The organism is Pontibacter brevis, from assembly GCF_054779655.1.
Genome location: NZ_BAAGXV010000029.1, coordinates 1 through 56,035 on the forward strand (window position 1 = coordinate 1; position 56,035 = coordinate 56,035).

At 41.2% G+C, this 56,035-nt stretch carries 65 protein-coding genes (1 of these 65 cut by a window edge); 48 read left to right on the forward strand and 17 right to left on the reverse strand.

Going from position 1 to position 56,035, the window contains the following annotated elements:
• The first annotated feature begins 200 nt into the window (after positions 1–200).
• The 9 genes from ACYVB1_RS08825 to ACYVB1_RS08865 all read left to right on the forward strand — a co-directional run bounded on the left by ACYVB1_RS08825 (position 201) and on the right by ACYVB1_RS08865 (position 9,455).
• Positions 201–1,457, forward strand: coding sequence for an FAD-binding protein (locus tag ACYVB1_RS08825; RefSeq protein ID WP_460922936.1), 1,257 nt, complete (start codon positions 201–203; stop codon positions 1,455–1,457).
• Between the two features lie 102 nt (positions 1,458–1,559).
• The gene (locus ACYVB1_RS08830) at positions 1,560–2,591 is read left to right on the forward strand and encodes a synaptic vesicle VAT-1 family membrane protein (RefSeq protein ID WP_460922938.1); all 1,032 of its coding nucleotides are present in this window, start codon (positions 1,560–1,562) and stop codon (positions 2,589–2,591) included.
• A gap of 293 nt (positions 2,592–2,884) precedes the next feature.
• Positions 2,885–3,871 carry a 2-dehydro-3-deoxygalactonokinase gene (locus ACYVB1_RS08835; RefSeq protein WP_460922940.1) on the forward strand — a complete coding sequence of 329 codons (987 nt, stop codon included), beginning with the start codon at positions 2,885–2,887 and terminating at the stop codon, positions 3,869–3,871.
• Positions 3,868–4,521 carry a bifunctional 4-hydroxy-2-oxoglutarate aldolase/2-dehydro-3-deoxy-phosphogluconate aldolase gene (locus tag ACYVB1_RS08840; protein ID WP_460922942.1) on the forward strand — a complete coding sequence of 218 codons (654 nt, stop codon included), beginning with the start codon at positions 3,868–3,870 and terminating at the stop codon, positions 4,519–4,521. Before ACYVB1_RS08835 ends, ACYVB1_RS08840 begins: the two co-directional genes overlap by 4 nt.
• A gap of 383 nt (positions 4,522–4,904) precedes the next feature.
• Entirely contained in the window at positions 4,905–6,053 is a 1,149-nt protein-coding gene (dgoD, locus tag ACYVB1_RS08845) for a galactonate dehydratase (protein ID WP_460922944.1), read from the forward strand.
• A gap of 4 nt (positions 6,054–6,057) precedes the next feature.
• Entirely contained in the window at positions 6,058–7,419 is a 1,362-nt protein-coding gene (locus ACYVB1_RS08850) for a GntP family permease (RefSeq protein WP_460922946.1), read from the forward strand.
• A gap of 587 nt (positions 7,420–8,006) precedes the next feature.
• Positions 8,007–8,360 carry a hypothetical protein gene (locus ACYVB1_RS08855; RefSeq protein WP_460922948.1) on the forward strand — a complete coding sequence of 118 codons (354 nt, stop codon included), beginning with the start codon at positions 8,007–8,009 and terminating at the stop codon, positions 8,358–8,360.
• A gap of 240 nt (positions 8,361–8,600) precedes the next feature.
• Positions 8,601–8,849 (forward strand): hypothetical protein, encoded by a 249-nt coding sequence (locus ACYVB1_RS08860; RefSeq protein WP_460922950.1) that lies wholly within the window; start codon positions 8,601–8,603, stop codon positions 8,847–8,849.
• Between the two features lie 192 nt (positions 8,850–9,041).
• On the forward strand, positions 9,042–9,455 hold the full coding sequence (locus ACYVB1_RS08865) for a hypothetical protein (RefSeq protein ID WP_460922952.1): 414 nt from the start codon (positions 9,042–9,044) through the stop codon (positions 9,453–9,455).
• Here ACYVB1_RS08865 and ACYVB1_RS08870 read toward each other — a convergent pair.
• The gene (locus ACYVB1_RS08870; protein ID WP_460922954.1) at positions 9,439–9,753 is read right to left on the reverse strand and encodes a hypothetical protein; all 315 of its coding nucleotides are present in this window, start codon (positions 9,751–9,753) and stop codon (positions 9,439–9,441) included. The two genes, ACYVB1_RS08865 and ACYVB1_RS08870, sit on opposite strands and share 17 nt — an antisense overlap.
• Positions 9,754–10,023: 270 nt before the next feature.
• Between ACYVB1_RS08870 and ACYVB1_RS08875 the strand changes: the two genes are divergently transcribed.
• Positions 10,024–11,109 (forward strand): sensor histidine kinase, encoded by a 1,086-nt coding sequence (locus ACYVB1_RS08875; RefSeq protein ID WP_460922956.1) that lies wholly within the window; start codon positions 10,024–10,026, stop codon positions 11,107–11,109.
• Positions 11,110–11,301: 192 nt separating this feature from the next.
• Here ACYVB1_RS08875 and ACYVB1_RS08880 read toward each other — a convergent pair whose 3' ends face one another.
• Entirely contained in the window at positions 11,302–12,243 is a 942-nt protein-coding gene (locus ACYVB1_RS08880; RefSeq protein ID WP_460922958.1) for a bestrophin family protein, read from the reverse strand.
• 577 nt (positions 12,244–12,820) lie between these two features.
• Here ACYVB1_RS08880 and ACYVB1_RS08885 point away from each other — a divergent pair.
• Both ACYVB1_RS08885 and treF read left to right on the forward strand, forming a co-directional pair.
• Positions 12,821–13,975: a fatty acid desaturase family protein gene (locus ACYVB1_RS08885; RefSeq protein WP_460922960.1), complete on the forward strand. Its 1,155-nt coding sequence runs from the start codon at positions 12,821–12,823 to the stop codon at positions 13,973–13,975.
• A 509-nt stretch (positions 13,976–14,484) separates the two neighbouring features.
• The gene (gene treF / locus ACYVB1_RS08890) at positions 14,485–16,023 is read left to right on the forward strand and encodes an alpha,alpha-trehalase TreF (RefSeq protein ID WP_460922962.1); all 1,539 of its coding nucleotides are present in this window, start codon (positions 14,485–14,487) and stop codon (positions 16,021–16,023) included.
• Between the two features lie 636 nt (positions 16,024–16,659).
• Here the strand turns inward: treF and ACYVB1_RS08895 are convergent.
• Positions 16,660–17,106 (reverse strand): CAP domain-containing protein, encoded by a 447-nt coding sequence (locus ACYVB1_RS08895; RefSeq protein WP_460922964.1) that lies wholly within the window; start codon positions 17,104–17,106, stop codon positions 16,660–16,662.
• Positions 17,107–17,842: 736 nt separating this feature from the next.
• Between ACYVB1_RS08895 and ACYVB1_RS08900 the strand changes: the two genes are divergently transcribed.
• From ACYVB1_RS08900 to ACYVB1_RS09040, 29 genes are all read left to right on the forward strand, one after another.
• On the forward strand, positions 17,843–18,115 hold the full coding sequence (locus ACYVB1_RS08900) for a CPCC family cysteine-rich protein (RefSeq protein WP_460922966.1): 273 nt from the start codon (positions 17,843–17,845) through the stop codon (positions 18,113–18,115).
• A gap of 8 nt (positions 18,116–18,123) precedes the next feature.
• The gene (locus ACYVB1_RS08905; RefSeq protein ID WP_460922968.1) at positions 18,124–18,408 is read left to right on the forward strand and encodes a hypothetical protein; all 285 of its coding nucleotides are present in this window, start codon (positions 18,124–18,126) and stop codon (positions 18,406–18,408) included.
• Positions 18,409–18,456: 48 nt separating this feature from the next.
• Positions 18,457–18,987, forward strand: coding sequence for a hypothetical protein (locus ACYVB1_RS08910; RefSeq protein ID WP_460922970.1), 531 nt, complete (start codon positions 18,457–18,459; stop codon positions 18,985–18,987).
• A gap of 69 nt (positions 18,988–19,056) precedes the next feature.
• Complete coding sequence (locus tag ACYVB1_RS08915; protein WP_460922972.1) at positions 19,057–19,326, forward strand: hypothetical protein; 270 nt, start codon at positions 19,057–19,059, stop codon at positions 19,324–19,326.
• A 180-nt stretch (positions 19,327–19,506) separates the two neighbouring features.
• The gene (locus ACYVB1_RS08920) at positions 19,507–20,172 is read left to right on the forward strand and encodes a hypothetical protein (protein WP_460922974.1); all 666 of its coding nucleotides are present in this window, start codon (positions 19,507–19,509) and stop codon (positions 20,170–20,172) included.
• Positions 20,173–20,221: 49 nt separating this feature from the next.
• Positions 20,222–20,755 carry a hypothetical protein gene (locus tag ACYVB1_RS08925; protein WP_460922976.1) on the forward strand — a complete coding sequence of 178 codons (534 nt, stop codon included), beginning with the start codon at positions 20,222–20,224 and terminating at the stop codon, positions 20,753–20,755.
• Between the two features lie 99 nt (positions 20,756–20,854).
• Positions 20,855–21,430 carry a hypothetical protein gene (locus ACYVB1_RS08930; protein ID WP_460922978.1) on the forward strand — a complete coding sequence of 192 codons (576 nt, stop codon included), beginning with the start codon at positions 20,855–20,857 and terminating at the stop codon, positions 21,428–21,430.
• Between the two features lie 575 nt (positions 21,431–22,005).
• A complete protein-coding gene (locus ACYVB1_RS08935) occupies positions 22,006–22,242 on the forward strand; it encodes a hypothetical protein (RefSeq protein WP_460922980.1) in 237 nt (78 codons plus the stop codon).
• 94 nt (positions 22,243–22,336) lie between these two features.
• The gene (locus tag ACYVB1_RS08940; RefSeq protein ID WP_460922982.1) at positions 22,337–22,954 is read left to right on the forward strand and encodes a hypothetical protein; all 618 of its coding nucleotides are present in this window, start codon (positions 22,337–22,339) and stop codon (positions 22,952–22,954) included.
• Between the two features lie 107 nt (positions 22,955–23,061).
• On the forward strand, positions 23,062–23,715 hold the full coding sequence (locus ACYVB1_RS08945; protein WP_460922984.1) for a hypothetical protein: 654 nt from the start codon (positions 23,062–23,064) through the stop codon (positions 23,713–23,715).
• Between the two features lie 141 nt (positions 23,716–23,856).
• Positions 23,857–24,276: an energy transducer TonB gene (locus ACYVB1_RS08950; RefSeq protein ID WP_460922986.1), complete on the forward strand. Its 420-nt coding sequence runs from the start codon at positions 23,857–23,859 to the stop codon at positions 24,274–24,276.
• Positions 24,277–24,366: 90 nt separating this feature from the next.
• A complete protein-coding gene (locus tag ACYVB1_RS08955; RefSeq protein WP_460922988.1) occupies positions 24,367–24,765 on the forward strand; it encodes a DUF7668 domain-containing protein in 399 nt (132 codons plus the stop codon).
• 144 nt (positions 24,766–24,909) lie between these two features.
• The gene (locus ACYVB1_RS08960) at positions 24,910–25,305 is read left to right on the forward strand and encodes a hypothetical protein (RefSeq protein ID WP_460922990.1); all 396 of its coding nucleotides are present in this window, start codon (positions 24,910–24,912) and stop codon (positions 25,303–25,305) included.
• A 137-nt stretch (positions 25,306–25,442) separates the two neighbouring features.
• Entirely contained in the window at positions 25,443–25,997 is a 555-nt protein-coding gene (locus ACYVB1_RS08965) for a hypothetical protein (protein ID WP_460922992.1), read from the forward strand.
• Positions 25,998–26,137: 140 nt separating this feature from the next.
• Positions 26,138–26,533 (forward strand): hypothetical protein, encoded by a 396-nt coding sequence (locus ACYVB1_RS08970; protein ID WP_460922994.1) that lies wholly within the window; start codon positions 26,138–26,140, stop codon positions 26,531–26,533.
• Between the two features lie 174 nt (positions 26,534–26,707).
• Positions 26,708–27,106 carry a VOC family protein gene (locus ACYVB1_RS08975; protein ID WP_460922996.1) on the forward strand — a complete coding sequence of 133 codons (399 nt, stop codon included), beginning with the start codon at positions 26,708–26,710 and terminating at the stop codon, positions 27,104–27,106.
• A gap of 172 nt (positions 27,107–27,278) precedes the next feature.
• The gene (locus tag ACYVB1_RS08980; RefSeq protein WP_460922998.1) at positions 27,279–27,527 is read left to right on the forward strand and encodes a hypothetical protein; all 249 of its coding nucleotides are present in this window, start codon (positions 27,279–27,281) and stop codon (positions 27,525–27,527) included.
• A 138-nt stretch (positions 27,528–27,665) separates the two neighbouring features.
• Positions 27,666–27,908 (forward strand): hypothetical protein, encoded by a 243-nt coding sequence (locus ACYVB1_RS08985; protein WP_460923000.1) that lies wholly within the window; start codon positions 27,666–27,668, stop codon positions 27,906–27,908.
• A 345-nt stretch (positions 27,909–28,253) separates the two neighbouring features.
• Positions 28,254–28,856 carry a hypothetical protein gene (locus ACYVB1_RS08990; RefSeq protein WP_460923002.1) on the forward strand — a complete coding sequence of 201 codons (603 nt, stop codon included), beginning with the start codon at positions 28,254–28,256 and terminating at the stop codon, positions 28,854–28,856.
• An 82-nt stretch (positions 28,857–28,938) separates the two neighbouring features.
• Entirely contained in the window at positions 28,939–29,190 is a 252-nt protein-coding gene (locus ACYVB1_RS08995; RefSeq protein ID WP_460923004.1) for a hypothetical protein, read from the forward strand.
• A gap of 140 nt (positions 29,191–29,330) precedes the next feature.
• Positions 29,331–29,711, forward strand: a complete 381-nt coding sequence (locus ACYVB1_RS09000; protein WP_460923006.1) for an NTF2 fold immunity protein — start codon at positions 29,331–29,333, stop codon at positions 29,709–29,711.
• Positions 29,712–29,811: 100 nt separating this feature from the next.
• Complete coding sequence (locus ACYVB1_RS09005) at positions 29,812–30,405, forward strand: TlpA family protein disulfide reductase (protein ID WP_460923008.1); 594 nt, start codon at positions 29,812–29,814, stop codon at positions 30,403–30,405.
• A 474-nt stretch (positions 30,406–30,879) separates the two neighbouring features.
• Positions 30,880–31,398 carry a hypothetical protein gene (locus ACYVB1_RS09010; protein ID WP_460923010.1) on the forward strand — a complete coding sequence of 173 codons (519 nt, stop codon included), beginning with the start codon at positions 30,880–30,882 and terminating at the stop codon, positions 31,396–31,398.
• A 113-nt stretch (positions 31,399–31,511) separates the two neighbouring features.
• Positions 31,512–31,928 (forward strand): hypothetical protein, encoded by a 417-nt coding sequence (locus ACYVB1_RS09015; RefSeq protein ID WP_460923012.1) that lies wholly within the window; start codon positions 31,512–31,514, stop codon positions 31,926–31,928.
• A gap of 530 nt (positions 31,929–32,458) precedes the next feature.
• Positions 32,459–32,923, forward strand: a complete 465-nt coding sequence (locus tag ACYVB1_RS09020; RefSeq protein WP_460923014.1) for a hypothetical protein — start codon at positions 32,459–32,461, stop codon at positions 32,921–32,923.
• Positions 32,924–33,039: 116 nt separating this feature from the next.
• On the forward strand, positions 33,040–33,627 hold the full coding sequence (locus ACYVB1_RS09025; RefSeq protein WP_460923016.1) for a hypothetical protein: 588 nt from the start codon (positions 33,040–33,042) through the stop codon (positions 33,625–33,627).
• A 92-nt stretch (positions 33,628–33,719) separates the two neighbouring features.
• Positions 33,720–34,529: a hypothetical protein gene (locus ACYVB1_RS09030; protein WP_460923018.1), complete on the forward strand. Its 810-nt coding sequence runs from the start codon at positions 33,720–33,722 to the stop codon at positions 34,527–34,529.
• 52 nt (positions 34,530–34,581) lie between these two features.
• Positions 34,582–35,265 carry an energy transducer TonB gene (locus tag ACYVB1_RS09035; RefSeq protein WP_460923020.1) on the forward strand — a complete coding sequence of 228 codons (684 nt, stop codon included), beginning with the start codon at positions 34,582–34,584 and terminating at the stop codon, positions 35,263–35,265.
• 499 nt (positions 35,266–35,764) lie between these two features.
• Positions 35,765–36,160 carry a hypothetical protein gene (locus ACYVB1_RS09040; RefSeq protein ID WP_460923022.1) on the forward strand — a complete coding sequence of 132 codons (396 nt, stop codon included), beginning with the start codon at positions 35,765–35,767 and terminating at the stop codon, positions 36,158–36,160.
• A 41-nt stretch (positions 36,161–36,201) separates the two neighbouring features.
• On the opposite strand, the gene ACYVB1_RS09045 is transcribed toward ACYVB1_RS09040, so the two are convergent.
• Positions 36,202–37,476 carry a Y-family DNA polymerase gene (locus ACYVB1_RS09045; RefSeq protein ID WP_460923024.1) on the reverse strand — a complete coding sequence of 425 codons (1,275 nt, stop codon included), beginning with the start codon at positions 37,474–37,476 and terminating at the stop codon, positions 36,202–36,204.
• Complete coding sequence (locus ACYVB1_RS09050; RefSeq protein ID WP_460923026.1) at positions 37,473–37,850, reverse strand: LexA family protein; 378 nt, start codon at positions 37,848–37,850, stop codon at positions 37,473–37,475. Before ACYVB1_RS09050 ends, ACYVB1_RS09045 begins: the two co-directional genes overlap by 4 nt.
• Before the next feature lie 293 nt (positions 37,851–38,143).
• Here ACYVB1_RS09050 and ACYVB1_RS09055 point away from each other — a divergent pair, with 293 nt between their 5' ends.
• Positions 38,144–38,503, forward strand: coding sequence for a hypothetical protein (locus ACYVB1_RS09055; protein ID WP_460923028.1), 360 nt, complete (start codon positions 38,144–38,146; stop codon positions 38,501–38,503).
• Between the two features lie 11 nt (positions 38,504–38,514).
• Here ACYVB1_RS09055 and ACYVB1_RS09060 read toward each other — a convergent pair whose 3' ends face one another.
• Together ACYVB1_RS09060 and ACYVB1_RS09065 are read right to left on the reverse strand one after the other, a co-directional pair.
• Complete coding sequence (locus ACYVB1_RS09060; RefSeq protein ID WP_460923030.1) at positions 38,515–38,853, reverse strand: hypothetical protein; 339 nt, start codon at positions 38,851–38,853, stop codon at positions 38,515–38,517.
• A gap of 10 nt (positions 38,854–38,863) precedes the next feature.
• On the reverse strand, positions 38,864–39,523 hold the full coding sequence (locus ACYVB1_RS09065; RefSeq protein WP_460923032.1) for an SOS response-associated peptidase: 660 nt from the start codon (positions 39,521–39,523) through the stop codon (positions 38,864–38,866).
• A 182-nt stretch (positions 39,524–39,705) separates the two neighbouring features.
• Here ACYVB1_RS09065 and ACYVB1_RS09070 point away from each other — a divergent pair, with 182 nt between their 5' ends.
• On the forward strand, positions 39,706–40,647 hold the full coding sequence (locus tag ACYVB1_RS09070; RefSeq protein WP_460923034.1) for a DNA-processing protein DprA: 942 nt from the start codon (positions 39,706–39,708) through the stop codon (positions 40,645–40,647).
• Between the two features lie 179 nt (positions 40,648–40,826).
• Here ACYVB1_RS09070 and ACYVB1_RS09075 read toward each other — a convergent pair whose 3' ends face one another.
• Genes ACYVB1_RS09075 through ACYVB1_RS09085 form a run of 3 tightly spaced genes read right to left on the reverse strand, consistent with a single transcriptional unit; the run spans position 40,827 to position 42,918 of the window.
• The gene (locus ACYVB1_RS09075) at positions 40,827–41,192 is read right to left on the reverse strand and encodes an HIT family protein (protein WP_460923036.1); all 366 of its coding nucleotides are present in this window, start codon (positions 41,190–41,192) and stop codon (positions 40,827–40,829) included.
• 3 nt (positions 41,193–41,195) lie between these two features.
• Positions 41,196–42,215 (reverse strand): HNH endonuclease domain-containing protein, encoded by a 1,020-nt coding sequence (locus ACYVB1_RS09080; RefSeq protein WP_460923038.1) that lies wholly within the window; start codon positions 42,213–42,215, stop codon positions 41,196–41,198.
• Between the two features lie 52 nt (positions 42,216–42,267).
• Positions 42,268–42,918 (reverse strand): hypothetical protein, encoded by a 651-nt coding sequence (locus ACYVB1_RS09085; protein WP_460923040.1) that lies wholly within the window; start codon positions 42,916–42,918, stop codon positions 42,268–42,270.
• A 1,092-nt stretch (positions 42,919–44,010) separates the two neighbouring features.
• Here ACYVB1_RS09085 and ACYVB1_RS09090 point away from each other — a divergent pair.
• Positions 44,011–45,405 (forward strand): hypothetical protein, encoded by a 1,395-nt coding sequence (locus ACYVB1_RS09090; RefSeq protein ID WP_460923042.1) that lies wholly within the window; start codon positions 44,011–44,013, stop codon positions 45,403–45,405.
• Positions 45,406–45,492: 87 nt separating this feature from the next.
• Here the strand turns inward: ACYVB1_RS09090 and ACYVB1_RS09095 are convergent, their stop codons facing one another.
• The gene (locus tag ACYVB1_RS09095; RefSeq protein WP_460923044.1) at positions 45,493–45,771 is read right to left on the reverse strand and encodes a hypothetical protein; all 279 of its coding nucleotides are present in this window, start codon (positions 45,769–45,771) and stop codon (positions 45,493–45,495) included.
• A gap of 211 nt (positions 45,772–45,982) precedes the next feature.
• Complete coding sequence (locus ACYVB1_RS09100) at positions 45,983–46,240, reverse strand: hypothetical protein (protein WP_460923046.1); 258 nt, start codon at positions 46,238–46,240, stop codon at positions 45,983–45,985.
• A gap of 1,495 nt (positions 46,241–47,735) precedes the next feature.
• Here ACYVB1_RS09100 and ACYVB1_RS09105 point away from each other — a divergent pair.
• Together ACYVB1_RS09105 and ACYVB1_RS09110 are read left to right on the forward strand one after the other, a co-directional pair.
• On the forward strand, positions 47,736–48,266 hold the full coding sequence (locus ACYVB1_RS09105; RefSeq protein ID WP_460923048.1) for a hypothetical protein: 531 nt from the start codon (positions 47,736–47,738) through the stop codon (positions 48,264–48,266).
• Positions 48,267–48,410: 144 nt separating this feature from the next.
• Positions 48,411–50,393: a DUF4365 domain-containing protein gene (locus tag ACYVB1_RS09110; protein WP_460923050.1), complete on the forward strand. Its 1,983-nt coding sequence runs from the start codon at positions 48,411–48,413 to the stop codon at positions 50,391–50,393.
• A 260-nt stretch (positions 50,394–50,653) separates the two neighbouring features.
• Here ACYVB1_RS09110 and ACYVB1_RS09115 read toward each other — a convergent pair whose 3' ends face one another.
• From ACYVB1_RS09115 to ACYVB1_RS09135, 5 genes are all read right to left on the reverse strand, one after another.
• On the reverse strand, positions 50,654–51,196 hold the full coding sequence (locus tag ACYVB1_RS09115) for a hypothetical protein (RefSeq protein ID WP_460923052.1): 543 nt from the start codon (positions 51,194–51,196) through the stop codon (positions 50,654–50,656).
• A 248-nt stretch (positions 51,197–51,444) separates the two neighbouring features.
• On the reverse strand, positions 51,445–52,521 hold the full coding sequence (locus ACYVB1_RS09120; protein WP_460923054.1) for an HNH endonuclease: 1,077 nt from the start codon (positions 52,519–52,521) through the stop codon (positions 51,445–51,447).
• A gap of 40 nt (positions 52,522–52,561) precedes the next feature.
• Entirely contained in the window at positions 52,562–53,413 is an 852-nt protein-coding gene (locus ACYVB1_RS09125; RefSeq protein WP_460923056.1) for an agmatine deiminase family protein, read from the reverse strand.
• A 21-nt stretch (positions 53,414–53,434) separates the two neighbouring features.
• A complete protein-coding gene (locus tag ACYVB1_RS09130) occupies positions 53,435–54,085 on the reverse strand; it encodes a hypothetical protein (RefSeq protein ID WP_460923058.1) in 651 nt (216 codons plus the stop codon).
• A gap of 40 nt (positions 54,086–54,125) precedes the next feature.
• The gene (locus ACYVB1_RS09135) at positions 54,126–54,647 is read right to left on the reverse strand and encodes a L,D-transpeptidase family protein (RefSeq protein ID WP_460923060.1); all 522 of its coding nucleotides are present in this window, start codon (positions 54,645–54,647) and stop codon (positions 54,126–54,128) included.
• Positions 54,648–54,875: 228 nt separating this feature from the next.
• Between ACYVB1_RS09135 and ACYVB1_RS09140 the strand changes: the two genes are divergently transcribed.
• On the forward strand, positions 54,876–55,727 hold the full coding sequence (locus ACYVB1_RS09140) for a DNA/RNA non-specific endonuclease (protein ID WP_460923062.1): 852 nt from the start codon (positions 54,876–54,878) through the stop codon (positions 55,725–55,727).
• A 28-nt stretch (positions 55,728–55,755) separates the two neighbouring features.
• Positions 55,756–56,035, forward strand: partial view of a nuclease A inhibitor family protein gene (locus tag ACYVB1_RS09145; RefSeq protein ID WP_460923064.1) — the 5' portion only. It continues 131 nt past the right edge of the window; the window shows 280 of its 411 coding nt (coding positions 1–280); its start codon is at positions 55,756–55,758; its stop codon lies off the right edge, out of view.

Here is a 56,035-nt window from a genome sequence, read left to right on the forward strand (position 1 = left end):
TGGCAGTAGGGGCAGTTTACCTGGATAGTTATCTCGCACATAACTTCCTATAAACACCCTTGCTGCCATACTTATTCCAACATCATACATTCTAGAACACAGCCAGAAAAAGAACGTAGTTAAAGGCCACATTTTTTCTCCTGTTGCCATACCTTTACGCTTTTCAGCCTGTAGTATAACCGGAATCAAGTGTCAAAGGTATGAATCATAAGAACTGGGCAGGGAACATCACCTACAGTACAGATAAAGTGCATTATCCTGCAACTGTTGAACAAGTGCAGGAAGTGGTACAGAAGAGCAGTAAAATCAAAGGATTAGGTTCAAGGCACTCCTTCAACACAATTGCAGACAATACGGCTAGCCAGGTTTCTCTTGGTGCAATGAATAAGGTCCTTTCCCTTGACACAGCCGCGCATACAGTCACGGTAGAGGGTGGGATGCGGTATGGAGAACTTGCACCTTATTTGCACGATAATGGTTATGCTATCCCCAATTTAGCGTCCCTGCCGCATATCTCCATAGCCGGTGCCTGTGCTACTGCTACACATGGTTCAGGGTTGAACAATGGAAACCTGGCTACAGCTGTGTCCGCTTTGGAACTGGTGAATGCAGCCGGTCAGGTTGTTTCTATTTCCAGAGAGAAGGATAGGGAGCTATTGAATGGCGCTGTTGTGAATCTGGGAGCGCTGGGAATCTTCACGAAGCTGACGCTCGATTTACAGCCAACTTTTAATATGAAACAGGTGGTGTACCGAAACCTGCCGATGGGGGAGTTGGGGCAGGGTTTTATGGCTGTCATGGGAAGTGGCTATAGTGTGAGCCTCTTTACTACCTGGAGAAACCAAACGATAGACCAAGTTTGGGTAAAAAGTATGGAAAAGGGGGACGCTTCTGTTGCAGCTCCTGCTTTTTATGGCGCCAAACTTGCCACACAAAAAATGCATCCTCTGGCGGAGCTGTCGGCCGAGCATGCAACAGAGCAATTGGGAACCACCGGAGCCTGGTATGAAAGACTGCCCCATTTTAAAATGGGTTTTATGCCCAGTGCGGGAGAAGAGCTGCAGTCTGAATATTTTGTTCCGCTGGAACATGCCTATGCAGCCATGGTGGCGCTGGAGAAGCTGCATGAAAAAATAACTCCACACCTGTTCGTTTCTGAAATCAGGACTATTGCGGCAGATGAACTCTGGATGAGCCCCTGTTACAAAAAAGCCTGTATGGCCTTTCATTTTACCTGGAAGCAGGAGTGGGAAGCTGTAAAAAATGTGCTTCCATTAATTGAGGAAGCGTTGGCACCTTTCAATGCTGTGCCGCACTGGGGAAAGTTATTCACCATGGCTCCCTCTGTGCTGCAATCCCGCTTCAGTAAGCTGACTGATTTCAGGCAACTCATACATCAGTATGACCCGCACGGAAAATTCAGCAACGAATATTTAAGCAAATATCTTTTCACTTAACCTTTCCCTCTGCCAATGTAGTGTCCACTATAGCAGCGAAGCCCTAAACCTAAAGGGGCCCTGCCCGTTGTGCTATAGATACAAACTAACTATAGTACGCTTATGCCCGAACGCCTGGTATACCGAATGCCCAAAGCTGGTTCTATCAAAGACATGAAGCTGCAAACAGAGGTGCTGGAGCCACCTAAAGCCGATGAAGTATGCGTAAAGGTGAAGGCTGTCGGACTCAATTTTGCAGATATCTTTGCCATGCAGGGCCTCTACAGTGCCACCCCGAAAGGATCTTTTATTCCTGGCCTGGAATTCTCCGGTGAGATAATAGCTGTAGGGGAAGCCGTGGAAGAATGGAAGGTGGGCGACAGGGTAATGGGGGCTACCAAATTTGGCGGCTATGTGTCGCACATCAACAGCCACCACCGCTATGTGATTCCGCTTCCGGAGGACTGGAGCTTTGAAGAGGGAGCAGGTTTCCTGGTGCAGGGACTCACCGCCTATTATGCCCTTACAGAATTGGGTAACCTGCAGAAAGGAATGACTGTGCTGATACATAGTGCGGCAGGGGGAGTAGGCATCCTGGCAAACCGCATCTGTAAAAAGTTCGGTGCCTACACCATCGGCACAGTTGGGCAGGCAAATAAAGTAGATTTCCTGCGACAAGAAGAAGCCTATGACGCTGTTATTCTCCGGGACAGTGCCTTTTACGATAAACTGAAAAATGAACTCGGGGAGCGCCCGCTACGCCTGATCATGGAATGCATTGGCGGCGAAATATTAAAAAAAGGCTGGAAGGCAATGGCACCTATGGGGCGCATGGTGGTTTACGGAAATGCCAGCTTTAGCAGTCATAGCTCTAAGCCAAATTACCCCAGGCTACTCTGGAAGTTTATCCAACGCCCTAAAATTGACCCCTTGCGCTTACCCACCGAGAACAAGTCGTTGATGGGGTTCAACCTCATTTACCTCTACGAGCAAACAGACATGATGCACGACATGCTCCGTGGGCTACAGGCACTCCAACTGAAGCCTCAGCACATTGGCCATGTTTATCCTTTAGAAGAGATGCATGAGGCGATTTCCCTTTTCCAGCGGGGTAAAACAGTAGGGAAGGTGGTAGTGCAGTTTAACCCTTCCTAAATACAGAGGGTGGACACATTAACCAGTGCCGTCACTCATCCTGCTGTGTTTTAAGGTAAAAGTCCGGCAGGATGAACGATAAAACAAACACCATTCATCCTTATACCGTTTTTCCTAAAGCTCCTCTTTTTCGAGCGCCCCTTCCCTGAAGGAAAGACTGAAACACCTTCACTTCGTGCTGGCATTTTATAGCTGTACAGTTTGATGTGCTGGGGAGTAGGCTTGATGGGATTGGGTATTCATTGTGTATTTGTCGCTGTATTTGTTATATTAGTCTCACAAAATATTTTGGCATGGTCTATTTCCTGAGTTGTGATTGGGGTACTTCATCTTTTAGGTTAAGGCTGGTGAAGGCTGAAACGGAAGAAGTAGTAGCCTTCAAAAAATCAGACAAAGGGATAGCTGCCACCTTCAGCAGCCTGACTGCGCAACAGAAAAATGACCCGGAAGAGCGGAGGCTGTTTTACCTGCACTATATTCAGGAACACATTCATCAAATAGAACAGGAACATCATGTTTCCCTGGAAGGGGTTCCGCTGGTTGTTTCAGGCATGGCTTCTTCTTCCATCGGCATGGTGGAGCTGCCTTACCGTAACCTGCCTTTTTGTATAGATGGAGAAGGTGTCGGAGCAGCGTATTATGAAGCAAGCACAAACTTCCCTCACCCTGTACTGCTGATTTCCGGGATCCGTAGTGATGTGGACGTGATGCGGGGGGAGGAGACGCAGCTTATAGGCAGTATTCCGGGCAGTACAACCCAAGAATCCAATGGACTTTATATTTTTCCGGGTACCCACTCCAAGCATATCCTGGTAAAAGGCAGGCAGGTAACAGACTTCCGCACCTACATGACAGGGGAGGTCTTTGAGCTCCTCTCAAATCAAAGCATATTGAAAGCAGGCGTAGAAAAAGACGCAGACTCAGGGGAGCCAAAAGCTCTGCAAAGTTTTAAAGACGGCGTAAAGGCTGCCAAAGGTGCTAACCTGCTGCACAGCGTTTTCCGGGTCAGAACAAACGACCTCTTTGGGAAATACTCTAAAAAGGAAAATTATCATTACTTAAGCGGCCTGCTGATAGGCACAGAATTAGAAAACATAAAGCCCTCTGATGAGGAACAGGTATTTGTGTGCAGCGATGCTCCTCTGAAAACCAGTTATGAAACGGCGTTAGAAGTTTTAGGACTAAAGCAGCAAATCCGTACTTTTTCTGAAAATTGGGCAGAGGAGGCAGTCGTGAGAGGGCAGTTAAAAATATACAGGCATTATAATCAACAGCTATGAGTTCTACTTTTTCATGGGACGCCTTTCACAGGATTCCGGTAGTAGGTATATTAAGAAATGTACCAGTCCAGCATTTGCAAAGGCTTTTCGAAGTGTATCAGGAGGCAGGACTGACCACCATTGAAGTCACGATGAATTCATCTGGTGCCACAGAAGCTATCGCCTCGCTCGTGAAGGTCTTTGAAGGCCGGTTAAATATCGGTGCGGGCACCGTTTGCTCCCTGGAAGACCTGGACAAAGCACTGCAGGCCGGGGCACAGTTTGTCGTGACACCTATACTTCAGGAAGAAGTCATCAGGACATGTGTGCAGCGGGATGTGCCGGTATTTGCCGGAGCCTATACGCCCACAGAAATCTACCGTGCCTGGGACTTAGGTGCCAGCTTAGTGAAAGTGTTTCCGGCAAGTCAGCTAGGTCCAGGCTATATCAAAGAAGTGCTGGCGCCATTAAACCAAATTAAACTACTGCCCACCGGCGGCATCAACCAGGAAAATTTTTTAGAATACTTAAAAGCCGGCGCCAAAGGCTTGGGCATGGGTAGCCAACTGATTCCAAAACAACTGATAGAAAAGGAACAATGGCAAGAACTAAGCAGCCACCTTTCAGGCTTTGTTGCTAAATACAATGAGTTCAAGCAACAGAACAGTTGAAGCAGGAATAGTAGTAAAGCTCTTAAAACCATTAGCCAATTTGTGTATTCTAAATCTGAACTGTTTAACCATAAACAGTAATTAATGGATGATGTATACTGAAGAGAATTTATTTGAGCTCAAGGAAAAGCTTTCCCAGTTTTTGGGTGAAGCGCCCCTACCCCTGGCAGGAAATATACACAGCGCTGAGTGGGAAAACGAAGCTACTCTGCCTGAGAGCACAGTATGATGCAATGCAAAAGGCTGTGTGTGCCGCTGGATGAGCACTTGCTTCGGAAGGTTAGGCAGAACGCGTTGCGCTGGTTACTAATGAAGCTCATGTTCAAAATCTTTACTCCTGCCTCCTTCTTATTCGAAATATTAACATGAAATAAAGCTACCGGATGAAAATTAAAAGCTATGAATTATTCCAGGTGCCACCACGCTGGTTGTTTTTAAAAATAGAGACAGATGAAGGGATAACAGGCTGGGGCGAGCCAGTGATTGAAGGAAAGGCAGCCACCGTGAAAACGGCAGTAGACGAGCTGATGGAGTACCTGGTAGGAAAAGACCCGATGCACATCGAGGACCACTGGAACGTGATGTACCGGGCCGGCTTTTACCGCGGCGGTCCGATTCTGATGAGCGCCATTGCCGGCATCGACCAGGCGCTGTGGGACATCAAAGGAAAGTATTTTAATGCTCCGGTGTATCAGTTGCTCGGGGGAAAGGCACGGGAAACGATGAAGGTCTATTCCTGGATAGGAGGAGACCGCCCGGCAGACGTAGGGAGCGCAGCAAAAGAAATGGTGGCCAAGGGATTTACCGCTGTTAAGATGAATGCCACGGAAGAACTGCAGTACGTGGATACCTATGATAAAGTAGATTTCGCCGTTGCCCGCATTGCAGCCGTTAGGGAAGCGGTGGGGCCAGCCGTAGGAATAGGAATCGATTTCCACGGCCGGGTACACAAGCCGATGGCCAAAATTCTGGCGAAGGCACTGGAGCCGTACCGTCCCATGTTTATTGAGGAACCGGTTTTGCCGGAGAACAACGAAGCACTGCGGGAGATAGCCAATCATGTTTCCATCCCGATTGCCACCGGGGAAAGGATGTTTTCGAAATGGCAGTTCAAAACTTTGCTGAAGGAGGGATACGCCGATATCATTCAGCCCGATTTGTCTCATGCTGGCGGCATCACAGAATGCAAAAAAATCTTTTCCATGGCAGAGGCCTTTGATGTGGCCGTAGCCCCGCACTGTCCTTTAGGACCCATTGCGCTGGCAGCCTGCCTGCAGGTGGATGCCACCTGCCACAACGCCTTTATACAGGAACAAAGCCTGGGCATCCATTATAACCAGGGCAGCGACCTGCTCGACTACCTCCAGGACCAGACTGTTTTTGCCTACCAGGAAGGCTATGTAAAGATTCCGGATGGCCCTGGCCTGGGCATAGAAGTAAACGAGGCGCATGTCCGGAAAATGGCAGCAATTGGCCACAACTGGAGAAACCCGTTGTGGAGGCATCCCGATGGTAGTATAGCTGAATGGTAATAGGATGAGCGACGTAACCTACCTCTTAATTATTACCGTACTTTCTATTCTGCTGCTGCTGGTGCTGGTCATGCGCCTGAAGATCCATGCCTTTATTGCACTGCTCTTAGCCAGTGCCTTTGTAGGGCTGGCTGCCGGCATGCCCTTTATGGAGTTGATAAAGACGCTACAGGCGGGAATGGGTGGTATCTTAGGCTTTATCGCGATTGTGGTCGGCTTAGGTGCCATATTGGGCAAGCTGCTGGAGGTTTCCGGCGGTGCTGAAATCCTGGCGCACCATATCATGAAGGCCTTCGGCGACAGCAAAACCACCTGGGGCCTCATGCTCACTGGTTTTGTGGTTTCTATTCCGGTGTTTCTGGATGTTGGTTTTATAATTCTTGTTCCCATTGTGTATGCCTTGGCCAAACGATCGGGCCAGTCGCTTCTGGCTTTTGCTATTCCGCTGCTGGCTGGCATGGCCGTTACGCATTCCTTTATTCCACCCACCCCAGGCCCTGTAGCCGTCGCAGAAATACTGAACGCCCCGCTGGGTTGGGTGATAGCCTTGGGCGTGGTAGTGGGCTTGCCTGCCGCTATCCTGGCCGGTCCCGTTTTTGGAAAGTACATCAGCAGGAAAATCAAGGTTGGCCCGCCGGAGTTTGTGCAGTATGCAAACGAGCAGGTTGCGGCAAGCCGCTCCGACTTCTGGCTCGTGCTGTTCATCATCGTCCTGCCGCTTTTTCTCATCCTCATTGCCACTTCCTTCGACATGCTCGTGGGAATGGGAGAGCTGCCAGGCGACAATTACTGGGTAAGCCTGTTCCAGTTCTTAGGCCATCCTTTTGCCGCACTGACCATTGCCACGCTGGTGGCTGCCTATTTCCTGGGAATTAGGAAGGGGCATAACGCGAAGCAGCTGCTGGAGTTTTCCGACAAAGCCCTGGCACCTGCCGGATTGATTATCCTGATTACAGGAGCCGGCGGTATGTACAAAGAGATACTCATACAGAGTGGGGCAGGGGAAGCGTTGGCACAAATATTCATCGCCTATAACGTGGCACCCCTCTTTATGGCTTATGTGCTGGCAGTTATCATTCGTGTTATACAGGGATCGGCTACGGTGGCCATGATTACTTCGGCGGGCATGATGGCGCCTATCATGGTGCAGCTGGAACTCTCAGACCCGATGAAAGCGCTTATTACCCTGGCTGTAGCGGCAGGCGCCACCATCCTGTCGCACGTAAACGACAGTGGGTTCTGGCTCGTGAAAAAGTACTTGGGACTTACCGAAAAAGAAACCCTGCAGTCCTGGACGGTGATGGAAACCATTATTTCTGTAACGGCTTTTGCGTTTATTCTGCTAGTTTCTGTTTTTGTAAGTTAAGAGGGGATGCCGCTGGAGGGGTGGGCTTTCTCAACCACTCCTTTGCGGGAACCGGAAACCCAGAAAAGAGTGGCAGGGAGGTCGAACAGAAAGGTGCTGCTGAACATAAGTGGAGCCGTAAACAATACTGAAATTTCAGTATTGTTTACGGCTCCACCGTTTCTTACCTTTTCTATCGAAGAACAGGCCTTCAGCCTATATTGCCGTTGTCGTTTTTCTCCTTCCTGTTTCACCAAAGGCCTGCTATATGGAGCCAAACCAACTTGCTGCTTTACTGGCATCTCTCACTGGTCAGTTGCGCTCTACGACAAAGGAAGAAGAGCAAAAGCTGGAAGAATCACAGGCCTAGCTGGCCAACGCGCTCAAACGGCAAGAATGCGCACTGGTTTGCATGGCACATGGCTTCGGTTTAATACTGCCTATGTTCTCTCCTCTGCATTGCAATACTTGGATCCGGTGCGAAAATGATAAAATAGCACAGTCTCCTTTATTTTATTTAAATATTTAATAAACAGTAATTTGCAGTCGAATTGCTACCCCATCCGTATACCTAAGTAGGATAATAGAATATACCTTTTCCTGCCACCATGAATATCAAGACACTTTTAGTGATGACGCTGAGCGTAATGTTAGCTTTCGCCTCCACCAATGCTTTTGCCCAGACGACGCAAGCCAGCACGGAGCTGCAGGAGGCAAAGGACAAAGCGGATCAGCAACGCTTGAAGGAGGCTATCAACCTAAGAAATGACACAAAAGCTGACGCAAGAGCTGCCAGGTTACATGCAAAAAAAGCCAGACGCAACGACAAGGAGGCTGCCTATACGGCCAAGCATGCGAAGCGCGCCGCCAGGATGGAAGCAAAGGCGCAGCGGAACCGAGCACAGGCTGACAAACAGGCCAGAAAAGTAGCCAGGGCAACAGAGAAGCCAGGCAGTAACTAACCCACACTTTTACCTCCTTTAACCATAGAAAATAAATATCCTGAAGGGGCCATCGTGTGCCTCCAAGTCAACCCCAGCCTCAGGCTGGCGGTGAGGGGTATGTGAAACGCCTCTATTACTGTACCATCCTGGAGCATCCTCTGGAAAAGGAGCTTGATTAGCATATAAGCAGCGGGACATGCTAATCACAATGCAGCTTATTCGCACATTAGTTTACAGAGTTTTATTCACCATCTAAAAATGAATGCCATGATTAGCCTTAACCGAACTATCGTTCTGAATACATTGATAAAACATGAAACGCTCACTATTTATGATTTTGCTAAAGAGGGATATCTCGGTATGACGCCCAGCGAGAACCATTTGCAATTTTTGTTAGATGAGTTGGTTGAAAGCGGCCACATCGGTATGCTTAGCGGGGTTATTCCCTGTACCTATACCATCACTGCTAAGGGTATAAGGGAGGGTGCAAGACTGGCTCAGGTATAAGCAAGGCGCCCCGTTCACCCGAAAGAGGCATCGGATGAGCAGGTATCTTTTAGGACAAGCCGCAGAAGTAGTGTTTTTATGATGCAGTTCCTGCTGCTTTAATGGTTGGTTATGAACTATTTAATCTAAATGTTTGTGCTTATTGTAACATGTGGTGTCCAAAGCTAGATCAATATGTATAACGGGCAAGGCATGTTTTCAAATGATTCCAGGCAAGCTCATATCGTAGCTTATATTCGTTCGCCTTGGGTTGATACTACTACTATCATGACGCTCAATGCAGTACACACGCCTGACAACCTAGGCATAAAATCAAAATATCATCTTATCATCAGGAGGCTTCAGTCTACCCTTGCCAAACATATATCTACCTTCCCGCAACTGTCGGCCCTTGAAATCTATCTGGACATAGCGCTGCCGGAGGCTGAAAGAGATGAAGACTATCTGCAAAGGCTTGATGGCCTATGCTCGCACCTTCATGAACTTAGTACCAGTTCGTATGTTATCCGTCACCTTCACTACAACCTATGCGCGGACGTGGAGGCAGTCAGGAACAGTGCTTTTCTGTTTAACCAGGAGGAACACTACCTTACTCTCCCAGATTAAGCTCCGGCACCCGGCATTCTAACCCGAAGATGCGGCCAGAACACAGGAGTTTTGCCAAACAATGCCCTCCTGCGTCGTCTGCGTGGCAGCAAAATCTTTGTCTCCCTACTGCATCCGCTTCTAGCCCAGGGATTATCATCGTGATTACCTGGCGTGTCCAGGCGCAGTTGTAGTTAACCAGCAGCCCCCAGATCTTGCGGCCTTCCCACCACCTTTCATAGGCAACGTTGCTGAAAAATAGCATCGCCTTGCTCAGGACCGTAACGGTTTTGAAAGGCATGCGTGGGAGTAAGCTCAAAGTCACCCTTGTGTAACATTCACCCTCGTTTTTTGGTACATGGTAGAACAAAAAATGGCAGCTTTGTCGTCTTCTACAAGTGCAGTTTTTGGTAAAGAAACTCGTTCTCTAATGCCCTGGGTTACATGATTTCTTTACTGAGTTTCTTGCCTGAAAATGCCCTGGAGTTGCCCGCTTCTGCGTTTCATCCGGAAGTGAAAAGGAAACGATCGCTTATTGAACCAAAATTAGTAAAACAGCTTTCCTCACTTATTCTCTGTACCTTTAAGCATGGGGCAACCACATAAAAAGACAGAAGCACACAAAAAGCTTATAGAGTTGAACGATGAGTTGGAGAACTATTTCAGCAACACTATCATACCGCAGCTTTTTGTTGATGCCGACATGATACTCCGCAAGTTCACCCCTCCTGCCATGAGACACTTTAAGCTTTCCCCGGATGACATCGGTAGGCACATGGACGAGGTGTCAAGCAACATCCGTTTCCCGACTATCATCGAGAATATCGAAGAAGTGATTGTCAGCAACAATGACATAGAGAAGGAAGTTCAGACGACCGACAGGAGATGGTACCAGATGAATATCCTGCCCTACATTATCAGGAAAGAGAACAGAACCAATGGTGTCATCATCACCTTCATAGACATCAACGACCGCATCGAAGTATTACGGGGGTATGAGAAGCTGAACAAGAGATATGAGAACATTATATTCTCTATCTCACACGATATCAAAGGTCCCCTCTCCAACATCGAAGGGTTGATTCATATATTAAAGGGTATTTGTGGAGAGGAAGCCGACACAAAGTTCATCATGGACATGCTGAGCGGGTCTGTAGGCAACCTCCGCAAAACGGTCTTGGAACTGGCAGAAATAGAAGGGAGCAACACCGACTTCGCCAGGGCGGCGGAGCGGGTGAACTTCGAAAATGTGATAGAAGATGCCCAGCTTGCGCTTAAAGACAGGCTATATGAAACCGGGGCGCAGGTAAAATGCGAAATAATTGAAACTGAGATAAACCTGCCCCGGAAGAACGTCAGGAGCATCATCTACAACCTGCTGAGCAACGCCATCAAGTTCAAATCACCAGACAGAGCGCCAGCGATACGCATTAAAACGGAGACATCAGGTGATTACGTCCTGCTCTCAGTTATTGACAACGGGCTAGGGATTGAGGAAGACAAGAAGGAGGCGATATTTGAGCGTTACACCAGGCTCAGAAAAGATGTGGAGGGTACAGGACTGGGCTTGTTCATCGTGAAAAGAATGGTGGAGGATGCAGGGGGAAAGATTGAGGTAGAGAGCACGTTGGGCAAAGGCACCACCTTCAAGGTCTATCTCATAGGGCAGCAATAGAGACCGGCGCAACCCTACGACAGTTTCATGCTCTTGCTTACATTTTAACCGGTTTCGTGTGCCTATATCAGGACGAGGCACACATACCGGTGTAAGAGAAGGTGGGGCCGCTGCTTTTGATGCGCATCCAGCTGGGCGGCTATTCTTCTGGTCTGCGCCTTTTGCTTCTCTTTGACGGCCTGAACAGGAGTGTTACAAAACAATACCCTCCTGCGCCGTCTGCTTGGCAGGAAAGTCTTTGTCGCCCCACTGCTCTTTGATGTTGGTTTCGATGGTGAGGCTGAGGGCGGTGAGTGGCACATCCTCCAGCTTGTTCTCGAAAGGGTCCTCGTTTCGCTCACCCACCAAATCCAGCGCCAAAAACACAAAGGAAATGACAACGGAGACAGGAATGGTGGCGAAGCCCAACTCGCTCACAAAAGCGAAGGGCAGCAGCGTGGCATGTATAAACACAAAAACCCTGGAGAAAAAGCTGTACTGGCGTGGGAAAGGCGTGTTTTTGATTCGCTCGCTCATGCCCTGGATGTTGTTGAACTCCACCAGCGTGTCCTCCAGTTTTACAAACCGGTAATCTGAGACCCAGCCTCTCTTGAAGGCCTGCCGTAAATCCTCGCCCTGCAGCTCAAGCAGGAAGTTAGGCGGGTTGTTTTTGTGGTGGAAAGCCTCAAACTCATCTTCCGGTAGAAAAGCCTGTATGTCGGTGTACCTGTTGGTTTCCTCATATATTTCTTCCTGGGCCGTTTCATTGTAGGCGTGCTTTATCCGCAGGAACACGCGCAGCGCATGCACAAAAGCAATGTGCCGGTACACCATGCGCCGCTGCAGTTCTTTTACGGCAGGGGTATCCGCTTCTACCTCAGGGATTATCATCGTGATTACCTGGCGTGTCCAGGCGCGGCTGTAGTTAACCAGCAGCCCCCAGATCTTGCGGCCTTCCCACCACCTTTCATAGGCACTGTTGCTCTTAAAGCCAAGAAAGATGGCCAGCGCCGTGCTCAGGGCCGTAACGGTGTTGAATGGCATGCTCAGGTACACCACCTGATAATGGTCGTGGGCAAGGTAAACAACGGTTGCCAGCAGCAGGTAGTAAAGCAGGCTTTTCCATGTATAGTGGAGGATAGCCCTCCAGCTCAAGTTTCTCCGAACAATCATCTAAAAGCATAAAGTACGAAACTATTAACTTCGGGCGGGGAAAATTGTTGTGATTTCCCATCTATTACCCTTCCCGGCTTAGCGTCCAGCTCCCGCTGTTTTTACTTGTGCCGGCATGCCCGCATAAACTTATGTGTTTGGTTTTGAAACCGTTGAAAGCCTTTAAGTTTAATCAAAGGCACCTTGTTGAAAAATGTGAGGCCATCTGAAGCGCTGTCCCGTATAACGTGGAATCAATGAGGCAGCAGGGTGTGCTTAGTATATTCTGAGACTTTCCTTTTACCTATTGTTGGTTTAACTCTTGGGGTAGCCAATCATGTCAGCGGATAATCGTGGCATGCTTTTAGCAATTACACAACAGTAGAAGGGGCCTTAAGAGATATCTTAACGGCGTTGTGTGAGCCGGCTGTCTTGGAAAGAAGGAATCTTCTCCATATCCAGCTCTGAAAAGAACCTCTGTAGTACCCCTTTCTGATTTGTTGTTGCAGTGACTGAGGCCCTGGAATTACGAATTCAAAAAGTAATCCATCAATCATTAACCTCAGTCCATCAAATCTTCATGTCACAGAAAGTAAAATTCATCAATACAAACCAGTCAACATTTTTTGCTACCACCCGGAGAAGAGTAGAGGCCCATTTGAAAGAAAAAGGAGTCTCTAGGAACGCCACCAGGTCTATGTGGGCCAAAGCTATATTTTTTGTAGCAGGCTTCTTTTCCCTTTACCTGCTTATACTTTCTGGCTTGTTCGGTACTTGGGCGATGCTTGGGATGACCGTAGCACTTGGCGCATTCGCAGCCTTTATTGGTTTTAATATTTGCCACGATGCCATTCACGGCTCTTTCTCGGGGAAGAGCGGAATAAACAAAGGTCTTAGTTATTTATTTTATCTGATAGGCGCCAATCCCTACCTGTGGAATATCTCCCACAACATTGTGCATCATACGTATACCAACATACCTGGGCATGATGAGGATATTGAGGTGGCGCCGGGCCTGATCCGACTGGACGAAAGTGAAAAGGTAAACAAAATTCAGCGCTATCAGCATTTGTACGCCTTCTGCCTGTACGGTCTTGCCTCTCTTTCCTGGGTACTGCGCAAGGACTATGTGAAGTTCTTTCAGGAGAGGATTGGCCAACACAGCACACAGCACCCAAAGCGGGAATATTTTAACCTGTTTTTTTACAAAGTCCTGCACTACTTCCTTTTTATAGGAGTGCCCATGCTGGTGCTTGACCTAACCTGGTGGCAGGCCGGTATAGGTTTTCTTGTGATGCATTTGGCTGAAGGCCTGGTGATGGGACTGGTTTTCCAATTGGCCCATGTGGTAGAGGGTACTGATTTTCCTGTGCCCAATGAAGAAGGAAATGTGGAGGAGGCATGGGCTGAGCACCAGATGAGGACTACGGCTAATTTTGCTCCCAAGAGTGCTATAACGGAATTTTTTCTTGGGGGACTGAACAGGCAAATTGAACACCACCTGTTCCCCAAGGTCTGCCATATCCATTATCCAGCTATTGCTGTAATCGTAAAGCATACAGCTGAAGAGTTCAACCTGCCCTATATCGAAAGCCCGACTTTCTCGTCTGCTCTCCTGTCTCATTATCGAATACTGAGAAAGTTCGGGAAAGAGGCGTATGTGGCACAAACCAGCAGGAGGAAATTAGAGGTGTCACCTACTAAAAAAGCAAACTTCTTGCTGTTGGAAGGGTAGGTCGTGCGGTTTTTTGTGACCCAGTTGTTATTTGAAATTCAAGTAACAGCTGGGTCACAAAGTTGGGAATAACTGACAAATAATGGCAATTTGTGGCAAGGCTATATCTATATAAGTAATGGATTATGTTGCTGTTGTTTGCTTTTAGTTTCCGCGGCTTGTAAATTTTATTTGCCGGTGCAGAATGTGGTGCTATGATTAAATGAATTGAAAAACAGAAAGTTATTCCTCCTTGGGTTTGGCGGCAGGGGTAGTGTTCTTGGCCATGTAATATACTCGGTGTTTAAACGTAGGGGTAAGGTAGTGAATTTGCTGCTAAGTCCGGTGAGGCGATATAGAAATATTTTAATGTACTGGAAAAACGGAAAACGCGAGGCGCAGGCAAGTAAAAAAGCACCCTTGCAATATTTCACCATTTCCTATGGGGAGGAACTCACAACGCTAAAAGCTTTAAATAAATTTTAACCTAAAAGCCAATAATGCGTGAAAGATGTAAAACATAAAGAGAAATGAGACCTATAGAACCCCCTCAGATTTACAGTGTAGTTCCAGCCATTTTACCACCTGACCAGTTATTTGGACCGCTATTCCACGATGTTCAGATGCATCATGTTTTTCCTGATTCAAAAACTTTTGCAGACTGTTACCCCAGGCGATCTCCGGAAGAAATTCTAAGTTTATATGAAATTGAAAAGCATAAGGAGGATTTTAAACTTTATGATTTTGTTTCAGCATATTTTCATATTCCAGCGCCTATAACAACTGATTATACAAGTAACCAGTTGTTACCGGCTACGGAGCATATCCATCTGCTTTGGCCATTGTTAACTCGGGGGGCAGAATCGAATTGCTCCATGTTGCCTGTTCCAAAATCATATGTTGTTCCTGGAGGTCGATTTAGAGAACTATATTACTGGGACAGCTACTTTACGATGTTAGGTTTACAATCGGAAGGAAAGTATGAACAGATAAGAGAAATGGTCCATAATTTCGCCTATTTTATTGATGTTTATGGCCATATTCCAAATGCAAACCGCAGTTATTATCTTACCCGCTCACAGCCTCCTTTTTTCGCTTTGATGATACGTCTTCTTGCTGAAATAGACGGACCGGAAGTCTTTGCCAAATATCTTCCGCATATGCAAAAAGAATATAATTACTGGATGGATGGGTACTTTCGCCTCTCAGATAGGGAAACTTCTTTTCGTAGAGTAGCCATACTACCAGACGGCAGTATTTTAAATCGTTACTGGGATGACCTTCCTGCCCCTCGTCCTGAATCATATCATGAAGATGTTGAAATGGCTCATTACTCCGCCCCATTTGGTGTGGAGCCTGGCACATTTTACAGACATATAAGGGCAGCCTGTGAATCTGGCTGGGACTTTACTTGCCGATGGTTCAGAGATGTCGTTCATATGGAAACCATTTATACGACCGATATCATACCTGTAGATCTGAACTGCCTTCTATACGAACTTGAACTAACATTATCTGAAGCTTATAATCAAAGTTCATTTTCAGCTCCTTCTACCTATTTCCTTCAAAAGGCAGAGAAACGAAAAAAAGCAATGCTGAAACATTTTTGGAATGATGATAAGAAGTTTTTCATGGATTATGATTTAGTCTTGAATAAATCCACGACAGTAATGTCGCTGGCAGGAATATTTCCGCTATTCTTCAAGATTGCCACTAATGAACAAGCTCATCATGTTCACGAACATATCGTCAGCAGTTTTTTAAAGAAGGGGGGCGTAGTTTCTTCTCTCCACAAGAGTGGGCAACAGTGGGATTTTCCTAACGGTTGGGCTCCTATGCAATATCTAACCTATGAGGGACTTCGCAACTATAATTTTTTTGATACAGCAGAAGAATTGAAGAAGAGATGGATAGCCCTTAATGATAAAGTGTTCAAAGAAACTGGCAAGATGATGGAAAAATATAATGTTGTAGATATTGATTTGCCCGCCGGAGGAGGAGAATATCCAAATCAGGATGGCTTTGGGTGGACTAACGGCATATATCTTTGGATGAAAAATAATCCATAAAAGCGGATTTTACGGAGTTTGAATCTTAGCACTGAAGATAAAATTCTTACCTGCCTTCGGATAAAAATTGATCATCTGTTAGAATGGAGGAAGTCGAAGAAGTTCAAACCATAAAAAAGGGCATACATTTTGATTTGTACTACTAAACATTTCTAAAGAGCGCATTCCCATTATATTTCTTAAAATTTATTTGCCGATGCAGAAAGTAAAACATCATGATAATCAGTAGTTTATGTTGGTTTGTAACAAAATTCGTAACAAATCTTTCTTTTGATACAAGTTTAAGTTAATTCAAATTCTGCTGTTTAACAACACCACAACGCTAAAAACAAACGTAAATTAGAAATGGTACTTTATTTAGTTGGTTACATTCTAAGAAGGAAAGTAAGGTTTAGGTCCAAGCTTTAAAACTACCCAATAATGAAGTGCAATTGTTCTGAAAAAGGAACAACTTTATTGGTAAAACTTTGACTATAACCAATCACTAAACATAAACAGTCTGAATCTCACTTAGTCTGGTGGTGTAACAGGGTGATATAAATCGCTCTTCATCTGAGAAGGCTATCAGTGCTTAGTTGGCTACCGTTGACATTCTTCTGCCTAATACTACTCCACAAGCGGAGATGGTAAATTTCATTATATCAAATCCAGCACTAAACAATTATCCCATTTGGTGTGCAGGTAAAATCCGAGTCCAGCCATTGAATACTTAGGGTTCAGGTAAATTCTCCTGTGACCCAATGATGGCACTCCATGGTCTATCAATAGCTGTAGCACTATATCCTTTCCATTGTCCAACCCATAAGAGCAGCATTCAGCATGATACACCTTCTGACATCTATCCCGTTGGTGTCCTGTCTTACCTGACATACCTGATTCTTTGGCAAAGCACTTTGCAGCCTCTGTTAATGTTTTGTCTGGAATAAGAGCCTCCACAGGTTGCAGAGAGTTCATTTCCTTTATCAGTGATTGCTTATAGGGGGAGCGGTCCAGGTGCGCTCTATGTTTAACCACCTCCAGTTTAGAAAACTTCTTCGGGTATAGCCGAGCCAGGTTCAGGTACAGAAGAGTCTCTTTCTCCACATCATTGAGATAGTCTGCATCTTTTCCTGTGTTTGCGGCTGCTAACTCTTTCGCTGACCATTTAATAGTTCGGTTTGGGGTTGCTGGTTCAGGTATGGTAGTATCAACAGGAAGATGAGGTGGAGGTATTGCTGCATACTTAGGTTTAAGTTGAGAGGGCAATATATACTATCTTTAATATTAAAAAGTTGTGGCTACTAAGCTGTGATTCTACATCATCTGCTATTCACTGCTCTTTTGCACTCATTCTGCCTGAGTTAAGTCTGATGCATCTTCTCATACCCTTACTGGCTACCAGTGCAGGTGCTGTAGATGTTGCTTTAAATGGTCTGTAGTCGTAAGTATTCGGATATATTCGGATACTTACGGATAGCCTGTACTGGTAAATTTGGACTGAAGTTGTTCTGAATCTACTGTCACTGGTGGGTTTTTGTCGTTGGTTTGCTCATGGAATGGAGGTGCAGGGTTATGAGCAGGAGGTAAAAAGAATACTTTACTGAAAAGGCGACAATTCAACAGTAAGTATTTCGTGTATTGGGGCTAAAATAAAGCGAAAGAGGATGTGTATTCCAGAAGATTTACTATATTGATTTAGGAAGATATTATGTCGGAAGCACATAAAATAGCCGCTGAATCTGCAAAACTGATTAAAAAGCAGGCGGTTGGACTTCCGCACATAGTGCAGATAAACGGAATAGACTTCCGTTTATACCATAGTTGTAGCGCATAGATAATAATGAAAATCGAGTTGGATGAATACTGCCCTTGCTGCGGCTATGATACCTTTGAAGGGGAAGAAAGATTGCAATACATTATCTGCCCGATTTGCTTTTGGGAAGATGACCCGATTCAATTTTCTGAACCTGAGTATGAAGGTGGTGCAAACAGAGTATCGTTAGTTCAAGCGCAAAGGAACTTTGAAGAGTTCAGAGCTTGTGAAAGAGAAATGATAAGGCATACCAGAAAACCAAAAGAATCCGATGTCAGAAAGTCAAACTGGCTGAATTAATTGAAGTGATGAAGAAAGTACTGACAGCTAAAAACTCCATTATCGGAGTCGGAATAATCCTGATTGATTTAGCTGTATATATCTTCCTCGGGCTGCTATTGATGAGCTATGATGATTTCTATGATGAAAGGAAAGGTGAATATTGGAGTTGGAAAAGTATGTCAGGTTTCGATAAAGCCGTAGTGTCAGGTATCCATGTTTGGAATTTCATCAATATTTTGGTGGTGTGCTACTTAGCCTATAAAGCAATTAAAATAATAAAACAACGAGCTACAACAACACCTTTACGGTAGCTGTGCCACCGCAAAGCCCAGTCCGTTGTGGTGCATTAAAATTATAATATGATGAAAATACTTTTGGCAATTGGTCTGTTCTTCCTGTCCACTATCAGTGGGGTTGCTCAAGAGTACAAGATAAAAGGAAGAATTGTCCTTGGTCAGTATTTGGCACCTGTTGGCGGAGTATATGTAGGCTTTGATTTTCCTTTAAAGTTCCAGACCTCACCTGAAGGACGGTTTGAGATAACTGCCAATGAGCAGCAAATTAATGACACACTCAAAATCTATCTTTTAGGTTACAACCAAATAAGCATCATCAACTTTCCTAAAGATTCAGTGCTTAACTTGGGGACTATACCCATTTACGAGTATTTCTATGGCGTGCCCTTGATACATTTCGATTGTGGAGCCTTAAATTTCGTGTGCAAGAAAAAACGCAGGAAGTTCTGGGAAAATTATGAAAGTGAACGGACATCCTATTTCAAAAAGATGGATACCATCATAGGGCACTACAGAATGTTCCTAAATGGAAAATCCTATGCGATAAGTTTTCCCGACCATTTAATTGATTTAAGCAAACCTATAGAAGAATAACGACACCACAACACCAGCTAAACGCCAACCTCGGCCGACGGCCTCCGCCGTCGCTTAGCCCAACCGTTGGTGGTAAAAGAAATTATAGAAAAGCCCTTGGACGAGTTAGATAAAAACTTTACTGCTGCCATTCTAAAAGCCTTGGAAGAAAAGCTCGGCAGAACACTTTCAGCAACTGAAAGGCTGGTTTTCTCAATGCCAAGGTCATCGATGGCATACGAAATGATTCTTGATTACATCACAGATAACGATAAGACACAAGAAGCAATTGAAAAGTATGTAGAGAATGTAGTTAAGGAATTCCAGGTTGTTATCAATAGTAAGGAAAATAGAAAATAAGAATGGACTGGTTCAACTTCCTGATTGGAATTGTTTTCCTGCTGACTGGCATCATTTTACTTCTTGCTAAACTTACATACTTTAAAGACAAGGACAGGGAGTGGCTTACTTATGGAAATGTTAAGCTAATTTCAGGAGCTATACTTGGCATAACGTTCGGGATNTACACAACCTTAATTAATGAAGAAATATTATATCATAACATACTGCGGGAGTGCATCAGGCGAAAGTGGTGAACAATGTGGGACGGACTATATTTTTGACAATGCCTGTGATGCTTGCGGAACTGGTGCTGAATTGAAGAGCAACTTAAAAGTAAGAGGAATAGCCAAAACTAAAAAGGACTTCTTTGAAACTGTTAACGGTGATTGCCTAATATCTAAGAATTTAAAAGAGAGGATAGATGAAATGCTGCCAAACCTTGGATTAAAGCAAGTATATGACAAAAAGAATCAGCCTCTGGATTTTTACCACCTTTACACCAGATTAAATCTGCCAAAATTCAAGAAGACTTCAACTGGATATGTTATCGAAAACCAATGTCCAGTTTGTATGCGGAATGGGTTTTACAATGATGTATCAATAGGCAATCCAACTACAGTAAAAGCTTTGATTTTCAAATATAAATACGAAGACTTAGTGTTAAACTCTAACTCAATCATCTTGAAAACTTGGGAGTGCAGCGGTCTATCAAACAGAGTTAAGTCTGGTAATAAGATTGTAAGATTTGCGAGACCTTGGATAGTAGTGAGAGAAGATTTAAAGGAAGTTTTAGAAAGCGAAAAGGTTAAAAACATCCACTTTGAGCAAATAAAAATAGAAGGCTGTGTACAACAAAATCTATAAGTTAGCTACGCCACCTTATAGCAGAGACCGTTGACAAAAATTATAATTTATGAAAACACGAATCTTCGCAGTACTTCTTGTAGTCTTATCTTTTCAAGTGAAAGCTCAGACAGAATCAGCTGACAGCCATAAAAAGGCAATCTTTGTTGAAGCCTATGGTCAAGGCTTACACGCATCTGTTAACTACGACATGCGCTTTAAAAAGGGGGTGCAGAGTGGACTTGGCTTCCGTTTAGGTGTTGGTGGAATCTCTACAGGGACAGCGAATGCTGACGCAGGGAATGAAGCCACAGGTGTTATAGCCTTTCCAGTAGGATTAAACTACTTGGTAGGCGAAAATAGAAGCTCATTCGAAGCTGGTATTGGACTTACACCTCATTATGCGGAGACTGATATTTACAGCCCCACAAAACCCAAAATTGTTAATGAGATTGGTTGGGGGACAAACGGCTATTTGAATTTAGGGTATCGCTTTCAGCCGTTGAGCAATGGCTTTATGTTTAGGCTCAACTGGACTCCTGTAATTAGTAGTACAGGTTTCTTAGCACAGAATTTTGGTGTCTCGGCAGGGTATAGCTTCTAAAAGAAGTTTAGCCATTGAAACAGTAATGTTTCCGTTGCTTCTGTAGTCAATCAAATACCAAAAGAGTAATCACAAGCAAAACTTTTGTCAACACGGTACATGAGCAAAGCATCGGCTGCGCCTCGCTCACCTCATGTACCAGCACCGTTGGCGTGCATTGGAATCATGAATAAACAACAAGAGATAGAAGAACTGTTTTTAATGTTTCACGACTTTGAGATAAAGAGCGTGAACAAAGACGGTGAAGCTTTGACCTTGGAGTTTGTGATTCCTTGGGGGCAAGTATGGAATCCTGCCATTTTGGAATACCAGATAAAAATAGAGCTGTTGGGGTGTAGTGATTTACTGTGTGAATACTTTCTGTTCAAAGACGATGAAGCCAACAAACTGAAGCCTGTTGCACTTCGAGAAACAGAGAAAAGAACAACAAGCGACCCACAGACAATGGAGAAGCTGGGGCTTGAAATTCAAAGCTATACCTGTATTCAACCAGATACTTATGTGCTTCATTGCAACAGTTCGCAAGGAATTGCTGGTGGTGATTTAACTTTAACAGCAACGGACTACCGCATCTTCAATAGTAATGGTGAACCTCTGACACTTGACCACCTGAAGCAATGGGCTACTGAATGGTGGGACGGGATTCAAGAAATGTGGGACGAGCAGAAAAAATAAAAACAACGAAACGCCAACAAGGCATATAAGTCATACTTCGGCTACGCCTCGTTCGCCTTCTATACAAGCCGTTGGGCTGCATGAGTAATTATGAAAAAATGAATTTCAGTAACTTCGACTGTTTACTTATACAATCTGTTTATCATTCTGAAAAGGGAGAAGAAGGAGTAGCTTTAGCAAATCTCATTGGCTATATAGACTATGTGAACCACTCCATCATAACTTATCAGGAATTAACCGAAAGTATAGAATTAGCTAAAGCATGTGGACTTATTTAAACGCATGGAAGAAAGCTGAAGACAACCGACTTATTTAAATTTTGGAGAAGCAGTTATCCAAAGAATCTCAGCATTACAAAGGAGAGCACAGAACTGCTTAACTTTTTAAATCAGAGATGTAAAAAGGCTGAAGCACTGACAAGTACTCCTGACTTCTCTGAAGAAGAGCTTAATAAAGCAATTGAAGAGTATTTGAAAAAATCACGATAGCCCAACGTGCTGGTATAGCAGCAAGGCTTGCTAACGCCACGCCTCTGCTATACCAGCACGTTGGGCAACATATCAAAAAAGAATACTATGCTTCCAAAGGACAGAGTAGAAGTTGCAAGTGATGTTAATGAGAGGGATGGAATCGGTGTAGAAATCTACAGGGACAATGAACTTGTGGTTGAAATTTTTCGTGACGACACCAAAAGGAAAAGAACAGTTACTTTATATAAGGAAAGTATTTCGTTAGAATTGATGGAAGAATGTATTGAAATATTTAGAAGAGAAATTCCCTGGGATTTTATAGATTATAAGGATATAGAATAAAATTACATTGCCCAACACCGTGTATAACAAACCCCTTGCTTCGCTGCGGAATTGCCATACACGCGGTCCGTTAGCATTAAAATGAACTATAAATATGAAAACAATCTTTCAAGCTATTCTTATTGCTGTTGCATTGAGCGCATGCAATGCTGACGTTAAGACAGAAACTAATAGTATTAGTCAAGCAGCAGTTGATAAGTCAGACGCTCAATCTGCCCGCTTCGCTCAGACAACGACAGAAATCAAGTCTACACAAAATAAGAGTAGCAGCTTGATAGGTAAAACTACTGTTGAAGTAGAAAACATGGGGTGGTTTAGTTGCGCTGGCACTTTGATAGATTCTGAACAAAGCGAGAGTCAGTACGCTGTTTCCCAACTCGCTAAATCACAAAAGGAATGTAGAAACGGAGAAGGTAAGATTCTGCTTGAAAGGTTTGTTAGGAGAAATGGGGACAAAGCTGTGTTTGAAGTCATAGATGAAATCAACATACAGTCAAACTATCCTAAAAAAGAATATAACTGGACAACCTGTGAAGTAAAAGGGGCTGACGGCGAGCAATTTTATGTGATACATTTTAAAGACCAGCGGCAGGCTGAACTTACGGAAATTTATGACTTGTGGACTGTAGACCTTATAGCTGGTAAATTTGTAAAGGTGAATAATGCGGAGGGTGTCACTTGCGTTAATCCTGACTACTCTGATGGATTATAAATTCTTATGCTAACCACACCTTTACCATAGCTTCGCCATGGCAAAGCCCAGTCCGTTAGCACATATTGAGTATACAAATTGAAGGACGGCATTGGTTGAATAGAAGTATGAAGCTAATAAATTATTTTGTAGTACTTTATGCCACGCTCCTTGTTAGCTGTCAGCCAAAAGAAGAGCATGCCTTGGTGAAGAATGAGTTCTTCACCGAAGAGGGGTTAAAAAAGTGGAATACTGTTACTGATGCAGCTTTGGATTCCTTCACTGCCTCATATGGGGAAAGCTTTATGATAAGCTATATTGAGAACTCTCTCAACCAATCCAATACAAATTCTTTAAACGAGCAGTCTGTTTTGTTAAGGGAAAGCTACATCGATTCGATGCGTAGGAGTGATTCTGTAGGAGACTCCATTCCTTATGATTCCGCCTATATAGTGGAACTGCACATGTCTGGAGAGGAAACATTTATTGGCAAGTATTTGATAATAGAGAAGGGCGATTCAGCTTCTTACTTTTTCACCAGATATGCACAAGGCGGATGGCTCCCTCTTAGAACAACCGAAGATAAAGCCTGTGAGTTAAACCGCTTCATCAGCGAAGTGCCGTCCCACACTGAAAAGTCTGCGTTTGGTGGTTTGGAAGAATTTGTAATAATAACGAAGTTCGCTGGCGAGGAAGTGACTGCAAAAGTATTTACCAGCTTATCATGGGATAATACTTCATGGCTTATGGACATGCTTCCAAACTCATTACAAATTTATTGATGCTTTGAAGACCACGCGGTGTCGGCACTTGTCACATTATAAAAAGGAAAAATAACAAGCGCTAACAAAGCACATGAGAAAAGCTGCGGCTACGCCTTGCTCACCTCATGTACAAGTACCGTTGGACAAAATGAAAAGTTAATGAAAGAGATTGTGTACTCATTACTCATTGTTGGTTTCATCTTCTCAGGCTGCGAACAAAGGAGCCTCGAAGGTGAAGAAAAAATAATTGAGACAGCAGGTGATGAGCTAATCATAGACCCAGTTGAATTCTTGCCAAGCTATCCTGGAGGTGAAGACTCGCTTACAGCTTATTTAAACAAGAATAATCAATGGAGAGTGGGGCAGTCAACGGTAGAAGGAAGAGTAGTTGTAAGCTTTCTTGTAAATGAAAAGGGTGAATTAAAGGAAATTGAAGTACTGAAAAGTCTTTGCTCATCCTGTGATAAAGAAGCTGTAAGATTAATAGAAAACATGCCTAACTGGATACCAGCTGAAGAAAATGGAAAGCCAATACCAAAGAGAATGATTTTGCCAATTAGTTTTAATGGTTTAAAGTAAAAATCCCTTTGCCCAACACTGCACATAAGCCAAGCTGCGGCTACGCCTTGCTCGCTTTATGTACGATACCGTTGGAGGTAATAAAAATCAATGAGAATTTTCGAAAATGACTTGTTTAAGGAGCAAGCCACAAAGTTCATTAAAGATTGGACCAGACTATTGTCGGAAGGAAAATTTCAAGAAGCTATAGATTTGTTAGACCACTCTGTGAATGAAAAGAGTGACTTAGTATGGACAAAAGAAACACTTAAAGAAGCTTTTTTAGATTATGGTGAAATAGGTAGAATGCCTATAATCAACGACCCTTACCTAATGGGCAGCGAAGGCGACATCATAGACTTCTATAAGTATGATGATGGGAGTGGTTGGGCAGTAGACTATGATATTCCATTAGATGGAGAAAGGGGCGATTTAACAGCACAATTCTCCTTCAAAAAAGCTTCTGGCGAAATGTATTCAATATTTTTGCAAGACCTTCACGCATTGTAAAACATTACTGCCCCCAACAACACCTTTACCGTAGCTACGCCACGGCAAAGCCCATTACGTTAGCAAAGATTAGCATTATGAAAGCAAGAAATCTCATCGTCAAAGAAGTTTAACTTGTATAGAAGGAAGTCATCTAAAAAAGCAATGATAGTTGGTTTAGCATTGGTGCTACCTCCTCTTATTTCATCCTGTGTAGGCGACAATCCAACGGGAGGGAGAACACTAAACATCTTTCTATATGGAATGCATCCGCAGCAGATTCCTGTGGTGTTAAAAGTAGATGATGAAGTCTTGCTAAAGGATGTGTGGGAGCCAAGGAAGATGTATAAAAAGTTCGTGCCTCCTGTAGCCCTGAAAGGAAAAGATGCTAATATCTATTTTAGCATTGGGAGTAGAGACACAACCTTCACCTATACTATTGAAGATAAGGAAAACTACCTGTGGCTTGGGTATTCTATGACAAACCAGTTTCTCGTTTCAAAGGAAGATTCAGTTACATTTCGAAGTAGCGGAGGAAATGATGTTGTTACTTATGATTGATACACCTTTCATTTGATTCTGTCACTACTTTAAAAGAAGAGAAACCAAAAATAAACTTTGCTAACAAAGCACATGAGTAAAGCTTCGGCTACGCCTTGCCCATCTCATGTACAATACCGTTAGCACATATAAACATAATGAATAAGAAAGAACAAATCTGGCTTGGGCTATTTTGTGTTTTGCCTGTAATTGGGGCAAAAGCTCTTGCTGATTCCATAGCTCCTAATGATGATATGAAGCTTCTGTACGCAGCTATGTTTGGTGGCTTTGCTGCTTTAATTGGATATGGCATCTATTACTCTACCAAAAATAGAAGTAACAGCATAAGAGCAATTTCATTAGCATTGGTTATTGGTGCACTGACTACAACTGTTGTCGTTGCATCAAATAACAGCTATCCCCAAACATGTCAGATATGTGGGTATAAAGCTATTGAAAAAGGAGACCCGACATGTGGTTATTGCTTTGAAGAAGTATCGGAAGAAAGGATGAAAGAAAAAGGCTACAACAGCCTTAGTGAGTTGGTTTATGCACGACAGCTTTATGTTTTTTATCAGGATTCATTAGAGCAGGTGGGCTTCTATAAGCCAGAAGTGTCTGAAGAAGGTTTCGAAAAAGATAAGGATTGGAAGCCGTTGATAACGATAGAAGACTTGCGTGATGTGCACGAAGAATTAAAAGCCGAAAAATAACAAGTGCTAACCCTGCACAGGCTATTTGTTCGGCTGACGCCTCCACAAAGCCTGTACTAACCGTTGTAGGTAATGCTAATCATAAACATCATACTTCTTCTATTGACTCTCTGAATTAAAACTTAGCTTCATATTAAACAATGGGAATGTTAATTCTTCCTTTTATACTGGGTTCCTTGATAGCATTTGTAGCTTCGGCAATTACGATAGCTAAATTGGTTGCCAAAAAAGAAGTAAAACTGCCATATCCTATCTATGGCTTTATGTTGGCTGCCACTCTCTATGGAGCGGTAATAGGCAGCTATGCAATAGAAAAAGAATATTGGGCTTTAAGTCCTTTATTTAGATTCCCAATCTTTATGTTTTTAATCCCTTTTGGGATTGCAGTAGTTACAAAAAGCAGTCAAAGCAAAGCCCTTAGGACAACGGCTATTTTACTACTCATTAGCATCTTATTCTCTGGTTTATACTTTGCTGCCTTCAACAACCTTACGTTTGAACTTTTGGACAAATTGGGTGCTCATGGGCATTATTAAAAATTCAAAAAGCACTACCTACAACACAGTTCATAATTTAGGTTTCGGCTACGCCTCGCCCATATTATGCACCAGCACGTTACCTGCAAGCTGAAAAAAACATAGTGCTGAAATCGGAAAATTGCATTTGGGGAATGATAGCTTGAAAGCATTAATAATTGAAACAAATCTGATATGAAACAACAGGTATCAACATTTTTGACATTTCAAGAAAACGACGCTGAACAAGCAATGAACTTTTACGTGGAGTTATTTGAAAATTCTAAAGTTATTGACATTCAGCGCTATGGAAAAGACGGACCAGCGAAAGAAGGAACAATAATGAAAGCCACCTTTGAACTGAAAGGAAGTCAATTTATCTGTAGCGATAGTTATGTACAACACGAGTGGACATTCACTCCTGCCGTTTCTAATTGGGTAGAATGTGAAACTGTCAAAGAACTTGAAACCCTGTTTGAAAAGCTATCTGAAGACGGAAAAGTAATGATGCCATTGGGTAATTACGGATTTAGTCAAAAGTTTGGATTTGTTGAAGACCGATTTGGCGTCTCTTGGCAACTGAATTTACTATAAGGGTGAAATGAATAATGCCAGCAGGTAACAAAACAAACATGTTATTGGGCATAATCTGGAAATTCAGGCTTCACGGCTATTTACAGTCTAAGCAGTAGGTGGATAATGATTCGCTATTAAATGCCCAACACCCAGTTTGCGGAACGTTGGCAGGAATAAAAATCATAAAAATATGCTTCAAGCAATATTTGGTGCCGTTTTTCTTGAGCTTATTGGATTGTTAGTAAGATGGGTGACTCTTTATATAATAGATACTGTAAGGGGAAAAGAACCAAAATCTTTCAAAACAATAAGGATTAAGTATAAGGGAATAACTGCCAATAATGTTGCCTACGATTTTGGGAATAAAGTAATAGGGACAGCTTTTTTATTGGTAGTGATTTGGATAGTTTTTAAAGCTGAAAATTTATTTCAGAATTGATGTGAAACTGCTGCATTGCTTCAATTATAAAAAATTAAGAATAACTTCTGCCAACCATGCACAGGCACCATGCTCGGCTGATGCCTCACTTATTGCCTGTACAAGACGTTGGTGGTAAAAGGAATTATAGAAAAGCCCTTGGACGAGTTAGATAAAAATTTTACTGCTGCCATTCTAAAAGCTTTGGAAGAAAAGCTCGGCAGAACACTTTCAGCAACAGAATGGCAGGTTTTCTCAATGCCAAGGTCATTGATGGCATACGAAACGATTCTTGATTACATCACAGATAACGATAAGACACAAGAAGCAATTGAAAAGTATGTAGAGAATGTAGTTAAGGAATACCAGGTTGTTATCAATAGTAATGAAAATAGAAAATAAGAATGGATTGGTTCAACTTCCTGCATGGAATTGTTTTCCTGCTGACTGGCATCATTTTACTTCTTGCTAAACTTACATACTTTAAAAACAAGGACAGGGAGTGGCTTACTTATGGAAATGTTAAGCTAATTTCAGGAGCTATACTTGGAATAACGTTCGGGGTTTATTTCATCGTAACGTCTTTGTAGAACTTCTTCCACCAACACGGCACATAAGTTATACTTCGGCTACGCCTCGTCCGCCTTATGTACTATCCGTTAGCGTGCATATGAAATGATAAAGCTCCTATACATAATATTGCTCGCTTTCATTTGTTCCTGTACCACAATTGCACAGGATAAACAAATGAATAATTCATCTCTGAAAGAAGGTGCAGCCAAACAATTAATTAAAGTTGACTCGATAGAGCAATATAGTTTTGACACATTGCTAAGTCATGGTTATCATTTGTCTTACAGGGTATACCCAAGTTCTACAACTGAAGAAGTATTACAGAGCCTAACTTTAGTTAAGGGGAAAAAAGATATTAAAGTACTGAATGAAGAAGATTCTGAAATGCTACATAAGAATCTTGGCTACATAGGTGCTGATTTTGGAGATACTTTTTTGTTTGTGTATTCTTTCGGTGCAGGTAATCCGCACCAAATACAACTCATAGAAAAGAAGACTGGAAATGAATTATTAAATGGTATTCTGGTGGACGTAAATGAAGCTGAACAGGTGCTTCTTTATATCACTGACCTACACGAAGAGAACGAAGCCTTAATGCTCCACGACATAAAGAATAAGAAGAAAATCTTAGTTAAAGATTTCCAAGATTCACTTTGTGCAAGAGAGCAAATAGGCGGACTTAGAAATTGTGTAGAGATAGATTCTGTGACTTCTAAAGAAAGCATTTTGAAGATTGAATCAGAAGAAGAACAAATAGTGAAGAAATACAAACGCTAACCACGCCTAAACTTTAGCTACGCCACAGTTCAGTCCAGTACGTTGGTTTGTATTTGGAATAACAAAAAAGGAAGAAAAACAAATGGAATGGAATGAAGGTGCCAAATTCTTGATTTTTGCAATGTTTCTTGTTCCAGTTTTCATTGTTTATTTTATCCTTAAAATTACAATGCGGTATTTCCCTTCTGGACAATCATTCGTAGAGAAATCTAAAAGTGAAGGCTTGGCTTACAAATTCATAATTGAAGTAGGGCTACTATTTATAAGTGCATTGTTGACTTATGGACTGTTGAGTTTAATAGTCTTCTTCAAAGGAGAAGGACTGCTTGAATAATTTAAAAGCAAGAAGTAAGCACTAACTGCGGTAGGTCTGAGAAGAAAAACATAAACCAACAAGGCATATAAGCCAAGCTTCGGCAACGCCTTGCCCACCTTATGTACTAACCGTTGTATGGTATCGTAAGTCATAAAAGAATGAAAAAAGCTTTACTTCTCTTCCTGCTCATGCCATCGCTTCTTGCGTGTTCTGCGCAAGGCGGCTCCGACAGAACAAAGTTAGGAATGGAGTATGCAAAGCGAGAATTAACTAACGCACTAACGCAAAGTAAACAGAAGCAGGTTCTTGTAGAAAAAGTAATCAAGAATAAAGAGACTGCAATAGGTGTGGCGGAAACAATGCTGTTCAGTATCTACGGGAAAGAAAGCATCGTTATACAGCGACCTTATGAGAGCCACTTGATTGATGGTTATTGGGTGCTTAACGGAACTCTTCCACCAGGTCAGGTAGGCGGAACATTCCTGATAATACTCGATTCAACAGATGGTAAGGTAATCAAGCTAACGCACTGGAAATAAGAACAACACCGTACACCAAAGTATAGCAGTTATGCTGCCGCTACGCCTTTTAATCTGCTATACCAGTATGGTTAGACTTGATATAAACTAAAAAAAGCTTATGAAAACATGCTACACTTGTTTTACCCCATTGTGCTTCTTGTTAGCAGCACAGGCAAGCGGTCAGGCTTATCAGGAGCAGTATGCAAAATGCTCTGAGCCTTTTGTGAACGGGGAAAATTTAACACCAGGTTTAGTTGCGGACTTTAATGAATGCATGGTTGGGGCAGAAGCACCAAACTTTAAAGTAACAACATTAGACGGGACTGTAGTTGAGTTGACTAAGCTAAAGGACAAAGTGGTAGTGCTTAATTTCTGGTCTACTACCTGCAAGCCCTGTATAGAGGAAATGCCTGCTTTAAATGAATTAGTGCGCTCCTACAAGGGCAAGAACGTGGTTTTCCTTTCATTGGCTCCAGAGGATGCAGAAACGCTTAGAAAGTTCTTTGTTAAATTTCCTTTTGACTACACGCCAGCAGCCGACACGGAAAAAGTAAGAGCAGACATTTTCAAACTTCAAAAAATTGTGCCTTACTCTGTAATCATCGATAAGGAAGGTAAAATTAAGAAGATGTGGTTTGGTAGCTTACCTGGTAGGGAGCAGATTTTCAGTCAATACACTCCTTTGATTGACGAGTGCTTGGCGAAGAAATAGAAAATTAATTAGTCTAACCACACCTTTACCACAGCTACGCCATTGCAAAGCCCACCACGTTAGTGGTAATGCTAATTAAGAAAAAGTCAGGAAAAGTAACTGGCTTAACTAATGACCACATTGACTGGATTCAAAGCGTACAGGAAATTCAATAAATCAATGTTCATGGACATATTGCTTACTGTAGTATCTCTCATGTTAATCATTACTGGTGTTTTAGTAATGTTAAATTATAAGTTCTACAAGTATGACACGAGTGATACACTTTTTGCGACTAAGTTGAAAGTATTTTTGAGTGGTCTACTTTTTAGTCTTATCGGTGTTTACGTTTTGGTTAACGAACTAATAACGCTTTTTAAATAGAGCAACAAACTGCAGGAATAAAGAGCATTTTATTTTAAAAGCAAATATCCACAAACCACACCTATAAGGCAGCTACGCCACCCAATAACCCAGTACGTTGGTAACAATAGAATGAAAAATTTAAGCCACCTGCTCATAGTTTTGATAGTTTCTTTCGGGTGTAGTCCAACTAAGATTGAGCCAGTATATGATTCTATTGAACTTGCGTATAGTAACGGCTGGACAGGTGGTTTCAGCCTAACCATTGACTCAAGTAATGTTGTCAGGAAATGTGAATATAAAATAATCAGTAAAATAGAATCTACCAAATGCTACTATGGCACTGTAAGACAAGAATCAATAGACTCATTAAATTATTTTGTAAACAGACTAAGGGAAGCAAAGCCTGATACATTGTATGATACCGTGTGTCAGGACTGTAGCTGGTATATAATAAAAGTGAATGAAGGAGGAACAACTATAGAATCCGAAGTAGTAGGCGACCATCACAAGAACTTAATAGATAGTTTAGCAAATTTTATCATCAAACGTTCAAGTAATATGCAGAACAGAGTTGATTCGGCTTATACTTTTGAATTAACCTCAAGGCTTGTTCCCAACCTTCCACCACCTCCGCCTACTAAAGAATAAAAACTAATATTGCCAACCCAGTTCAGCCGCAACCCTCGCTACGCTTCGGTCTTCGGCTGCACGAGTAACGTTAGGAGTAGGTAGTAATTGATAGAGAAAACTAAAAAATGTTTATGGGATTACTTGACCTTCTATCAGAGTTACCGATTCTTCTTTCATCAGATGGTGATGAGAGAAACAGAAAAAAGAAGAAGAGCGTTCTTAAAATTTTTTCTACTATACTGTCTACAGTGGGGGCTATTTGGTTGATTCGTGAACTGCCGAATATAAATGATTTAGTAAATCCATTTATGTTTATAAGTTTGAGCGGGTTAGCAAGTTTGACTGTAGCTGTACTTTTCATTCTTGTACTGTTCATGATAAGGCTGTTGAATTCTATAACACCAACTGACTTTGTGCTAATAGTTTTGGCTGTTTCTATTAACTTGTTCTGTGCCATAAGCTACATGAACAGGAAGAGTGATTATAAATTAATGAAAACTTCATCAGCAGAAGTGACAGAAGAATACCTAACCACTAACAAGGTATAGCAGCAAGCGTTGCTGACGCTGCGACGTTCTGCTACACGAGTACCGTTATGGGAAATTATAATAGAAAAAATATTCACCGATATTTCTAATGAATATTTACCACTTAATCTTCTTACTGTTTATCCCAATTGGAATCATAATAATGACAAAACATAAGTTTTATAAATATGACTCCAGTGATATGATGTTTGTGGCAAAGTTGAAGGTCTTTTTGAGTGTATTTTTTCTCTTTGTATCTGGTTTATTTGGACTTGTTGATGGAATTTTGAAGCTTTTCAAGTGAGTCAGTGGTGCTACAGGGTTAAGAACAGCCACCAGTCGTTTTAGTTGGGAAAGCTTATTAGATTATGTAAAAAAACTTTAGGGTTAAATTAATAGATAACACACTTTTGAAATGTCTGTATATGTTTGCTTACGCAAACACAGGTAAAGGATTAACTAAAAATAATTACCCATAACCCAGCACATAAATTAAGCTTCAGCTACACCTTGCTCGTTTTATGTACAACCCGTTCTCTGCAACTTAAAGTATGAAAAAAGCTTTCCCACTCTTTATAACAATCTTCTTAATAACAATCTTCTTACTTCTGCTCTTCGGGTGCCAAGAAGAAAAGAATAATGAAGAGTGCGAGAACTTCCAACTCCTTGGGTCTCTTAACAAAGGAGAGAAAGTGTCTATCAAGTTCAATTCAAAGGTGATTTATGAAGACTTCTTTGAAGATAAAAGCTGGACAGTTTCCCAGTTGTTTTGTGTAGATTATACAGATACTTTCAGTGTTGATTTTAGGGTTGTAAAAAACGGGGAGGTGGTGTTGGATACCTCGATGGTAGGGTATTCAAAGTTCGGGAACTACCTCCTTGCTCTCCCAAAGGGAAGACCTACAGGAGATTTGCTTGAAAAAGTTCGTGCAGATATTGACTTTTATGTGACCATTCCTCCTGATTCTTTAGTTAGAACTGCTGAACTTGAACCTGGATTGATTGTCTCACATTAACACCAAAATAAACTCTGGTTTGTGACATAAAAAGCATCAGAGAACAAAGTTCAGCCTTAACCCTTGCTACGCTATAGGCTTCGGCTGCACGAGTAACGTTTGCAGTGAAAGAAATTATGAAGAACTCTTTGCTATTCGTGTTTCTGGTGCTTCTAATCTCCTGCGGGAGTCGTGAAGAGAATATAAATAAAAGCACTGTCGAAAAAGCTGCCGAACCAATTTCAACCACAAAGCAAAATGTTCGTTTCGAACGCATTAGCTTTTCTATATTCCCAGGATGGAGCGATGAAAGGTATAGCAAGGACGTAGAGATAAATACTGATAGTACCGTCTATTACCGTTTAAGAGAAAGGCATGGCGAAACTGTGGTCGAAAATTATAAAGCAAAGCTTGATTCAGGGAGCATGGGAAGAGTGTATGGATTAGTGGACTCTATAAATTTCAACAGCTTGAAAGAAGGCTTTTACTTTGAAGAAGATGGAGCATTTCACTCATTGCAATTCGTGTTCGACAATGGAGAAGCAAGAATGGTTGGAACTATGCAAGGTGAGTTAAATGAGACGCTATATGAATTACTTGATATTGTTGAAAAACAAAATCTAATTAGGAGTGAGAATAGGCATTTTAGCACTACAGAAGACGTATTGATTCCTCCTCCGCCAGCCCCAGTTAGTGTACCCTATGACAGTCTAACCAGAAAATGAATACTACCTCTGCCAACAACACCTTTACGGTAGCTACGCCACAGCAAAGCCCAGCCCGTTGTGGGTGATTGGATTAATAAATAAAAAATCAAATGAGACAAATTCTGTTAGTCATCAGCCTTTTCCTGTTTTCCTGTTCTGACCAGATTACAGAGAAAGCAGAGAAATTGAATGAACAGAATTTAACGGAAGAAGCAAATCTGTCTCCGCCACCACCCCCATTAGGTGAACATATTGACCGCAACGATGTACTTTGCCTTTCTGAAATAGAAAGGGCAAAGGCAGACGTTAAGAAAGGAATACTTGTCTATTCAAAGTATGGTGGAATAAGAAGACATGATGATGAATTAGAAGAGTTATTGAAGAAGTTCAACGTTGCCTATAAACCTTTGGGTATGAACTGTGAAGCCGATTTAAACTGCTATGGGGTGTACATGGATAGTCTGATTGCTGAGAAGTACGGAGACTCCTTTATCCGCAGTCTTGGTGAGATTGCTGACCACATGTTCGAGGCAAGATGGGCAACAAAAACCTATGAGTACTGGGACGTTGATGTAGAGCCTAAGTACAGCAGTGTTCCTCCAGACACTTTTATACTAAAGAAACTAACATTCCCCAAAGGGTGGGATTACGAGCCAATGAGAAGTGAAAGGCAGTTTTTCTTTGCTGAATTTGTCATAGATACAACAGGTATGGTGTCAGATATCAAGGTAGGTAACTTTGGTTACAACCTTAAAGACACCAATGAAAAGTATTTAGCGTATTTTAAAAGAGAAATCAAAAGCATCATAGAAGAAATGGAACCATGGGAGCCAGCTTTGTTTAATTCTCACAAAGTGAAAAGCTGGTATCTTGTCGACATCAACTTAGACAAAGACAACCTCCCACAACAAAACCTATAAGGTAGCTATGCCACCTCATAACAGAGCCATTGGTTGTAAGGTAATTTTGAATATGAATCAGAGAACACCTATAGAAAAAATCAATCTTTCTTTTGTCTGTGAAAGGAATTGGAATCAGATGCTGCCTTGCAGCAGTGGCAGGCACTGTTCAGAATGTGACAAAACAGTAGTTGATTTCACAAACAAGAGCATGGAGGAATTGCATGCTGTGCTGGAAGATGAGGGGCAGGTATGTGGACGCTTTCATCATACTCAATTATCTCAGATTCCGAATACAAAGCCATTCCAATTTAAACGTATTGCTGCCAGCATTTTATTTGCAGTAGGGTTTAGTACCTTTAGCAGAGAACTCCACGCTCAGGCAGTTAGCTGTACTAACAATAATCACGAACATGATAAAGCGCAGTCAGAGATGGCATTTGGTATGGTTGGTGAAATAATGCCCATTTATAAACACGGAGGTGAACAGGGTATGTTGAATTTCATACAAAAGAACCTACAATACCCTGTTAATGAAAGTCTAAATGGACTGGTAGTTATTTCTTTTGTCATTGACACAACTGGGAGCGTTGTCGAACCTGAGATAATAAGGAGCCTTTCAGATGGAGCGGACAAGGAAGCGCTAAGGGTTACTGAACTTCTGGAATTTTATCCAGGTATGCAGGCAGACAAGAAAGTACCTGTGCGATACACGTTGCCTATCAGGTTTAGTAACGACAAAAGAAAGAAGAAATAGAAGTCCTGCTGTCAACAACACCCTTACTGTAGCTACGCCACCCCATCGCTTTATGCTTGTACAAAGTCAGAATAGCTAAATCTCAATCATAACTACCAAACTGACGTAGTTAGAAACATGCATTGTGTTCACATCAAGTTTCCATATATGAGAACATTCTTCAACCTGTTGATACCAGCAATCTTCATAGTGTATATTCCCTTCCGAATTTGGGAAGAGGTTAATCAGTACAATCCTAATAATTCTGGAATCCTGATTTTGTCTTTGCAGTTACTCGCTGCCTTAGGGTTTTTCATCTACCGCTTTAACAAATTCATAAAAAGGCAGAGTAGATAGAAGGAGGTTTATCAGATTGCTTTTGAAGTAAACTCAGTACCTAAGGCTGTGTATCAGTAACAGGCTCTGTCTTCTGTAGTAAGGCTGTACTACCTGTGGAAGCTAAAGCACTCACAAATGACTTTTGACCATTGCAGGTAATTTCACGAAGAAACACTGTGTGATGAAGTTTGAAATAGAAAAACCGAAGACGAGGAAGGGGCTTAGCTATGTTCTTAAGTCTTCTTTCCTAAAAGACGCAATCACATCCAGAGGACTTGATTGTAATGTTGTTCTGGTATACAGGACACCAGGTGGTGGAAATACAGAGGACTGCTCACTAATTGATGCGGAGTATTGGGTACCCAATCAGAATGTAGACGAGTACCGCTTTTACATTCGGGCAGGAGTCGTGCCTTCCACTGAAAGGAAAAAAGTAGAAGCTATTTTACTCGATGAGGTTTTATCAAGACTTGTTGATTGGATGGCAAGTGAGTTAAACCAACCACCTAAATCTACTAAATTGCCAGGTAAGTTCAGGGCTTCCTATAGAAATGGAGAACTGGTCCTGAATAGGTAAATAAACATACACCTTTCTGTTAATTAAAAGATGTTTATCTTCTACCTCACATAAACGGTCTGAATCTCACTCAGCCTGGTGGTATAGCAAGGAGATTTGAAATCGCTTCTGAGCAGCCATGCCTTATCTACCCCCTGTGTAGCCACGGCTACCTTTCCTCTACCGAAGCGGTCAGTCATGCTATCTATGACATCCATAATTTTTGCATGCTTATCCCTGTCAACCGTATCCAGCAGGTCTAACTGAATCTGGTTCTCTGGCACTATCTCAGTGACAATCACACCAGACTTCTTATACCAGTAGCCATCACGGTAGATGGTTCTCAAAGCTATGTTAGCATAGTGGATTAACTCAATATCAGAGTTGGTAGCAACAGGCATGCAGATAGTCTTGCTGTTGTAGTACTGTCTGTCGTTCTCAGAGAAACTGTTGGTATGGATGAATACCGTTATCAGTTTGGCGCAACTCTTCTGCTGGCGCAGCTTCTTGGCGCACTTTGCAGCATATGATGCAGTTGCTTCTTGTAACTCATCAAAATTGTTCACCTTCTTACCGAAACTTCTGGATGTGCATATGCCTTTTTTCGGTGGTGCAACCTCTTCCAATTCCAGACACGATTCGCCACGCAGTTCTTTCAGCAGACGAACACCAACAATGGTCATATGCTGTCTAACCCAGTTTTCAGATAGGTTGATGAAGTCAAAAGCGGTATTGATGTTTCGCTTCTTTAAAAACTTAGCATACTGACCACCGATGCCCCACACATCTTCGATTTTTGTGGCTTCTAACGCTTTCTGGATATGGTAGGGGTCAGTAAGCACCAATACTCCATTCGCTTTCCTGGACTTCTTAGCAAGCTTGTTAGCCACCTTAGCCAACGCCTTTGTCGGTGCCACTCCTAAGCTTACTGGTATACCAGTCCATTGATGCACTGTTCGCTTAATGTTCCAGGAATAGGAGAGAAGGTCTATGTCGTAAAAATCCCCCAAGTCCAGAAAGCACTCGTCTATAGAATATACTTCCACGTTGGGAGTGAATAACGACAGAGTATGCATTACACGGTCAGACATATCACCGTACAGCACATAATTCGATGAGAAGGCATGCACGTGCTTGTTCTCTACCAGATTTCTGATTTTGAAGTAAGGCTCACCCATCTGTATTCCAAATTCCTTCGCCTCATTGCTTCTGGCTATCACACATCCATCATTGTTTGACAGCACTACTACTGGTTTGCCATTCAGCGATGGGTCGAATACTCGCTCACAGCTTGCGTAAAAGTTGTTGCAGTCGCACAAACCGAACAGCGTAGTCATTGCTTCACTGGTTTATGAAGTATCCAGACCACCACACCCCACACACGCATGTCCATCTCTTCTGTGACCTCTATAGGCTTGTAAGCAGGGTTGGCTGGCATGAGATAAGCTTTGTTACCTACTTTTTTTAACGTTTTGACCGTGAACTCCCCATCCAGGAAGCATACCACAGGCATGCCATCGGATGCCTTCAAGGATTTGTCAATCACTAATATATCACCCTCATGTATATTAGCATCGACCATAGACGAGCCTTTAACACGCATCATATAGGTGGAAGTGGGATTCTGTATGATGTGCTTGAAGATGTCGATGCGGTCTTCCTCATATCCTTCAGCGGGGGATGGGAAACCTGCTGAGATATAGGAAGCCATTAAGGGTATCTCAATGCTTTCTAAGTAATCGAAGTCAAGATGCTCTAAGACCTGTGAACTGATGTGAATAATTTTTGCGCTGCACATATTTCCAACATTGATTAGCTTTTACTAATAGTGTTAGCAAATACGTAAACAAGAATAATAAAAGCTAAATATATTAGTTATATTTATTCACATGAATCTTCTGTTACGATGTAAATATGTATCAACCATGCAGTAACACAGCTTAAGACTGAACACTAAATAGATTTAGTTTTCTATCTTGGAGTCTGTTCAACTCATCCGTATCAATGACCTTTGACTTATACCTTGGTGGTTATGGACGTGACCACAGCTACCGAATCATTTTGCAAAACGAAAGCCTTATTATTTCCGACTACATCAGCATCCCTATGCCAGAACATAGTAAAGTGGTTTCTGTCAATAAGAATAAAGATTGGGGTAGGCTGGTTGAGTTTCTGAAACACTGTGGTTGGAAAAGAAGATATGACAGCGACATACTGGATGGTACTCAGTGGGAACTGAAGGCAAAGGGAGATGGCATCAAGACTAACTCATACGGCTCAAATGCTTATCCAGAAGAATTTGATGAGTTCCTGGTGCTGCTGAATAGAGTTATAAGTGTAGTGGGTATTGAAATCACCAGATAGCAGGAGACCTGCTAATCCCATAGACCCATGTTCTCAAAGTGCAGTGTCTCTCTCTTACACCGTGGGCAGTGCCAGAATTTTTTTTCATCCAGATAATCACCTGATAACACCACCGTTTTTTCCTCTGGCAGATTTTCTTCTACATCATCTTTGTAGAACTTGGCTTTCCTGCGGCATTCAGGACACTTAGAATAGCTTTTGCTCATATCCTTGCCTACTACTATACCACAAGCATCGCAGTGCGCTGGTTCGACTCTAATGCCGTTCTCATAGTACCTGAAGCCGATACCTTGATAGATGGTGTCGGACTCTAATCCGCATTGACATACAGCTTGGATGATGTTTCCCATGCAACTCTGGTTAAAGTGAATTTATAACCTCTGGTACATTGTTCATAGGCGAGTTCACCAACGTAGATACTGCATATGCTTTCATCAATTCAGCATCAAAAGGCTTCAGAAGCGATAGTAAATCCTCCTGTGTCTCATGCTCATCCAGCCATAGTTCTTCTGCCTCAGGTGAGAGAATTACAGGCATGCGGTCATGTATAGGTTTAACTAAGTCGTTGGCATCTGTTGTGATGATGGCATAGGTATGTAATATCTCACCAGTAGACTTGTCAGTCCACTCATCCCACAAGCCTGCGAAGCTAAAGGTTGCCTCATCCTTTAGAAGTATCCTGTGCGGCACCTTCCCATGTGGTGTCACCTGCCACTCAAAGAAACCATCCGCTGGTACCAGGCACCTTTTAGACTTCAGTAGACTTCTGAAAGATGGCTTCTCCGTAAGTGTCTCTGCTCTGGCGTTGATGGACCTCTTGATGGATTTTGAATCTTTCGCCCAAAACGGCTGTAGACCCCATGAGAAGAACTGAATTATATCTGGTTCTGTATTGGTCACCACAGGTAGATTTTGTGTTGGTGCAGCGTTGTAGTGTCCTTCTTTAAGACTTTTAGCTAATAGCTTAGCAGCTTTTGATACGCCCTTTGCTGTTGGTAAAACTGAGTATCTTCCGCACATTTGAGTGAAAATGCTGTATTTTGTCTTCCTTTCTTGCAGTGTACGATTTTAGGTATCTTGTAGCCATCAATAAAGGTCACCTAATCCTGTCACTTAAAGATTTTCCGCCCTTTAGTAACATGCATAAAATTAATCTGCTTTGAATAAGTAAGCTAACCCCTTAAGCCAAAATATAAAATCCGATGTTATCCAATAATAACCTGCTGCTCTTAAGCCAAATACCAGGTGTAACAGTTGCTGCGGTGAAAAGCACTATAAGTTATCTAAGTAAAACCAAGGCTTCATTTTCCGAGGCAGACACTGATATTATTGCGCTACTACATAATGTAAAAAAGCATAATCCCCGACTCAGGTTTACAATACCGTCACAGGAAGCCATCGGGGTAGGAAAAGAAGGACGAGAGCGGGTTGTGGACTGCTCCGCTAAACATGGCATCAGCATCATCGGTATCTTTGATGAGCAATACCCCGCTCTGCTAAAAGAGACGGCAAATCCGCCAGTTCTCCTTCATTGCAAAGGAGACATATCAACGTTAGAGTCGCCTACAGTAGCTGTTATCGGCACCAGAGAGCCTTCTGCCCATGTTGTTGAGACGGGACCTAAAATAGCCGAGTCTCTCATAGGAGAAGGTTTGACGTTAGTAAGTGGTTTGGCAAAGGGCTGTGACACAATCGCACATCAAGCTTCTGTAGATGCCGATAAACCTACTATTGCTGTGCTTGCTGGAGGGCTGCATAGCGTCTATCCAAAGGAGAATATGGGGCTGTCGGAAAAGATTCTTGAGAAAGGAGGGGTGCTGATAAGCGAGTTGCCGTACGGTCAGGAGCCACAGAGAAGCAGCTTTGTAGACAGGGATAGGATTCAGAGCGGCATAAGCTATGGAGTGGTAGTATTGGAGACAGGGGTTAAGGGTGGTACGCTTCACACGGTCAAATTCGCAAGAGAGCAAGACAGGATTGTGGGGTGCATGTACACTCAAGCTTCTGCTGGTTACGGTGACCACGAGAAATTCCAGGGAAATAAAGTCCTCGTTGAAAGTGGTCAGGCGGTGAAGCTTGGAGACAGTATACTGAATGCTGAATTCATAAATAGAGTAAAAGCGAGGTATAGGAGCAAAAGGTAAGACTGAACAGCTAATTAGGATGTGTCAACCTCCTGATTAGCTGTAGCTATTTGGTCAGGCAAGTTGTTAAAACTTTAAAACGGAAGTAGCTCTTTAAGTTAAATGTAGTGTAGTAAATTAACAACTAACTTTTGCATTTGGGATACGGTAGGGGTCGTAAGGCATCTAAAAGAAGAAAGTTAATAGTATCCCTTACCAGCCACACTATGCCTTACACCACCTCTTGGGTCTTCCATGTCACCTCTGTATCGTGGGATGAGATGGCAGTGGAAGTGCATCACTGTCTGTCCTGCAACTTCACCGCAGTTCATGCCGATGTTATACCCATCAGGAGCGTATTCCTGCTCAATTAGCTGCTTACATACCTCAATGACTTTTACCAGATTAAGCTTTTCATTTTCTGTCAGGTCAAAGTAGTCAGACCTAAGTTGGTTAGAGATGATAAGCGAGTGACCAGGCGAAACAGGGTATTTATCCCTAATGATGAAAAAGTGGTCGTCTTTGTAAATGATTCTGTCCTCTGGTATCTCAAGAAAAACACTCATTGCTTAAAATGTAGATGGTAACTCTATTTCTGGTTTCCAGGTATGTATGGAATGATTTAATGCTATATTATAATGATGCTGAAGAAACTGCCTGCGCTTTTCAGGAGTATCACCAGTCTGATTTACAATAGTCTCTGATAAAGGATGCTTACTCTCTATAAAGAACTCGTTTCTGTTGTAAAGACGATGCAGGTATTTCACATCAGGAACTGTAGCATTTTTCTTTCGATTGACACTTTTGTCTGCTAATACCAGATTCCATACGCCATTGATGTTAGCTGGGAAATGATTCTGTTTATTAAGATGTGGTAGAAAGTGGTCTACATCACAAATGTTGGGGGAGAGGCTGTTTACTGAAATATCCTGGAAACTGTAGAAGCACTTACCTTTCTGATAACCGTTCAGGGAGTCACGAACAGAAGTAATGTTAACCCTGCGCATGATGTTGTTCTCGATGAAGAACAACTCCTTATCCTCATCATACTGCACTTCCAGCAGGTTTGGGTTGATGTTTAGATTCCATGCTGTCTCCACCAAATTCCATCTGGCTTCAGTTTCCTGTCCGAAGTTCTGAAAGTGGAAAGACTCTTTCAGTTTCAGCAGGTTATCAGTTATGATAATTTCCTTCTTTCCGCTGGTGTAGTTCTTCTGGTAGAACTGGTCTGGAATAGTGCCTCTGTTTACCATCTGGAACGCATCCACCACGTTTACAAACCCGAGTCGTTCAGTTTGTACCAGAAGTTCATCTTTCGTGATTTGGCTGTTTATATAGCTTCTGCACGTATCTAAGAACCTGCTTGATGCTGAACTACCTTGTTTATCGTTTTGCTTCAGGTGGTCTACTATGTGTCTTGAAAAAGGCTCAGCAAGGTCAGATAGTGTAATAGCTGTTCTTTCCTTCTCGACCAGTTCAAGTAGTGCCTTGGCAAAGGCAAACTTATAGGTAGCTGTATTCTTACCGAAAAGGATAACTGCTCTCCATTGAGATTCAAGTGATGGGTCGTTTACCTGAAACTTTACCATTGTTGTTGTGTAGCTTCTAATAAATTGTTAAAACAGGAGTAAACTGTGACACCTATCTTAGCTCCTGTATGCGGCAATCATAGAACAAGTTGCCTTGGTGCTTTCGCCTGAACTGACATAGCTCATCGTAATAAATGATGTTGTCGTTGATACTGTCAAGTGGTATGATAAATTCCTCATCTGGATTATCAGGGTAGCCACCAAGACCCAAGGCGATGAAAACAGGCATACCCTTTTCTTCCGAGAACTTAGAGTAGTTATCCAGTTGGTAAGGTTTGGCTATTTCAACGGCATCATCAATGAGAGATGTCCTATACTTGCACTCTATAGCGAAGCGAGAGGCGATTGAGTTGTGGCTGTACTCTACTTCTAAGTCTGGTAGCATGTTGGACTCAGCGTATCTGCCATCAACGTACTTATCGCCACGCCATTCCTTAACTGTGAAGTAGGTTTGGTTCAGGCTTTTTACAATATACTCTTCGAACCTATCGCCTTTGCTTTTAGAGTCATTTCGGCTACTTCGCTTGTTGGAGTAGCTGGCTCTATGGGAACGGTAGCTTCTATTGCGCTGGTGGTACTTTATGTGCTGTTTATTCCCTTTACTCTTTTCTTTTTCCCAACCAAACACACCTGCAAGTATGTGATAGATAGCCATCAGAGTGGCTTTGGTGAGAATCAATGTGAACTTAAGTGCTTTACCCATAATAAGCAGGGTAACGGAAAGAAATTTTTTAAGACTGTCCAAAAGCTATTGTTGTTTAACTGAGAAATGAATCGAAGCTGTTTCGCTAACAGGAAACATCAGTCAAGTCAGCGAATTAGCAATATAGCTAATATAATATTTATACCAGAATCCAAACCATATCCACTGTATCGCTTTTAGAATATGATACACTTTATACATCAGAAAAAGGATAAGTTTAAAAATTTAGGATATTATTTTTTCAAACTTCAATGAGCAGTATTTAAACCACGTTAACAGCGTATCAAACCACTCTATTTAGGCTATATTAGCCACTACAGCAGTACCAGCAAAACAAGAAGGTGTTTGGTAGCGATAGTATAGATGTCCTCTTATAAGTGATGTAATGCTCTTATGAGAGTTAATCTTGAAGAAGGTATGTGCAGGATATGCTGATGAATCAGTTTTATACAAGTTAATGATATAATATACTTACTTATTTATGATACCTTTTACTGGTAGGTAAAGAAGCTTTCTTAATCATTCTGTCTCTATTTATACATCTGATAGAAGTCATTCTATAACCTATTTAACAAGCCTAAGTCTTCATCCATTCTGAAAGCTACCTGCTCGCTTCCGCTCTCAGGTAACTGTTGCACTCGCTCATCGCTCATGCATACAGAATATGTGAAAAAATGTGAAATTTTAGGTGTTTGAGAAGTAGTCTAAAAACTGTGAATACAGTTAATAGAGAGGGTTTTTGATAAATAATATCTTACAAGTCATTAACCATAAGATATAGAATAAGAGAAAATATTGGAAATGGAATTTGAGCCAATTTTATACAAGTTAATGATATATAATACTTACTAATATTAACTAATACTTAAAGACAAAGAAATTCATCATCAAAGTATTTCAACATCATTATTGGGTATGATTTCATCTTTTATGAACGGTAGTGAAGAACAGATAAGATTATAGTTAGTATTCAGAATGATGGAATATGGCTTCATAGAAAATATATTGCTATCAATCTTTAAACTAATTACTGATTTCTTATAAAAGCTATATCAACAGATATATAAATAAGAAAAAAAGAATTAGTTAGAAATGAAGATAAAGAACAATGAAAGAAAGCTTTACATACCAACAAAAGTCGACTTACCGCAGCTAATATTAGCTAAATACAACAGTGAAAGATACCGCTTAGACCACCAGGATAAATATGCCTATGTGCTGTCTAAAATAATTGAGCAGAAGATATTCTCCACTTCAAAAAGAAACGGTCTTGTACCTTTGAAAGCCACAACTCTACGAGATGTTTTGGGTGCTGACTACTACCAAATAATAGTTGACGACCTGCTGGAATGGGGTGTTATCGTTACGGACAATCAATACGAGCCTGGTGTGGTGTCAAGAGGATACGACATCTCCCAGGCGTATAAATCGAAAGCGGTGGAGATAATGATATTGAAAGACACTTTCGCAGCTAACCTGCAAAGAAGAAAATACAAAGCAGCTTCCAAACCAGAACACTATATTTGGTCGCAGTTGAAGTATATCCAAATACGCCAAAAGGAAGCCCTGCAATACATTGACGAGAAATATGACAGAACTATCCAACTGATAGATTCGCTGCTGCCAGAGGGCTTGTATGATAGCTTTAAGCAGGCGATAGATGATTATCCTGAAGTTGACTTCTATTCTATTCCATTGAAATACGAAGGCGAGTTTGATGAGGTCTTCCTGAACGATGTCAAGTGCCTTAAGTCAGTTATGCAGGATAAGCGGAATGCAGATATAGTTTCTGTTCAAAATATCGTAAACAGAAACTATTGTTTTTCTGTGGATGCTAATACTGGACGTGTCTACACTTTTATTACTAACCTGTCCAGGTCACTGCGCCAGTTCCTGTATCATAAGAAGCATCCTAATGTGCCACTGGTAAATATCGACATTAAGAACTCACAGCCATTCATCTTCTGTAGCCTGCTGGTAGACTACTATCAAAACAATCTTCCAGTGGATGTTCAGGAATATGTTCAACTATGCAGTAATGGCATGCTGTACAACGTGCTGATGATTGAGATGAATTTTATAGGTGACAGAACATCTTTCAAGCAAATGCTATTCGCCACCTTGTTCTATTGCCGCAACGGATGGGCTGACAAAAGTAAGGATTCTGAATATTTCAGGCATAGGTTTCCTAACGTATATGCTGTCATAAAACATTACAAGGCTAATGATTATACGCTTCTGAGTCGCCTGATGCAAACCACGGAAGCCGATATCATGATAAAGAAAGTGGTGAATAAACTGATGCGTAACAGCACGTTTCTTTCGACCATACATGATTCAGTACTAACGCTCCCAGAACATATTACTGTGGTCATGGATGAGATTAAATATTACTTTAACAAAGAGTACAGCATAGTGCCATCACTGGATGTAGAGCAGATTACCAAGCACAATAGTACTGAAGCATGTGTGCCAATGGCAGCATAATCAGGTAACATTAGCAACATAATCAAAAAGGAACAATGAGCAGTTTATTCACTCATTGTTCCTTTTTGATTATGTTGTTTTCTGATGCTACTCATCACAGAGTAGGGTAGCAATCTTCCTGCTCCTGGTCTCAGCTTTCACTTTCTGCTCATAGACCTGAGCATATACTTTCTCCTTGACCCACATGTAATATCCTTGAACATGCTTTTTGGCAAAAGAGTACCCGAGACCCTTTTCCCTTATTTCCTGTAACGCATCCGCTACATCTTCTGTGTTTAGTAGAAAAGCTTCTTTTCTGTACTTATTAATCAGTTCTTCTATTTCATCAAGTGTCAAATTTTTAGGGTGCTTATGTTTACGTGCCATATCTCTTGCATTTGTTTATATTATATATAAACTCCCTGCTCTTTGTAAATACATCGTATGGCTTCAGGCTACAGTGTTTTTCCAAAGCCATCAGAAGATTTTAGGAACCGCCTTTTCCTAAAAGTACATGTGTGAGTATGACTAAAGCGAAAGAGTGTTACCACAGCCACAGAAGAAACTCTGTTTGCTACAGTAACACTCTTTTGTTCTATCAGTTGTTAAACAATGAGTCCATGTCTAAACTATCTATAAACCCAGTGTCCAGCGAGCCAAATTCCGTGTCCAGCTTATCGCTAAGTATCTCACTGATTTTCTTGTTTCGGTTCTGTATTATGAGTCGCTTGCCATGTACTTCTTCAGCCACTTTCCATCGAATAATATACTCGTTGGCTAATTCGTGTTTCCCATACTTTATATAATCCCTTGCCACTGAATAGAAACCCTCCACATAGAATTCTAATTCAGACATAGTTGCTCTATAGCAATGTTCTGTTTCTTCTTTCACTAAGTCAGTGAATTCCTCGTCACTCATAAAGTCTGTGTTGTTCTGTATCATGTTATTCTGTTTTTACTATCTGATTATTCAGTTTTACAAACTTTATACATTTAAAAAAGTGAATGTTTTAAATCAGGAGCAGGAAAATTTTCAGGAATGTTTAAAAAAGGTAGGATGAGGAAAAGCAGACCATTAGCGGCACCCTCATAGTTCACCGTTTACTATACAAAACTTAATCTTGCTTCTGGTATGGTAAAAGCCACACTGCCTCTGTAGGGATAAGAGTTTAGTTAGATTCTTGTTCTGCAAGAATGCTGGCTGTCACACTAAAAGCGTTCAATACTCATGTATCAGCCTCTCTATTTTACCGACCCTGATGGTCATTAAATCCTTTATAACTTCATCAAAGGCGCAGTTCTCATCTGCATCGAAAACGTGCTGTGGTAGCTGTTTACAATATCGTTTGAGATAGCTACAGGCGTGCTGAAGTTTCATCAACCTGTTAGTTTTCTAACTCACCATCCACATGAACACCGTTTTTCAAGACTTAAGAAGTTAGAATATTCTGTAAATCTTGCGTCTTTTCGTATACTTGTTCGTCTTCATATTATAAAAATAAAACATATATCATGAAGACAATTAGCAGACTTATATCGCTTTATATCAAATATTTATCGTGTTCAAAAATGTTTACCGATAAAAGTTATTATTATAAATAAACATTCACTTTTGCCAAAGTATAATAAGGGAGGACTCATTCGGGTTCTCCCTTATTATTTTTGATTAGTCAGGATTTAAACTACTCGAATACCTACAAGATAATATGTATAAAGTCAAGACAAATAGCATCGGAAGTAGATAAAGAGACTGCTCAAATGATAATGTATAAGTAAGGGCAAATGCCTGCTACATAGTAATTGTATAGCACGTTGCACAGGAATGGCATCTGCTTTTTTGATGAGGATGGTTCTTTTAGATATATAAATTCAAAAAAGACATATGCCACGATTTACAGAATCAGAAGTAGAGAAATATATAGATGATTTCTTCCGTTCACTACCTGATAATCACCAGTACCAAGAGAGATAAGTGGGTGCGGTTTATTTTGCTCTGCTGGACGACCAGTTCAGAGAAGAGATTGCTGAGCCAATGCAAGATGTTAAGGAGTTAATTGAGCAGGCAGAAGAGTATATTCAGAGCAGGATTAAAGGTTTAGGGTAGTGCCTTTTCATGTTGCTTCCTCACTTATCAATTTTTATAGTCACACACCAATCATTTTGGTAAATAAGGATGGTATTGCCGCAGTAGTTACTATATTGTGTTAGCGATATACTATGGAGGAAGCCACTCAAATAGCCCTAACAGCTTCAAAAATGAGGAAAGAGCAGACAAGACCACTTCCGTACATAGTGCAGGTAAGTCGAATAACTCCGTTTAGCCGATAGTTGGCATGCATAAAAATCATAAAATGAAAAATTTACTCCTTCTCTGCTTCTTGCTTACACTAATCGCATGCGATAACCAAGTTGCAAAAAGTAATACAGAAACAGCAAGGCAAGTAGATTCATATAAGCTATCTGACACTCTTCACCTAAAAGACTTTGAGGTTGTATATGATGATAATGGGAAGAGTAATTTCTTTTCTTCGTCTGATTCAGCATTCTCTCGAAAGTATATGGGTGAAGTTAAAAGAGTGAGTGTGGCTTTAACCGTGGAAGAAAAACGAAGGATTTATAATGTGATAAAGAAGGAGGATATTTTAACCTTGCCTGATACAATAGAAAGAGGAGATAGAAGGTGCATATTACCATCCTTTAGTACCGAAATTATAGTAAGAATTGGACAGATGAAGAAGAGAGTCTATGATAACGGCTTCTGTGAGATAAATGACAAAAATGTAGAGGAGAGGTTCCTTAGAATAGAAGAAACTATAAGGGGAATAATTAATAACAAAGAGGAAGTGAGAAGCCTTCCAGCTTCTAATAGGATGTATATGTAAATTACATATGCCAACCCCACCTTTACTGTAGCTACGACACGGCATAGGCTCCATACTCGGCTTTGCCTCGTTCAAAGCCTCTCCTAAACGTTGTAAGAAACGACTGTGCAAAACTGATTATCATATATAAAAATTGTAAAGTACTTGGAAACACCAAATAGGCATAACAATCATATTTTAGAAACTGAATCAAGTAAGTTTTTTAATTCTCAAGTTCCAAACGATTGGTATGTTGATAAGCCTGAGCATGATTATGGTATTGACTATGTGGTTAATATTGTTACTAATAATCAAGTGACTGGACTTAGCTTTTCTGTTCAATTGAAAAGCAAAATCAAAGAGAAAAGTGATGACTTTACTATTATATCATTAAAGCATTCAACCTTAGGATTATATCATACAAAGTTAGAACCTGTATTGCTTGTTTCATATGTGCAAGAGGAAAAGGAAGCATACTGGTGCTGGTATAATGAGTTGGAATTTGATTTAACATCATCTCAAAAAACGTATAGGATAAAAATTCCTAAAGCAAATAAACTTAGCAAAATTGATTGGGATTCAATTTCAAAATACGTTCAGAATATTTTTAGTATCAAAATGCTTGTGGAAGGTATCAAATGTTTTGAGTATGATGAAATTTCAAATTCACAGATTCTTGCGTGGAAATATTACTTTTCACAAGATTATGAGAAATCAATTTTCTATTTCAAAAATCTTTTGAAAGAAAATCCTAATGATATTATAATATTGGAAGGTTTGGCACAGAGTCAATATAACACTTTTCACTACAAAGAAGCTATCAATAATATTAATAAAGCCATTGAACTTTCAGGTACATCTAACCAATACTTGACAAAAGCTTGCATATTGGCAGAAGATGGCATGCAAAATAAAATTAAAGGCAAAATTATTGAAGCTAAAAATATATTTAAGGACTATTTAAGTAAGGATAATACACAATATATTTATCACTACAATTACGCAAATACTCTGAGTCGATTAGGATATAACCAAGAAGCAATTACTCACTTTGAATTGTGCTTAAGGCTAAATCCGAATTTTGAGCAAGCTTGGAAAAATCTTGGACAGGTCTACTTTGATATAAAGGAACATGAAAAAGAGCTAAATTGTTATGATAAGGCTTTAAGAATAAATCCCCAATTACCTCAAGCTCTTTTCAGTAAAGGTGTTACACTTTCAAGAATTTTTAATAGAGACGATGAAGGTTTATCACTTATGTTGGAAGCGATTAGAAATGATGAAAATATGCTATTTGAATATCAATATAGCTACTTTGGGATTGCTTATGCTTATGAAAAACTTGGAAATGTAAAAGAGGCTTTAAATTGGGTTAATAAAGGATTAGACCATTATTCAGATGATATTGTTTATTTAAATTTTAAAGCAAATTTACTGATAGAAAATTGGAAGGACAATGAATGGTTAACAGATGATGCGTTGCGCTTTTTTGAATTTCGTCTTGAATTAGAAAATGATTTTAAAAGTTTGTACTCAATACTTTTAATCAAGCAATTGAAGGATGAAAAGCAAATTTTTGATTTAATAAAAAAACATACTTCCATTTTCAGAGAAATTAGTTTTGAATCAATTAAAGCTTGTGAGATAAAGCTAAGTGAGAACATTGTTTTCTTGCTACAGTTTGATAGATATCTTGATTTTAGAAATAGTCTTTCAATTTATAGATATTCAGACCATTTGATTTCTGAATTGTATATAATTTCAACAGAATTTTGGGAAGTTCTTGATTTCATTTTCGCAAAAAGCTTCAGTAATGCGATTGCTCAATATTTTAGTAACAAGGATTCTGGCGTTATAGCACGGACTATTTTAAATGACTTAGGAATAGCAACAAAGGCTATTAAAATGATTTTTCCTGATACAGATTTTCCACAAGAAGAAGCAATTAAAGTAATGGCTCATGTTTGTGCTGAATTTCCAATAATTATAATCCGTGAATTTGGGGCTCAAATTGGAATGATAACAGGTTCATTAGGAATAGATAATCCAGAACTAACAACAGAACTATCTGAAGAATGGTTTGGGAAACTTCATGAGCGGAGTTTAATCGAAATAAACAAAAAATTAAAACTATTAAAGGAAGATTGAAATCAATACCGAAACGCTAACATCGTTTATAGTGCATCATCAGGTGTTGTGGTGGACGTGTAATAGTCAGGATGTAAGCTGACTTTCTCTGGTATTAAACAGTAGTTTACCTAACATTTCCCTCTTAACATTTTTCTTTCGTAATCCCCTCTCACTAAATCATGGAGGGGTTGCGAAAGAAAAATGAACCTGTAAGCCTTTTGCTACCAAGGTTAGCAGTAGTGTTAGGTCAAATAGTGGCAATCACACTTTAATAGAACTTATATTACCTTTCCCTTATCCCAGACCTCAATCAACTCTTTGAATTCAATCAAGTCTGCTGGTTTCCCAAAGAACTTTTCTCGCATTTCGTCTCTGTGACCGATACAGAACACCTCTTTTATAGGCATTCCTTTCTTTCCAGCAGAGCGTACGCTGTATCTTTCGTATTCCTGACCTTTTGGGATAAGCTTCTTGCAATGGTAGCACTCATAATCTTTGCCTGCCTTCTGAAATGCCAAGCCTCTGTCGTGTCGCTTCTCTACTTTGGGCAGTAAATCCTCATTATATTCTTTCGTTTCATCTGCGTAACTCCATGAGTAATTGCCAGCACATCCGATTTCTTTGTAGTCTCCAACCTTCCCATAGCCGAAGTCCTTATAGTCCTCTGAAAGCGTATAGGCATCACAGTACCACGCACCAGCCGAGAAACGTATGTTATCAATTTTATCTAAAGTAATTTTTAAGTTCCCCCAAGAAAATCTTACAATTTCGAAAGGCAACTGCTTTTCATTCATTAAGTAAAGTTGGTAGATGTTATACATGTGAACTTTATCTTTTAAATCTTATCTGTGGCTTTTTAAGAACTTATTTAGCTGGCTTGTATTTGGAATAGCCGTTAGCTTTTCTGTGCCAGTTTCGTGTGCATAATATCCTGTTACAACTCTTGGGTTGTGCAGGTCATGTACGATGTATATATGATATTTATCGGTAGCGGTATAAGTCTTTGCCTGCCCCCAATATATCATTTCATGTATGTTTTGGAGAGTGTATTTTGGTAGTGCCATAAATATTATTGTAGTTTTATTGCCTTAACTGTCACGATACTGCCATCAATACTGAATTTAAAATTTATGGGTGTATGTTCCACTACCTTTGAGTTTCCATAGTGCAGTTGCCTGTGGTGGTTCGCACATACAGTAATTAGGTTGTTTACACTTAAAACGCCTTTCTTCAGAGTAGAAACAGGTTCAACATGATGTGTCTCAACATAATGTTCTCCGTTGGGCTTCTTGAAAGAATAAGGGTTGAATCCCATGGCTTCACAGACGAGGCACCGATAGTTGGTTAGCTTCTTAACTTTGTTGGCAATTGCTCCCCGCTCTATATATGATGAAATTCTCTGTTTTACTTCTGGCTTAGCCTTTTTCATATTTTTTTCTAACTCGGCTATTCCCTCTACTGTATCTGCGCTACTGTCACCAACAGACAGGTACATATCATCAAGCGTATTCCTTTCCTCGATAATATCCACTAACAGTGGGAATTTAGCAGTGAAAGAGTTAAGCTTTCTATTATCTGGGTTAAGTTTAGAGGCTAATAACAGTAGGTTCTGGACGTTATCAGAACTTAAGTAGTTAAACCCCTGCTGAGAAATTTTTCTGTCTTCAGGCAGAAGATTATGGTGTTGCACAAGGTCGTTATCAATAACCAGGTGATTATCAAAGTAGATAATATCATCAGGATTAGCAGCAATGTTACCCCAGTCGTATTCTTTATACTTAGGGTGCTGAGCCTGGCGAAACCATTCTCCAAAAATTGGGAAACCATACAGTCCTACAACAGATTTCCTGTTGCCATTTTTATAGTCGCTGCTAAAGAGAAAGAGTATATTTACCGTTTTCTGCTTATCAGCAGCAGGAAGTCTGTTCAGCATAGGAGTATAGCCAATATAGTAGCCATCAGCTTCGCTTGGATAGATATCATGTCCAAAGTTTAGACTTTCGTGCATGTGCTTCTCGTTCTTCACGAAGTTGTAGTTCGATGCTTTCAAGTCCTGCTCCGTTGGGTCATTAGCCCATTTGTTGCTGTTCCATGACATTGAAGCAAGGATGCCATAGTTCTCAATCACAGTAGTTTTTGTTTCCATATATTACATATTTAGGTGGTTTAGATTGAAGTTGAAACAATCAGAACCTATCTTCACCATTTTGGATGTTCCATGTAATGCAGTTTAATACACCTCCTTGTTGAGCAATTTCACTACTGTTAATGGTTGAAATCTTACTCTTAGGAAACAGTTGTTCAAACTGCTTTACCACAATTTCATCTTCTTTCATACCGTAGGAAGGCACAATAATTGAATCTTTCATTTGCAGATAATTGATATAGATTCCGTTTGCCTGTATCAATCTCTCATTTCCGTAAGGGGTGTATGCTACCTCCACCCAGTCCAAAGCAGCATTATGAAGAGCCATCCTGAGGTTAAGCTGGAACTGTGGCTTCTCTTTTGAATAGTCGTTTATTAGTACTGTTCTTTCATCCAGGAAGCGAACCATGCCATCGGCATGCCCAATTTTATCTGAAGAGTCGGTAGGTATGAATATAATCTGTTCTACTGCTAACTGCTCCTGCAATTTCTTTATTAGCTGTTTCTCAGGTATCTGTGGATTTTCCGTGAACACCTTATCACACATGATAGCCTTATCTGAGGCACGTACTACATTTCCGCCATCTACCTTGATAGCTGACTTTACAGGAACGATATTTATTGATGAACAAATAGCATCAGTGTCAGAAATAGTCTTTTGCCACTTCTTACTTTGAAGATAATCAGGGTTGTAAACGAACTGCAAAAACTTATTATTAGCTATCTGTATGGGCATATAGTCTCTTGCCCAGATATCTTTTGTGCCAGGTAGCAGTTCATAGTTGATTCCGCACTCATCCAGCACCTTTTCGACCCTTTGATAGAACTGAGGGTACTTCTTCGGGAGGGTGTCTGCCAGATACAGAAAGTTGGTCTGGTCGTCTGTTATCATAGTGACAATGATGGTGATGTACTAACTAAGAAACTGAAACTTCTCCCGATAAAAGTCTATCTTGAACTGCTTTACAGGTGCCTTAAACTGTTGGTAGTGCTGATGTCTGCTGCGGAATGGCAAACAGCGTGAAATACCTATGTTCGCAGCGTTAGATGGGGAGTATAACACAACACATCTGATTTTTCTTCCGAAGTAGCTTTCTGGAATTATGAACTCACTTTTATTTTCATCAAAAGTTTGCTTGTAGTCGATTCCGAAGGCTTGTGTAAAAAGGTTTCCAGCGCTATTCTTCCCGAACCGTGATGTAAAATAGATTGTATCAATCTGACTGTTCAGCAGAGCATGGTGAATTTGCTCTTTATTCAGGATTATATTGTAGAGTGATTTATCATCAGTCACCGCTGCACTCTCCCTGTCACATTGCCTGATGATATCGGTAATCCATACATTGTTCACCCTGAGCATGGTGTTAATGCTGTCAAAGGAAACCAGGTTATGGTGCGGATAAGCATTGTGAAGTATATCCCAGAAGCTACCAACGTTTCCGTAGAAGAACGGAATCAGAAAATCATCATGTGTATGAGGGTGTATTGTTCCCACAATCATTCTTGTGTCCGTATGGCGAACAGGGTACTGGTCTATAAACTGATGAGTAGTCGTTACAGGCATGTATGTGTTTTAATTTATGTAGGGTGTTCAATCTTTGCTTCTATGGTCTTATTTCTATAGGAGTACCAATAGCAACAGCATCATAAAGTTCATCCATTTCATCGTCAGTCACAGCAACACATCCCTGAGTCCAGTCGAACCATCGGTGAAACTTTGAGATGAAGCCAGTGCCGTTTCTAAGCCCATGAATTTTGATGTCACCACCAGGTGATTTACCAAAACTCTTTGCATGACTGATATCATCGGCATTAGGGTAGGAAACACCCAAATTCTTATGGTATGCACTATTGGGATTCTTGTCGTTAATGATATATATGCCTTCTGGCGTTTTTTTATCACCCTCGTATTCTTTGTCACCCTCTGGGATTCTTCCCAAAGCGACACTGTAGGTTTTAATTAGCTGACCATCAGAATAAGCAATCAACTGTCTCTCAGATTTCACTACCACCAGTTTGTCTATTGTTGTACCAGCAGGTAGTTTTTGCTCGGGGTAGAAGTAATAAACAGATGTTGCGATGAAGGCAGCTACTGTAATAAAACCGAGTATCTTCTTCCTGTTCATTATATCTGTTGAAGTGCCTGTGACAGTTTAAAGTGGTAGGGGATGTCTCAACATCTTATAAGCACAATATAGTAACAAAAAGATGCAATCTGTTATACCTGTTGAAGATTTTCCTTAAGTGCTAATCTGTGACATCACGTTTGATTTGCCGTACTAAATAAATGACTACTCGCATTGCATTAGGCAACCTGCCACAGAAGTGTTCCTATGCACTATAAAAGCATGATTATGAGAAACCGTTTATACATTATTTTATTTGTTTTTTTAGGCTTACAGGCTTGTTCGGAAACTGAGGTTGCTCCTAAAAGTTCTGTTGATACATCCGTAAGTGAGCATGTTGCATTAGGGAATCCAAGTAATGCAACTGCCGAAGTCTCAGATTTCAACAACTACCTGATGGTTAAACCTCAGTATGTGCTGTCATACAGCAGGGATAGGGGAACACCTAATTGGGTAAGCTGGCACCTTAGCGAAGATTGGTTAGGTGCTGCTCCACGACAGGATGATTTCAGAGCGGATATGACTTTGCCAGCAGACTGGTACAGGGTAGGAGCATCTGCTTATACAGGAAGTGGTTTCGACAGAGGACACAACACGCCCAGTGCCGACCGAACCAGAACAGAAGAAGATAACTCTGCCACCTTCCTTACGACTAACATTATACCGCAGGCTCCCAATAACAACAGAAACACGTGGGCTAATCTTGAGGACTACACAAGAGACCTTGTTGACGAAGGTATGGAAGCCTATGTGATAATGGGCAACTATGGCATTGGTGGTATAGGTAGTGAAGGTGCAGCCAACACCATAGACAATGGAAGAGTTACTGTTCCGAAGAATATCTGGAAGGTGATAGTGGTATTGCCTGAAGGGGATAATGATTTAAGCCGCATTGATGCCAGTACAAGAGTTATAGCCGTGAATACAACAAACGTTAATACTGTTGATTCCGATTGGGGTATCTATAGAACCTCAGTAGATGCTATAGAACAAGCAACAGGATATGATTTGCTTTCGGCTCTGCCAGACCAGATAGAAAACTCATTGGAAGCAAGAGTAGATACTGGACCAACCAGATAAATCTATTACAAATCACCACACGATATCTATGGCAATGACAAACGATGCTATACTACAAAGATTGCAGGAACTTACAGATGGCTTATACTATATGAGTGAAAGTGACTATCTTCTTGAAGTTGTTCATTTCAAAAAAAAAGAGCCTTCTGAATTGTCTGATGCTGAGGTAAAACAGTTTGCTGAACAGCCATCAGATGCAAAAGTAGAGACAGTTGACTTAGCTTACTTCCTTCGTAATATGACGAGAACAGAACCTGAGGCAGATGATGAAGCCAAACAGGTAGCTGAGCGATACCAGGTACTTCAGG

Coding starts and splice junctions, on each gene's coding strand:
- ACYVB1_RS08825 (WP_460922936.1), top strand. CDS start 201: ATGAATCATAAGAACTGGGCAGGGAACATCACCTACAGTACAGATAAA.
- ACYVB1_RS08830 (WP_460922938.1), top strand. CDS start 1,560: ATGCCCGAACGCCTGGTATACCGAATGCCCAAAGCTGGTTCTATCAAA.
- ACYVB1_RS08835 (WP_460922940.1), top strand. CDS start 2,885: ATGGTCTATTTCCTGAGTTGTGATTGGGGTACTTCATCTTTTAGGTTA.
- ACYVB1_RS08840 (WP_460922942.1), top strand. CDS start 3,868: ATGAGTTCTACTTTTTCATGGGACGCCTTTCACAGGATTCCGGTAGTA.
- dgoD (WP_460922944.1), top strand. CDS start 4,905: ATGAAAATTAAAAGCTATGAATTATTCCAGGTGCCACCACGCTGGTTG.
- ACYVB1_RS08850 (WP_460922946.1), top strand. CDS start 6,058: ATGAGCGACGTAACCTACCTCTTAATTATTACCGTACTTTCTATTCTG.
- ACYVB1_RS08855 (WP_460922948.1), top strand. CDS start 8,007: ATGAATATCAAGACACTTTTAGTGATGACGCTGAGCGTAATGTTAGCT.
- ACYVB1_RS08860 (WP_460922950.1), top strand. CDS start 8,601: ATGAATGCCATGATTAGCCTTAACCGAACTATCGTTCTGAATACATTG.
- ACYVB1_RS08865 (WP_460922952.1), top strand. CDS start 9,042: ATGTTTTCAAATGATTCCAGGCAAGCTCATATCGTAGCTTATATTCGT.
- ACYVB1_RS08875 (WP_460922956.1), top strand. CDS start 10,024: ATGGGGCAACCACATAAAAAGACAGAAGCACACAAAAAGCTTATAGAG.
- ACYVB1_RS08885 (WP_460922960.1), top strand. CDS start 12,821: ATGTCACAGAAAGTAAAATTCATCAATACAAACCAGTCAACATTTTTT.
- treF (WP_460922962.1), top strand. CDS start 14,485: ATGAGACCTATAGAACCCCCTCAGATTTACAGTGTAGTTCCAGCCATT.
- ACYVB1_RS08900 (WP_460922966.1), top strand. CDS start 17,843: ATGAAAATCGAGTTGGATGAATACTGCCCTTGCTGCGGCTATGATACC.
- ACYVB1_RS08905 (WP_460922968.1), top strand. CDS start 18,124: ATGAAGAAAGTACTGACAGCTAAAAACTCCATTATCGGAGTCGGAATA.
- ACYVB1_RS08910 (WP_460922970.1), top strand. CDS start 18,457: ATGATGAAAATACTTTTGGCAATTGGTCTGTTCTTCCTGTCCACTATC.
- ACYVB1_RS08920 (WP_460922974.1), top strand. CDS start 19,507: ATGAAGAAATATTATATCATAACATACTGCGGGAGTGCATCAGGCGAA.
- ACYVB1_RS08925 (WP_460922976.1), top strand. CDS start 20,222: ATGAAAACACGAATCTTCGCAGTACTTCTTGTAGTCTTATCTTTTCAA.
- ACYVB1_RS08930 (WP_460922978.1), top strand. CDS start 20,855: ATGAGCAAAGCATCGGCTGCGCCTCGCTCACCTCATGTACCAGCACCG.
- ACYVB1_RS08935 (WP_460922980.1), top strand. CDS start 22,006: ATGCTTCCAAAGGACAGAGTAGAAGTTGCAAGTGATGTTAATGAGAGG.
- ACYVB1_RS08940 (WP_460922982.1), top strand. CDS start 22,337: ATGAAAACAATCTTTCAAGCTATTCTTATTGCTGTTGCATTGAGCGCA.
- ACYVB1_RS08945 (WP_460922984.1), top strand. CDS start 23,062: ATGAAGCTAATAAATTATTTTGTAGTACTTTATGCCACGCTCCTTGTT.
- ACYVB1_RS08950 (WP_460922986.1), top strand. CDS start 23,857: ATGAAAGAGATTGTGTACTCATTACTCATTGTTGGTTTCATCTTCTCA.
- ACYVB1_RS08955 (WP_460922988.1), top strand. CDS start 24,367: ATGAGAATTTTCGAAAATGACTTGTTTAAGGAGCAAGCCACAAAGTTC.
- ACYVB1_RS08960 (WP_460922990.1), top strand. CDS start 24,910: ATGATAGTTGGTTTAGCATTGGTGCTACCTCCTCTTATTTCATCCTGT.
- ACYVB1_RS08965 (WP_460922992.1), top strand. CDS start 25,443: ATGAATAAGAAAGAACAAATCTGGCTTGGGCTATTTTGTGTTTTGCCT.
- ACYVB1_RS08970 (WP_460922994.1), top strand. CDS start 26,138: ATGGGAATGTTAATTCTTCCTTTTATACTGGGTTCCTTGATAGCATTT.
- ACYVB1_RS08975 (WP_460922996.1), top strand. CDS start 26,708: ATGAAACAACAGGTATCAACATTTTTGACATTTCAAGAAAACGACGCT.
- ACYVB1_RS08980 (WP_460922998.1), top strand. CDS start 27,279: ATGCTTCAAGCAATATTTGGTGCCGTTTTTCTTGAGCTTATTGGATTG.
- ACYVB1_RS08990 (WP_460923002.1), top strand. CDS start 28,254: ATGAATAATTCATCTCTGAAAGAAGGTGCAGCCAAACAATTAATTAAA.
- ACYVB1_RS08995 (WP_460923004.1), top strand. CDS start 28,939: ATGGAATGGAATGAAGGTGCCAAATTCTTGATTTTTGCAATGTTTCTT.
- ACYVB1_RS09000 (WP_460923006.1), top strand. CDS start 29,331: ATGAAAAAAGCTTTACTTCTCTTCCTGCTCATGCCATCGCTTCTTGCG.
- ACYVB1_RS09005 (WP_460923008.1), top strand. CDS start 29,812: ATGAAAACATGCTACACTTGTTTTACCCCATTGTGCTTCTTGTTAGCA.
- ACYVB1_RS09010 (WP_460923010.1), top strand. CDS start 30,880: ATGAAAAATTTAAGCCACCTGCTCATAGTTTTGATAGTTTCTTTCGGG.
- ACYVB1_RS09015 (WP_460923012.1), top strand. CDS start 31,512: ATGGGATTACTTGACCTTCTATCAGAGTTACCGATTCTTCTTTCATCA.
- ACYVB1_RS09020 (WP_460923014.1), top strand. CDS start 32,459: ATGAAAAAAGCTTTCCCACTCTTTATAACAATCTTCTTAATAACAATC.
- ACYVB1_RS09025 (WP_460923016.1), top strand. CDS start 33,040: ATGAAGAACTCTTTGCTATTCGTGTTTCTGGTGCTTCTAATCTCCTGC.
- ACYVB1_RS09030 (WP_460923018.1), top strand. CDS start 33,720: ATGAGACAAATTCTGTTAGTCATCAGCCTTTTCCTGTTTTCCTGTTCT.
- ACYVB1_RS09035 (WP_460923020.1), top strand. CDS start 34,582: ATGAATCAGAGAACACCTATAGAAAAAATCAATCTTTCTTTTGTCTGT.
- ACYVB1_RS09040 (WP_460923022.1), top strand. CDS start 35,765: ATGAAGTTTGAAATAGAAAAACCGAAGACGAGGAAGGGGCTTAGCTAT.
- ACYVB1_RS09045 (WP_460923024.1), bottom strand. CDS start 37,476: ATGACTACGCTGTTCGGTTTGTGCGACTGCAACAACTTTTACGCAAGC.
- ACYVB1_RS09050 (WP_460923026.1), bottom strand. CDS start 37,850: ATGGCTTCCTATATCTCAGCAGGTTTCCCATCCCCCGCTGAAGGATAT.
- ACYVB1_RS09055 (WP_460923028.1), top strand. CDS start 38,144: ATGACCTTTGACTTATACCTTGGTGGTTATGGACGTGACCACAGCTAC.
- ACYVB1_RS09060 (WP_460923030.1), bottom strand. CDS start 38,853: ATGGGAAACATCATCCAAGCTGTATGTCAATGCGGATTAGAGTCCGAC.
- ACYVB1_RS09065 (WP_460923032.1), bottom strand. CDS start 39,523: ATGTGCGGAAGATACTCAGTTTTACCAACAGCAAAGGGCGTATCAAAA.
- ACYVB1_RS09070 (WP_460923034.1), top strand. CDS start 39,706: ATGTTATCCAATAATAACCTGCTGCTCTTAAGCCAAATACCAGGTGTA.
- ACYVB1_RS09075 (WP_460923036.1), bottom strand. CDS start 41,192: ATGAGTGTTTTTCTTGAGATACCAGAGGACAGAATCATTTACAAAGAC.
- ACYVB1_RS09080 (WP_460923038.1), bottom strand. CDS start 42,215: ATGGTAAAGTTTCAGGTAAACGACCCATCACTTGAATCTCAATGGAGA.
- ACYVB1_RS09085 (WP_460923040.1), bottom strand. CDS start 42,918: ATGGGTAAAGCACTTAAGTTCACATTGATTCTCACCAAAGCCACTCTG.
- ACYVB1_RS09090 (WP_460923042.1), top strand. CDS start 44,011: ATGAAGATAAAGAACAATGAAAGAAAGCTTTACATACCAACAAAAGTC.
- ACYVB1_RS09095 (WP_460923044.1), bottom strand. CDS start 45,771: ATGGCACGTAAACATAAGCACCCTAAAAATTTGACACTTGATGAAATA.
- ACYVB1_RS09100 (WP_460923046.1), bottom strand. CDS start 46,240: ATGTCTGAATTAGAATTCTATGTGGAGGGTTTCTATTCAGTGGCAAGG.
- ACYVB1_RS09105 (WP_460923048.1), top strand. CDS start 47,736: ATGAAAAATTTACTCCTTCTCTGCTTCTTGCTTACACTAATCGCATGC.
- ACYVB1_RS09115 (WP_460923052.1), bottom strand. CDS start 51,196: ATGTATAACATCTACCAACTTTACTTAATGAATGAAAAGCAGTTGCCT.
- ACYVB1_RS09120 (WP_460923054.1), bottom strand. CDS start 52,521: ATGGAAACAAAAACTACTGTGATTGAGAACTATGGCATCCTTGCTTCA.
- ACYVB1_RS09125 (WP_460923056.1), bottom strand. CDS start 53,413: ATGATAACAGACGACCAGACCAACTTTCTGTATCTGGCAGACACCCTC.
- ACYVB1_RS09130 (WP_460923058.1), bottom strand. CDS start 54,085: ATGCCTGTAACGACTACTCATCAGTTTATAGACCAGTACCCTGTTCGC.
- ACYVB1_RS09135 (WP_460923060.1), bottom strand. CDS start 54,647: ATGAACAGGAAGAAGATACTCGGTTTTATTACAGTAGCTGCCTTCATC.
- ACYVB1_RS09140 (WP_460923062.1), top strand. CDS start 54,876: ATGAGAAACCGTTTATACATTATTTTATTTGTTTTTTTAGGCTTACAG.